The organism is Blautia wexlerae DSM 19850 (assembly GCF_025148125.1).
Lineage (GTDB): Bacteria > Bacillota > Clostridia > Lachnospirales > Lachnospiraceae > Blautia_A > Blautia_A wexlerae.
The window spans coordinates 3,791,305-3,848,529 of the sequence record NZ_CP102267.1 but is presented as its reverse complement, the minus strand read 5'-3'; the positions used below and the strand labels follow the sequence as shown (position 1 = coordinate 3,848,529).

Genomic DNA, 57,225 nt, shown 5'->3' with positions numbered 1-57,225 from the left:
ACGTGATGAAAAAAGAAAAGAGAATAAAGATAATTTAGATGTTTGGATAAAAAAAGATAAAAATAATACCAATTCCGATTAACCTTACTTTTTTTTAGAAAAGATGGAAAAAGAAAGAATAATATCGTTATTCAAAAATCAGGGATTTCATGTTTTAATAAGTGCATAGCAGAACAATCGATTGGAAAGCAGATCAGAAATACAGAGATATAAGAGAGAAGATGAGAAGGAGGAACTATATAATGAAGAAAAGAGCATTAGCTGTTATGCTGGCAGGGGTTATGGTTTTAGGCGCACAGACAGGTGTGTGGGCTGCATCCGATACTTCAGATCAAAAAGAAGGAGAACTGACACTTTTGATGACAAATAGTTGGATTGATGAGTCAGGAGCGAGCAGTGAAGAATTTTTAAAAGTAATTAAACAATATGAAGAAGAGAATCCGGGAGTTAAGATTACCTTACAGGGTGCTTCTCAGCAGGATATTAAAGAATCTTTCCAGACTGCTGCTCTGGCAGGCGGAGGTGCAGATATTGTAGTGATGGATAATTCGGGACATGCCATTGACCTTGCTGCTATGGGGCTCCTGTATCCATTAGAAGAACTTACTACAGATGAAGAACTTACTGCACAGTATCAGGAAGGACCTCTTAATTCCGGCAAATTCGAAGGCAAATATTATTCAGTACCATGGTATATGGACTGTACAGGCCTTTATTATAATACAGAACGCTTGGATGAGCTGGGAATTGATGTTCCTACAACATGGGAAGAACTTTCGGATGCAGTAGATAAAGCGAAAGAGGCAGGATACGGTGGAATTATTACTTATCAGAGTGCGTATGCGTTCTATTCATTCTTCTATCAGAATGAGTGTCCGGTAATCGATACAAGCGGAGATGTTCCGAAAGTAGTGATTGACAATGAGGAGGGAAAAGAAGCATGGAATTATATCTGTGATTTGATCTCTAAAGGTGGTCTGGTAGAGTCTTTTAAAGAAGCAACCACATGGGACAAAGTATATGAAAGCTTTGCAAATGGAGAAGCAACTTTCCTGCTGGGTGGAGACTGGTGTTCTACTGGAGTGGAAAATATTAATCCGGATATGGATTATGGTATTGCCCCGATGGTGAAAGGGAAAACAGAAGCAACTATACTGGGAGGTTGGACTTGGAATATTAATGTAAATTGCAAAAATCCAGAACTTGCCTATGATCTGATTCAGTATCTGAACTCAGAAAAAGGAGATTCTATTATGAGTGTAGAGGGAAAAGCATCTGCACGCAAGGACTATGATTATGCTAAAGCGCTGGAAGGAAAGGATAAGTTGAAAGTCTTTGCAGAAGAACTTTCATATACAAAGGCAAGACCTGCTGTTATCAATGAAAAATCCATCGATGAACTGATTACTAATGCCATTCTGGAAGTAGACTACGGACAGTCCTCAGCTGAAGATGCGCTGACATCTCTTGCACAGAAGCTTAATGAAAATATTGCATCTAACTATCAGTAAAAATTTCTGGGAAACAAACATGAAATAATAACAGAGGCGCTGGCGTGAAATGGCGGCAGCGCTTCTTCGTTGAGAAGGGAGGAAGATTATGTCCAAAATATGTAGAAAAGAAGGCCTGGAACTGAAAAAAAATCTTCCAGGATATCTTCTGATGGCACCAGCAGTGATTGCGGTACTGGCACTTTCTGTGTATCCTCTTTTCAGAGGTATTTATCTGAGTTTCTTAAATTATAACCTTGTACGCCCAAACGATCCCACGTTTAATACCTTTGCAGGACTGCAGAATTATATTGATATTTTCAAAGATAAAGTGTTCCTACAGTCTATTGGAAATACAGTAAAGTGGACAGTGGTGAATCTTGTGGTACAGCTTGTGGCAGCCATGCTTCTTGCACTTGCACTGAACCAGAAACTGAAAGGAAGATCTGTATACAGAACCCTGATTCTGGTTCCATGGGCAGTTCCCCATGCCATAGCAGCTATGACCTTTACTTTTTTATACAATGCAAATGTAGGTATCATTAATATTCTGGCAGTGAAACTGGGAATGATTACAGAATCTGTATCCTGGCTTGGAAATGTGGGATCAGCGTTCTGGTGTGTAATCTTGACGGCAATCTGGAAGGGAATTCCATTTCAGATGATCTTTATTCTGGCTGCACTGCAGGGAATTTCCGGGGATGTGTATGAGAGTGCAGAAATAGATGGTGCCAGTCGCTGGCAGTGTTTCTGGAGGATCACACTTCCGATTATCAAAGAACCTTTGGCTATTTCCACAATCCTGAACCTGATCGGTATTGTGTCCTGTTTTAACACTATCTGGCTGATGACCAAAGGTGGACCGTTGTACAGCACAGAGATTGTTTATACATATGCATACAGAAGAGCATTTATTGATCATAATTTCGGAACTGCAGCAGCTGCATCCGTGGTATTGTTTGTATTCATGGCTGTTTTTTCCGGAGTTTATTTGAAGATGGTAAGTGAGAAAGAATAGGGAGGAGGAAACTATATGCATGCAAAACAACGAAATGAAGCCATACGGCATGTGGTAGCATATGTATTTACAATAGCTATGGTTTTTCTTGCAGTGACCCCGTTTATCTATGTGGTACTGACTGCCCTGAAAACAAAGGAACAGATCTATGATCCATCGCAGATCATACCGACACATATCACATTTGACAATTTCAGACAGGTGCTGTTTCAGTCGAATTTCGTAAGATATTTTATGAATAGTATTTTTATTACACTGGTCACAACATTGATTTGTATGATATTATCAGTAATGGCAGCATATGGACTTACCAGATATAGAATCGTAGGTGCCGGGAAAATCAAGATGGCGGTTCTTATGACAAGAATGTTTCCGGGAATCCTGTTGTGTATTCCTTACTATATTATTATGAAACAGTTGAATCTGATTGACAGTTATATAGGACTGATTCTGATGTACTGCTCTTTTACCCTGCCTTTTGCCATATGGAATACCTGTGCATTTTTTATTTCCATCCCATGGGAGTTGGAGGAAGCTGCCAGGATTGATGGCTGCAGCAGGTTGAAATCTTTCTTCCATGTGATCATTCATGTGGCTAAGCCGGGATTTTTTGTTACAGCCTTGTTCTGTTTTATGACATCCTGGGATGAATATATGTATGCTTCTATTTTTATTAATACAACTTCAAAGAAAACCATTCAGGTTGGTATGCAGGACTTTGTAGGACAGTATTCTGTAGATTGGGGACTGCTGATGTCAGCGGTGGTGATCAGTCTGATACCAATTCTGATTTTCTTTGCATTGGTGCAGAAGAATCTGGTACAGGGACTTTCGGCCGGTGCAGTGAAAGGATAAATACAGGTCAGATGTAGAAAGAGGAAATTTGCGTATGAGTTTCAAACGTAAAAATCCGGGTAACCAGAGCATAAGAAGGCAGCTCACATTTTATATGGGACTTTTTGTGGTGCTGCCGTTGTGCCTGGCTTTGATGCTTCTGAATTTCTATCTTCAGAAAGTTACCACGGAAAATAAGATTAACAATGAGACAGATTTGCTATCCCAGATCAGGGATAACACAGATCAGATGGTTGAAGTGACCAATTATGCTACAAGCATGTTGATGACAAATAAAAATACACTGAAAAATCTGCGAATTTTAGAGCAAGACGGGGATTCCTACGAGATCTATCAGGCGAAAAGAGAACTTTCTAATGATATTTCGGATGTAGAGAGCTCCGTCTTAAATGCCGTTGGCGGAAAAGTAGTTATACTTACGAAAAAAGGATATATGATCGGTTCTTATACATTAAGTAAGACAGAAACAAATTATGAGAAGGAACAGTGGTATCAGGAGATTTTGGAGAATGGAAGAAAGATAACTTACAGTACAGGCATAGAAACCATGTTCCAGGAAATGACAATACATGACAATATACAGAAATATTTTTATATGGGACGGGAAATTCTAGATTATTCCGGCAAAAATCTGGGAGTCATGCTGATTCGGCTTTCTGAGAAAAAAATCTGGGGAAAACTGGCAGCAAGTATGGTGACAGAGGAAGGCGGTGCCCTTTATATCCTGGACAGAAACAATGATATACTGATGGAGTATAATGAGAAATATCAGAAACAGCTGAAAGAACTGAGAGAACAGGAAACTGTAAAGGAGATTTCTGAGAATGAAATTACGACAGGTAATTTGAAAGATGATTTTTATTATATGGAAGGCGAACTGGAGAATGATTCCAATAAACTGGTCTACCTTGTTCCCCAGGAAATTTTCCTAAAAGAAAACAGAAAGATTCTCCAGAGAATTCTGGAAATGTTACTTTTGGTGATTGGATTCACCGTTTGTACCATGTTATATTTTTCCAGAAGAATCGCCAGACCTTTGGTCGAAGTGGCACAAACTCTGGAAAAAGCTCCCAATGGAATGGCAGTTTTGGAAGAACCTCAAGGCTCTTTTCAGGAGATGAGTAAATTTGTATCCAGCTATAATCAGGCTGGGAAAAAGATAGAAGAGCTTCTGGGTAATGTGGAAAGAGAGAGCAGATTAAAAGAAAAAGCTCATTATGAAATGCTTATGTCGCAGATTTCCCCTCATTTTATCTTTAATACGGTTAATTCCATAAGAATTATGGCTATAAAAGAAGGACAAAATCGGGAAGGCGGAAATGAAAACACAGAGAAAGCACTGGAGGCATTGGGAGATATCCTACATGCAGTTTACAGTAATAAAAATGGTATGACTACTGTGGGGCAGGAGACAGCACTTCTGAAGTCATATGTAGATATCATGCAGATGCGGTTTGGAAGTTCGTTTCAATATTATAATGTAATTCCAACGGAACTGTTCTATCATGAAATCCCTGCATTTACCATGCAGCCGATTGTAGAAAATGCGATTTTGCACGGAGTAAAAGGTGTGACAGCAGGGCAAATCATAGTCTCTGCAATAGAGTATGAGAATGATTTTGTCATATCTGTATTTAATAATGGAAATTCTGCGGATAAAAAGAAGATTGAAGATCTTCTGAAGGGAGAGAAGAACCAGAGAGCTGTAACGGGAATTGGACTTTATAATGTGAATTCCAGATTGAAGCTCTTGTATGGGGAATCCTATGGACTGATTTATAATGAAAAGGTCAGAAATGGTTTTGAAATATGGGTACGTCTTCCAAAAAAAATTACAGAATCAGAAGAAAGGTGATAAAATAGGATAAAAAGACAGTAATTATTATCTGGATGAAGGGAAGAACATTCTATGAAAAAAGTACTGATCGTAGAGGATGAAATTTTGGCGAGGCTTGGACTACGTCAGCTTGTAGACTGGAAAAAACTGGAACTGGAGCTGTTGCCGGATGCAACAGATGGAGAAGAGGCACTGGAAATGATCCGGAACAGTTGTCCGGATATCATTCTTCTCGATCTGAACATACCAAAAGTTAGCGGGCTTGAAATTCTGGAATTTCTGAAAAAAGAAGAAATGCCAACCAAAGTAATCGTAGTAAGCTGCCAGGAAGAATTCGATGTTGTAAAAAAGGCAATGAAACTTGGTGCGTATGATTATCTGCGAAAACTAAATCTGAGTTCCGATGAACTGGAAAATATTCTGGAAAAGTGTCTGGTAGAAACAGAAGAAAGAATTACGGTTCATATGCAGGGAATACGTGAGATCCGTTATGAAGAGATTGTGAGAGACAGCAGAGATATTTTGGCAGGTGCCTGTAATTATCAGACATTAATCTGTATACTGGCGAAAGATATAGAGGAGTTGTCCAGGGTTACGGAAATAATCCATAAATGGGCTGAAACCGAACTCAGGGAAGGTCTGCAGATCCAGAAGGGAAATCAGTATGGATATTTTCTATTGGAAGAAAAACCAGAAAAATCTGTTTATATGGAATTGAAGAAAAGGGCAGAGCGGAAAACAGACAGAGAACTGTACATGGGAATCTTTGAAGGTTGTATGGAAAAAACTGCGGATATTGTTCGGGCTGCTGCGATGGCTGAACAGATACAACTTTTCAGTTATTATGATAAAGAAGAGAAGCTGGTGTTTTTTCAAAAGAAGATTGAAACAGAAGGTCATAGTCCACGAGGAATGCATGGATATCTGGATTCCCTAAAAGAGAAAATCAGAAGTTTTGACAGAGAAAAAACTGAACAGGAGTTGCATGGAATTTTCGGACTGATCCGACAGGAGTCTTATATCAGTATCAATGTGCTGAGAAGAAATTTTATGGATATTCTGGGGATTTATTCTATGGTTGCACAGTCACTGAATGGTGCGTTGGAAGAAATAGAATTGGACGGAGATAATTGTCATTATCAGAAAATCATGATGATGGAAAGTCTTAGGGAAATAGAGAAATGGTTCCTGAAATTTAATGATATTTTTATGGAAAAATTCTGGATTGCCTACAAATGCAGCAGGTCAGAAATTCTGCAGAAAGTAGTAAAATATATAGAAGTGCATATCATGGAACCAATCCATCTGTCAGATGCAGCTGCTGAAACAGGAGTTTCTTCAGCCTATCTTAGCACCATGTTTAAAAAAGAAATGGGTTATAATTTTATAGAATATGTAAATCTCCGAAAAATAGAACTGGCCAGACAAATGCTTCAGGATGGAAAAATGGTCTATGAAGTCTCAGAACTTCTTGGATTCGAAAACAGCACTTATTTCTCCAGAGTGTTTAAACGCTATACAGACGTGTCACCCGATACTTATCGGAAACAAATGTAAACCAAACACAAGAAAATGAGTTGACAATCCTCCCCGCTTATGATATAAAAAGAAGGTCAAAATCAATCATCAACAGGGAAAGAGGAGAGTCTTATTATGAGTCAGTCATATGCAAAAAGCCCTGCTGCAGAGAGAAAATTTACAACCAGAGAAATGGTACTGGTTGGTATGTTTGCAGCAGTTCTTGCAGTAATATCACAGATTTCACTGCCAATGCCTACCGGTGTACCGATCACCATTCAGGTATTTGGTGTAGCACTTGTAGGCGCAGTACTTGGTTCCAGGCTTGGAACTACAGCAACACTGGTTTACGTTCTGTTAGGAGCCATCGGTCTTCCGATCTTTGCTAACTTCTCAGGCGGAATCAGCAGCATCGTAGGAGTTACAGGAGGATACATCTGGGCATGGCCGATTATGACCTGGCTCTGCGGAATCCGTCCGAAAACAGAGAACAAGACAAAGAACCTTGCAATCTCAATCGGATTTGCACTGATCGGACTTCTGATCGTTGAGACAATCGGTGGTCTGCAGTGGCACTTTGTGGGAGGCTCCATGAGCATCCCGGCAATCGCAGTATACTCCTTAACAGCATTTATTCCAAAGGATATTGTGATCACAGTTCTTGCAGTACTGATCGCAATTCCCATCAGAAAAGGAATCAACAATGCAGGAAACCACTGATAAAAGTAACAGGTTAAAGAATAGCCTGCCGGAAGACAATCTGGTAAAGCAGGAAAACATAAAGATTCACGGAATCGGACTTGATAAAGCAGGACGGTGTACACACTATCACACACAGCTTGATATAGCTGCATTGCTCTGCGCGAAGTGCAGGAAATATTACGCATGTTATTCCTGCCACGATGAACTGGAAGATCATTCATTTGTGGCAACAACACCGGAAGAAGCTTATCCTGTTTTATGCGGAAACTGCGGCAGGAAACTTACACTTCAGGAATACAAAAAAGGCAGTTGCCCTTACTGCCACGCAGGATTTAATCCAAAATGCAGTTTACATGAGAATATTTATTTCTGTTGCACTATGTAACGTGTTTTGAAAAACATTTCCGCAATCTGCACGCCCCACTTTGCAGTATATTTTGCAGAAAGCTTTTTCAAACACACTCTAATGTAGAGAATACAAAATAACAAAAAATTTTGTATTCTCTTTTTATTTGTCAAAAAATCTGATATACTGAATAGAGTTAGAGTAGACTAACCAAATCAAACAAATAACAAGAACCTATTTCTTTTATTTGCATACAAATAAAAACAGGAGGAATAAATTGATGGATATAAATGTATTTTATGGAATTTTGATTCCTTTTCTTGGAACTTCTGCAGGAGCCGCCTGCGTATTTTTCATGAAGAAGAATCTGAATGAACAGATTCAAAGGGCACTTACCGGCTTTGCAGCAGGAGTTATGGTTGCAGCTTCCATATGGAGTCTGCTGATCCCGGCAATTGAACAGTCTTCCGGACTGGGGAAGCTTTCATTTGTACCGGCAGCAGTGGGATTTTGGATAGGGGTGCTTTTTTTGCTCTTGCTGGATCACATGATCCCGCATCTTCACCAGAACAGTAACAAGGCAGAAGGTCCGAAGAGCAAACTTCAGAGAACTACCATGCTGGTTCTTGCAGTAACTCTGCATAATATTCCGGAGGGAATGGCAGTAGGAGTCGTATACGCAGGCTATTTAACAGGTCACGCCCAGATCACTATAATGGGAGCCATGGCTCTTTCTATCGGGATTGCCATTCAAAACTTTCCCGAGGGAGCCATTATTTCTATGCCCCTGCGTTCTGAGGGAATGGGAAAAACCAAAGCCTTTGCAGGTGGAGTCCTGTCCGGGATTGTAGAACCTGTCGGTGCAGTCCTTACGATTCTTGCCGCCGGCCTCATTGTCCCGGCACTTCCATATCTTTTAAGTTTCGCTGCCGGAGCTATGCTCTATGTAGTAGTGGAAGAACTCATCCCCGAAATGTCTGCCGGAGAACATTCCAACATAGGAACCCTTTTCTTTGCCATAGGATTCTCTCTGATGATGATACTAGATGTAGCACTTGGATAAACAGATAATAATGCACTATGGACAGAATATGTAGAGAGTACTATAGTAAGCTGTATAGGATTATAGTGATCATCAAAATAATGCTTTATTTCTGAGAATCGCTATAGACAGAAATTAGAGGTGGCAGATTAATGAAAACAGCAGAAACTCCTGCAGGGATATTTACGATCAACAAAGTGAAAATTCCCTCAGCATACACATGTGCAGCAGAACAAAAAATAGAATATATCAGCGAAAATCATATGCAGATCATTACTATGGATCAGGCAGTATCATTTGGAGATCAGATATTGTCCCCCAGAATCTGTCAAAGCTGTATGAATCCTGAAAAAATTACAATCTATCCACTGGAAATAGAATACTTTGGGGAAAAAGTGTTTTTTATGGATCACTATAGTGTAAAAGAATGGAAAAAAGGCGATCCATTACCGGAAATCCATGAATGGTATCCGCATATAAAAAAAGCCAAATGCAATCCATGCAGAAACTGTGGAAGATGTTAAAATTGCACATATGTGCATTGAATGAAAATATGTTGAAAACCAGAATCTGAAATGCTATCATGCAATCGAAATCACAAGTAAATGAGTGTTAGAGTGTGTTTGAAAAATCATTCTCACAATCTGCACGCCCCACTTTGCGGTATATTTTGCCCGAATTCGGTTGCCGTAGCCCGCTACGACGCCCTCATCCGGACAAAATCTCCCACAAATTGTGACGCACATCTTGCGAAAAGCATTTTTCAAACGCGCTCTAGAGTAATACAAGGGAGATTGCATGATGAAAAAGTATGAGATTGGATTATATGAGAAAGCCATGAGAAATACATTATCATGGAGTGAAAAATTAAAATGTGCCAAAGAATGTGGATATGATTACATGGAAATGTGCATAGATGCCACAGATGAAAAAATCAATCGTATCTTCATGAATACAGCAGAAAAAAAAGAAATTATGGAAGCTGTATTTCAGGCGGGACTTCCGATTGGTTCCATGAGTGTAAGTGCTCTGACAAAATATGCGCTGGGCGATCCGGACGAAGAAATCCGAAAGAAAGCAATGCAGATTGCAGAGAAATCCATAGAGCTTGCTGTTGATCTGGGCGTGCGTACAGTTATGATTCCGGGATATGATATCTACTTTGGAGAATCCACAATAGAAACAAAGAAATACTTTCTGGAAAATGTAAAAAAGATTGCAGAAATCGCAGAACGCGAGGGAATTCTGGTAGGATTTGAAACCATGGAGAATAACTTCATGAACACTACCGGAAAAGCAGTCCAGTATGTAAACATGGTAGATTCCGCATATCTGAAAATCTACCCGGATGCAGGAAATATCACAAACGCAGCAGTAGAGAATCAACACGATGTATGCGAAGATCTCTCCTTGGGTAAGGGAAAACTGATCGCGCTCCATCTGAAAGAAACAAAACCGGGAATCTTCCGCGAAGTTCCTTTTCTCACAGGCCATGTACAGTTTGAAAAAATCATTAACACAGCATGGAGCCTGGGTGTCCGCCGCTACGTAACTGAATTATGGGACGTAGGAAAAGAGAACTGGAAAGAAGATATCTGTTTTGCAAATCAGAGTATGCGTACACTTCTGGACAGAGAAGCATAAATTAAGCAGTTGGAAACATAAACAAATAATAAAAGAGAAAGCGAAGAATGATAGATGTTCTTTTCTTTCTCTTTTTTGTTCACTGTAAATTACAAATGTTCAAACACTGAAAAAATGTAAATTGCACATTTGTGCAGATGGTGAAAATATGTTGAAATATAAAAATGCAGGTGATAATATACTCTCAACAAGAGAAAAACGTTATAATCAAAAGGAGAGAGATTCATGAGTAAGATTAGTGAAATGACAAGACAGAGCTGGATTGAAAGCACTTTCCCGGAATGGGGTACGTGGTTAGTAGAAGATATTGAGAACGAAGTAGTAGCGCCGGGAAATGTAGCAATGTGGTGGTTAGGATGTACAGGTGTATGGTTCAAGACACCGGCAGACACAAACATCACTATTGACCTCTGGTGCGGAAACGGAAAACGTACACACGGTGATGGAAAAATGAAAGTCGGACATCAGATGGCAAACATGTGTGGAGGAAGAGCCATGCAGCCAAACCTGAGAAACGTTCCATTTGTAATTGATCCATTTGCATTTAAGAAAGTAGATGCAGTTCTTGCCACACATTATCATCAGGATCATATGTCACCGGAGTGGGCGGCACATGTGATCAACAGTGGAATGACAACTACAGATGAAAACGGAAAAGAAATCCCGGTGCCATTTATCGGACCAAAGAAATCTGTAGAACTCTGGCAGAAATGGGGTGTTCCGGCAGACCGCTGCATCACAGTAAAACCTGGTGACGCCATTAAGATCAAAGACATCGAGATCGTGGCTCTGGATTCCTTTGACAGAACCTGTATCGTAACAACAGATTCCACAGGTCCGGACAGAGAAGAACTTACAGGTGTGTGCCCGACAGACATGGACGACAAAGCAGTCAACTATCTGGTAAAGACACCAGGCGGAAATATTTATCATTCCGGAGATTCACACTTCTCCATCTACTTTGCAAAACATGGAAAAGACTATGATATCGATGTAGCATTCGGTTCATTTGGAGAAAATCCCATCGGTATGCAGGATAAAATGACATCTATCGATATCCTTCGTATGGCAGAAAATCTGAAATGTAAAGTAGTAGTTCCAATCCACTGGGATGTATGGACAAACTTCCAGGCAGATTGCGATGAGATAAAGGTTCTGTATGATTTCAAGAAAGACAGAAATGAATATAAATTCCATCCATTCTTCTGGCAGGTAGGCGGCAAATACACATACCCGGCAGACAAGGACAAGATTTACTATCACCACAGAAGAGGATTTGAAGACTGCTTCGAAGCACCACAGAATATTCCGTTCCGTTCTTGCTTATAAAAACAGAATTGTCTGAAAACGGTCAACGAAGGGTTTATTATGTGGAGAAAAAGTATATAAGGAGAAATTTGGGATGAATGTACTGGTTATTGATGTAGGAACATCAAGTATGCGAGGAATACTTTTTGAACATCAGGGAAAATGTCTGACAGAGAAGCAGGAATTCTATCAGGCCACCTATCTGGAAAACAGCTGGGTAGAACAGAATCCTGCAGACTGGGAAAATGCATTGTACAGCATTTTGAAACAGTCCGTAGCAGAAGCTGAGAATATGGGAGAGAAGATTGATGCAATTTCCATTACTTCACAGCGTTCTTCTGTAATTCCGGTAGATGAGAATATCCGTCCGCTGAGTAATGCGATCATGTGGCAGGATAAAAGAACAAATTATATCTGCGAATCTATGGAAAACCTGAATGACAAGGTATTTTCTCTATGCGGTTCCAGAGTCAATCCGGTGTTTTCCGGCTCCAAGATGATGTGGATTCGTGAAGAACGTCCGGAAATCTATGCAAAAACATATAAATTCATGGTCATCCCGGATTATCTCATTTATCTGATGACCGGACGTATCTGCACAGATTATACATATGGAAGTCGTTCACTTCTGATGAACATCCGTACTCATGAATGGGATGATGAACTTCTGGAAATTTTTCATGTAGAAAAAGAAAAATTGTGCGAACTGGTAGAGCCGGGAAGTGTCTGCGGACATATTACAAAAGCCTTTGCAGAGATCACGGGATGTCAGGAAGGAATTCCTGTGATCACAGCTGGAGGTGACCAGCAGTGTGGAGCCATCGGACAGGGAGTAGTCAAAAAAGGTGTCATGTCTGTAACAACCGGAACAGGTGGCTATCTTATCACAGCAACAGATCAGGTGCCGGAAAATCTGGAACAGGATGCAATCTGCAACTTCTCATCTGTAAAAGGCCAGTATATTCTGGAATCCAGTGTATTAACCTGCTGTTCTGCATTTGACTGGTTCAGAAGACAGTTTTATCCGGACAGTTCTTTTGATGAGATTAACCGTGAAGTAGAACAGACACCGATCGGTTCACACGGATGTCTCTGTGTTCCATACTTTATGGGAAGATCCACACCGGACTGGAACAATATGGCAAAAGCAGAGTTTGCAAATGTAACTCTCGGAACAACAAAGCAGGATATGCTGAGAAGCCTTCTGGAGGGAATCTGCTATGAAATCCGCAATGGAATCGATATTATGAACAAATATGTAAAAGTTTCTGACATCTACATCAATGGAGGTCTTTCCAACAGCGTTCCATTCAATGACATACAGACCAATGTCTATGGTATGAAGATCATCCGCAGAGGAAAAGCAGATGCCACAGCCAGAGGGGCACTTATGATCGCAGTCACAGCAATGGGAATTTTTGAGAATGTAGAAAAAGCATTTGAGTGTATCAGCCGTCAGGATGAAGTGAAAATTTATCTTCCTGATGATAAAAAGATTCTGGAATACGAAAGATACAGAGCACAGATGAACCGTATTTATAAGAGAGTGTGGGGGGAGAAGCAAAAAGATGGCAGGTTTGAATTCCATATTTAATTTTTTAACAAGCAATATCCTGACAAGAGCAGAGCTTTTTGTAGGTCTGATCATCTTGCTTGGATATATTCTTCAGCGAAAAAAATGGTACGAATGTGTAGGCGGATTTTTCAAGGGTGTGATCGGATACCTGATCCTGATGGCAGGTGCAAATGGACTGATCACCACATTCCGTCCGATCCTTGTTGGATTAAATGAAAGATTTCAGTTAAATGCAGTTGTAATTGATCCGTATTTTGGACTGAATGCTGCAAATGAAGCATTAGAGAGTATCGGCTGCTCTGCTGCATGGGCAATGACATCACTTCTTATTGCATTTATCTGGAACATTATTTTACTGATTTTCAAAAAGTGGACGAAGCTGAGAACACTTCTTCTCACCGGACATATTATGGTGCAGCAGGCTACTACAGTTACCTGGATCGTATTTCTGTTTATTCCATATTTGAGAAATATTACAGGTGCGATCCTGGTAGGAATGCTGGTAGGTACTTATCAGGCAGTCAGCTCCAATCTTACAGTAGATGCCTGTCTCAACCTTACAGACGGAAAAGACAGATTTGCAATTGGGCATCAGCAGATGGTTGCAGTATGGATCACGGATAAAGTAGCACACATATTCGGAAAAAAAGAAAACTCCATTGAAAACCTTAAATTTCCGGGATTCCTCAAGATGTTTGAGGACAACATTACTGCAACATCTACTTTAATGCTTGTGTTTTTCGGAACCATCATGGCAATCCTCGGTGAAGATTTCATGCGCCAGATTGACAGCGGATTTGCAGAAACAACGGCTTTTCCGGTATATATTCTGATTCAGTCATTATATTTTACCGTATATCTTCAGATTTTAAATATGGGTGTGAAGCTCTTTGTAGGTGAACTGACAGCGTCATTCAAGGGAATTTCAGATAAACTTCTCCCGGGTGCAGTTCCAGCAGTAGACTGCGCAGTTGCATTCAACTATGCACCGGGAAATGCAGTAACCATCGGATTCCTCTGTGGAATGGTAGGACAGGTGATTGCAATTCTGGGACTCATCGTGTTCCATTCCCCGGTTATCATTATCATGGGATTTACTACAGTATTCTTTGACAACGCTATTATCGCTATTTTTGCAAACAAACGGGGCGGTGTAAAAGCAGCCATGATCATCCCGTTTATCTGTGGCCTGATCCAGGTACTGCTGGGCGCAGTTACTGTATGGCTTGTAGAACTGGTGCCGTACGGCGGATGGCATGGAACAACTGACTTCTCGACTGTATGGCTTGGAATTTCTGCACTGTTGAAATGGCTTGGACTTCCAGGTGCGATCATCGCTATCATACTGATGCTTCTGGTTCCGCAGATCCAGTATGCAAAATCGGATAAAGAAAATTATTTTTAGATGAATCAGGCAAGAGTATCTGATTCAGAAAGGAAGTAATCACAATGAATAAAAAAGTACTGGCAAATCTGGAAAAATGTTATTCCATAGCTCCATTACATTATAAAAATACAGACCACATTCTGGTAGCAGCAGAAAAAACTGACAGATGTATTCTGTTTGATATCAATGGAAAGGAAGAAGAAACCGTGTGGGAAGGCCCTGGCGGAGTTATGACAATGGTACAGGTCCCGGGAACAGACGGACAGTTTCTGGCAACCCATAAATTCTATTCTCCTAATGATTCCAAAGAAGCAAAGATCATCATCGCTACACCAAAGGACGGAGAATGGGAGATACGCACTCTGACAGATCTGCCGTTTGTACACAGATTTGACATCATTGAAAGCGAGGGAAAACATTATCTGATCGCATGCTGCCTCAAATCCGGACACGAATACAAGGATGACTGGTCAAGCCCTGGAAAAGTATATGCAGCACTTCTTCCGGATGATCTCAGCGGCTTTGATGATAAACATCAGCTGAAGCTGGAAGTAATTAAAGATAATATGCTGAAAAACCACGGATACTACAGAGTAGTAAGAGATGGAAAAATGTCATCCATCGTCTGCTGTGATGGTGGAGTCTTCCGTTTCTATCCGCCCACATCTGCAAACCCGGAATGGACAATAGAAACCCTGTTGGAAACTCCTGCAAGCGATGCCACTCTCATCGACTTTGACGGAGATGGAAAAGATGAATTGCTGGTATTATCTCCATTCCACGGTGACACTGTTCTGATTTACAGAGAAAAAGATGGTAAATATGAGCTTGACTATGAATATCCGGAGAAAATCGAATTTCTTCATGCAATCTGGAGTGGGGAAATCCAGGGAAAACCGGTAGTCATGATCGGTCACAGAAAAGGAAACAGAGATCTTCTGAAATTCTGCTGGGAAAACGGACAGTATCACGCAGAACTGATAGACCACGACTGCGGTCCGGCAAATGCTTATGGATTCCATAAGGATGGGAAAGACTATGTGATTTCTACAAACCGTGAAATTAATGAGATTACTATGTATGAATTTGGCTATAGCAATCCTTTAAAATAATGCATCTTAATCCAGCCCATCATAGCGTGAAGTCCTGCGTCAGATATCTTTGCCGTGTGTCAGCACGCCTGCAGGTATCTTCCTTGTCTTTCGCACTCTGCTGAACTGTCTTGATTGCATTATTTTATGGAATTAGCTATAGTTGATTATGGAAAGGAAAACAGATAATGTTAGAAGAACTGAAACAACGGGTATATGAAGCGAATATGCAGCTCCCTGTACATGGTCTGGTTACATTTACCTGGGGAAATGTCAGCGAAATTGACAGAGAAACAGGCTATTTCGCCATTAAACCAAGTGGTGTACCATATGAAAAATTAAAACCGGAAGACATGGTTATCATGGATCTGAACGGAAATAAAATTGAGGGCAAATATAATCCATCCTCCGATACTCCGACTCATATTGAACTTTACAAAGCATTTCCGGAAATCGGCGGTATTGTGCATACTCACTCGTCCTATGCAACAAGCTGGGCACAGGCAGGAAGAGACATCCCATGCTACGGTACCACTCATGCAGACTATATTTATGGAGAAGTCCCATGTCTCAGATGTCTTACAAAAGAAGAAATTGACCAGGCATATGAGCAAAATACAGGTATTCTGATTGTCAATGAATTCAGGAAAATGAAAAAAGATATTCTTGCAGTTCCGGCAGTCTTATGCAAAAATCATGGTCCATTCACCTGGGGGAAAGACGGTATGGAAGCAGTTCACAATGCAGTAGTCCTTGAAGAATGCGCCAAAATGGCAATGCGTGCCGAACTTATCAATTCACAGGTAAAACCTGCACCGCAGGAATTACAGGATAAACATTATTATAGAAAACACGGTGCAAATGCATACTACGGACAGAACGTGTGAAATGTAATATAGTACGTGTGATCAGAAAAGCCAGACCATAAAAATGTAAATGGCAGAAACAGAGGATAGTTTGTGAAAGTCTGCAGAGACTTTACAAATTATCCTTTTTTCGAATATAATGAGGTCAGAGTTAAAACATCTTTTGATACTGATATAATGGAAAGGGATATGGAACAGCAATGGAAGACATAAAAAAATATGAAAATATGACCGTTCAGGAGAAATGGAGCATTCTGGCCATGGTAGCGAATTTATATTACAATTCAGAAATGACACAAAATGAAATTGCAGACAGGATGTATACATCCAGATCCAAAATTTCCAGAATGCTGAAAGAAGCAAGAGAACTCGGTATTGTAGAAATTTCCATTAAAGAACCCTGGGAACGTGACTTGAATCTGGAAAAAGAAATCCAACAGACTTACGGTGTCAAAACAGTAAGAGTTGTTTCCTCAAGAGATACCGGCAAGGAACAGATTACCAGCCGTCTGTCAGAAGTTTCCGCATATTATCTGGATTCTGTTGTTAAAGAAAAGATGGTAGTAGGAATCTCATGGGGAAATACCCTTTATCATATAGTGAAATATATTGATGCAAATAATAAGAAAAATATTCCTATTACAGTGGTTCCGATTATGGGTGCCTCAAATGTGAAACGTCCGGAACGGGATGCCATGGATCTGGCAAAAGACCTGGCGTCTGCATACGGTGGAACATATCAGTATATTTATGCCCCTCTTTTTGTGAAAAATAGAGAATTAAAAGAAATTCTTATTCAGGATGATACTATTAAAACAGCTCTGCAGCTTGCACAGAATGCAGATGTAATTCTGACAAGTGTCGGTTCTGTGGAATATAAAACCTGGGAGAATTACCTTGGGGAAAGCACTTTTCATCTTCTGGGAAATAAAGGAGCGGTTGGACATATTGGCGGTCATTTCTATGATATCAATGGGAAAGAAATCAACACTTCTTTAAATGACAGAATGATAGGAATTGGGTATGATGATTTGAAGAGGTGTAAAAATGTAGTCTGTGTTGCTTATGGAGAAGCAAAAGCAGCAGCTGTTGCAGGTGCTTTGCGAGGTGGTTTTATTAATACGCTGATCATTGATTCTGCCTGTGGCGAGAAATTGCTGTAACAGAATGGAGGTAAAAAATGGACTACAGAAAATTCGGTGAATGCTATTACATAAGAATGGATCGTGATGACGAAATTATCAGTACAATCCTCGAAATATGTAAAAAAGAAAATATCAGATCAGCCACTTTTTCCGGAATCGGAGGATGCAAGGATGCAGAAATCCAGACCTTTATCCCAGAGACAGGCAGCTTCGAAGAACAGCGCATTTCTGGAATGCTTGAGTTGGTATCTTTAAATGGAAACGTGGTCACAGGTGAAAATAATACCTGTTACCATCATACCCATGCAGTATTTTCTTATAAAGATGGTGAACGACATTGCATGGCAGCAGGTCATATGAAATCAATTACTGTACTGTATACTGCAGAAATCGAACTTCATCCGGTAACAGGCGGAACTATCCGCCGCAAATATGATCCTGAAACAGGGACTGGATTCTGGGATTTTAACTAGACTTTAGAAAACGATTTGTTTTGATTGAGCAAGGAATTCTTGTGCAAACCTTCAAACTGATGTAAGATAAGATTACTCAGTTTGGAGGTTATTAGCAGTTAAATATAAATTATAAAATTATATAAGCACATGTTGAGTTTTATAAGACGTTAGAATAGAATATCATTGAAATGAGTTGATACTTTGAGTAAATATTATTCTATACATGAATTTTCAAAAATTATAGGCGTATCTGCCCAGACATTACGAAATTGGGATGCCAATGGAAAACTTCATCCGCATCATACTACAGTAAGTGGCTATAGATATTATTCTGATGAGCAACTCAACCAGGTAATAAATGTAAAGCCTAAAAACCGCATTACAATTGGATATTGTCGCGTTTCCAGCCATAAACAGAAAGATGATCTGGAACGACAGATTGATAGTGTTAAGACATATCTTCTGGAAAAAGGACAGCCATTTGAGATAATAAGTGATATCGGTTTCGGGATTAATTATAAGAAAAAAGGACTTCAGGAATTGATCAGGCGAATATCTCAAAATCAGGTTGAAAAGGTTGTTGTTTTATATAAAGACCGGCTATTACGATTTGGTTTTGAGCTGATAGAATATATCGCTTCACTTTATAATTGTGAGATTGAGATTATTGATAATACTGAAAAATCCGAACAGCAGGAACTTATTGAAGATCTGGTTCAGATAATCACAGTATTCAGTTGTAAATTACAAGGAAAACGAGCGAATAAAGCTAAGAAACTTATCCGTGAACTGATACAGGAGGAAACAGATGGTAAAAGCCATAAAAGTAATGCTGATACCAAACAATGTACAGAAAACTAAGATGTTTCAGTACGCAGGTGCTTCAAGATTTGCTTATAACTGGGCTTTGGCCAGGGAAATAGAGAACTATGAAAAAGGCGGCGGATTCATTTCAGATGCAGGACTCAGAAAAGAATTTACGAAGCTTAGACATTCTGATGAATATGCATGGTTACTGAATATCTCAAATAATGTAACCAAACAGGCAATCAAAGATGCCTGTACTGCTTATAAGAACTTTTTTAGGGGTTTGCAGAAATTCCCAAGATTCAAGTCAAAAAAGAGATCAATGCCGAAGTTCTATCAGGACAACGTTAAGATACGCTTCAGCAATACACACGTTAAATTTGAAGGCTTTTCTTCCAGCAGGAAAGCAAATAAACAAAAAATGAATTGGGTAAGACTTGCAGAACATGGACGTATTCCGACAAATGCTAAATATATGAACCCGAGAATATCCTTTGACGGATTGAACTGGTGGATCAGCGTATGTGTAGAATTTCCTGACTGCAGGGAAACACTTAATGATGACGGAGTCGGCATAGACCTGGGGATCAAAGATCTGGCTGTCTGCTCTGATGGGGCTAAGTATAAGAACATCAATAAGAGTCAGAAAGTAAAGAAATCAGAAAAACAGAAACGCAGGTTACAGCGTAGTATCTCTCGTTCTTACGAGAAAAATAAGAAAGGGGAAAGTTACTGTAAAACAAATAATGTAATCAAAAAGGAAAAACTTTTATTAAAACGAAATCACAGATTAACAAACATCCGTAAAAATTATTTAAATCAGACCATATCGGAGATCGTAGATCGAAAACCAAGATTTATATGTATTGAAGATCTGAATGTCAGCGGAATGATGAAAAACAGACATTTATCCAAAGCAGTTCAGGCACAGGGATTTTTTGGGTTTAGAAAACAGCTTGAATATAAGTGCAGCGATAAAGGGATCCAGCTTATTGTGGCTGATCGGTTTTATCCATCATCAAAGCTTTGCAGCTGTTGTGGAAACATCAAAAAAGATCTGAAGTTATCTGACAGAGTTTATAGATGTGCGTGTGGGAATATGATTGACAGAGATTTCCAGGCATCTATAAATCTCAAGACTTATGGAGAAAAATTTGCAAGCTGACACTGAAACGTTAATGCAAATATGTACGGATACGTTAGTCCGGAATTTACGCCTATGGAGAGTACAGGAACTTGTGAGTAGATTGATATTTATATCATCAAAAGCATACTCGTTGAAGTAGGAATGGAACATAGAAGTTTATAACTTTTTATAAGTTTTCAGTAACGGTTTTATTTTTATCAGGTATCAGAGGTAAATGGATGGGTAGAAGATAAAATGCAAAAGGAACAGTTCATTGAGAGTGTACAGAATTTAACACAAGTTCTGTATACTTTTTTTTATAAGAAATGAAACTTTTTGTTCCCTGGCAGGATATATAAGAATGTAAAGGTTAAAAGCTTTTAATTTTTGAAAGTATTAAAAAGAAAGTTGGGTTGATATGACAGATGAAGCAGAGCTTTTGCAGCGTCTCAGGAACAGAGAAAAAAATTCAATAGATGAAGCAATCCAAATTTATACACCGTATTTGAGCACTGTTTTGTATCATATGGCCGGCAATTCACTGCCGAAAGAGGATATTGAACTGTCAGATGGCAAAAATTTCATTGAAGAGAATTTTCACAACAATTATGTATGGGAAACAGTTATGAGCCTTGGCGAACCTGACAGCGAGATTTTTGTAAGACGGTATAAATTTGATGAAAAAATCAAGGACATTTCAAAAGCAATGGGACTTAATATTTCTACAGTTAAGACCAGACTTTCAAGAGGAAAAAGAAAACTCAGAAAAATGTTATCGAATGCGGAGGAAAGATTATGAGAAGAAAAAATTTGCTTAAAGAATTGGGAATACAAAAACAGGCAGATACTTCCTGCAATGCTCTTGATATTGATACAGAGAATATCAGACAGAGAGTTTATGCAAAACTTGACTTCGCAGATACAGAAAGGAAGCAAACGACTATGAGATCAAAAAAGAAAATATTACCTTTGTTGATAGCTGCAACACTTACAATTGGAGCTACTGCTGTGGCGGCAACAGGAAAGATTTCAATGTGGACAGGTTCATCTGCATCACGTGCTGATTATACATCTCTTCCAACGGCAGAACAGGTTACAAAGGATATTGGGTATAGACCGGTATTGATTGATACCTTTGAGAACGGGTACTGCTTCAAGGATGGCAATATTGTAAAAAACAGTTTTAAGGACGACAATGCAAATGTAATTGAGAAGTTTAAATCTGTGTCCTTTGATTATCAGAAGAATGGAGATGTTGTATCGTTTGAACAGCAGAAGTTCAATTCAAAGCTTACACCGGCAGGTGATATTATTGCCACTATAAATGGAACAAATCTGTATTATGTACATTATATAAATAAAGTAGTATCGGATGATTACGAATTGACAGAACAGGATAAAAAAGACCAGGCCAGTGGAAAAGTTGTATTCAGTTACGATGACAGCGCTTCTCAGATTGAAGTCAGTCAGGTTCAAAGCGTTAACTGGAATAAAGATGGCATCCAGTATGATTTGCTGCAAATAGATGGACAATTATCTGCCGGTGAACTTGCAGATATGGCGAGAGAGGTTATTAATAACAGAAGATAAAGAAAAAAGATGGTGAATTCAGTCCGGTTCACCATCTTTTTGTAACTGTTGTGGAAATACCTGTGAAGGGGTGGCAGCAGCCAAATGGCGGGGTTCTGATCTGTACAGATATAAAATACCGCCAAAGAAACCAAGAATCAGTCCTGTATATCCGCCACTGCAAAGGACAACGGTTATCTTTATAACGAAGGACATATCGCCGATCATGCAGATCAAAAATCCTGCCAGAAGACCGATCGTTGTCCAGCCCATAAGTGAAACAGCCAGAAAAGCTGCGGAAGCATGTGAGTTTTTTACCTGTTTATTAATAGAATTCCATAATGTCTGATACATAATGATTCCTCTTTTCTCTTTCAATTCTTTGATTACTATTATAGAAACAGTTTGTAAAATACACATGCTCGCTAATGAAAAATCTCTGTAAAATTTTCTTTCTCTGTTATATGCAGAGGACGGAGAAAGTACAAGACAGAAAAACAATTACGTATATTATACAAATGAATGCATTTGAAAATGGTTTTATAGCAATCCTCTAAAATAATGCATCTTAACCCAGCCCATCAGAGTGTGAAATCCTGCGTCGGATATCTTTGCCGTGCGTCAGCACGCCTGCAGATATCTTCTTTGTCTTTCGCACTCTGCTGAACTGTCTTAAATGCATTATTTACGAGGATTGCTATAGGTAACAGATAACGATATAAAATGACCGTATGCGTGCGAAGCGGATTGCGAATATCTGCTTGATAATCATACATATTGCATAAAAACACCTATCTATAATTGTAAAATATATATAAATTATCTCTTGATATTTTATAAAAAGAAGAGTAAAACTTTAGATAAATAAAAAAGAGAAATGCATAGAACAGGACAGGTCACAGAAGGAACCGGATTACAGAGAGTTGCAGACAGGTGAGATGCGGCAGATGGTATTTTGTGATATCACCCGGGAGCATTCCGCTGAAATCTATAGTAAGCCGGGACGTGGTCTTCACGTTACAGGAGAAGCTGTTTGGTTTAGACAGTGTTAAGAGATTGTATCTGGTGACAGGTATAATAATACAAAGTGGTACCACGGAATATTCCGCCTTTGCTATTCAATTGGAAATTGGATAGCAGGGGCGTTTTTTATATATAAATATAAAAGAAAGAAGAGGGAAGACATTATGAGTGGAATAGTAATGATGATAATAGCCATTGTAGTGCTGGGTGGAGCATATCTTCTGTATGGCCGTTATCTTCAGAACAAATGGGGCATTGACCCAAAAGCAAAAACACCGGCATATGAGATGGAGGATGGAGTGGATTATGTACCGGCTGATACCAATGTGGTATTTGGGCATCAGTTTGCATCCATAGCAGGCGCAGGTCCTATTAACGGACCGATCCAGGCAGCAATTTTCGGCTGGCTTCCGGTTATGCTCTGGATCCTGATCGGCGGTGTATTTTTCGGAGCAGTTCAGGATTTTGCATCTATGTATGCCTCTGTAAAGAACAAAGGCCGTACAATCGGATATATCATTGAAGCCTATATCGGAAAACTGGGAAAGAAATTATTTCTTTTATTCTGCTGGCTGTTCTGTATTCTGGTTGTTGCAGCATTTGCAGATGTTGTGGCAGGAACTTTTAACGGATTTGTGACAGATAATGCAGGAACCGTTACCAGGGTAGCAGCAAACGGAGCAGTTGCAACAACTTCCATGTTATTTATCATCGAGGCAGTGGGACTGGGATTTTTCCTTAAATATTCCAAGTTTAATAAATGGATCAATACTGCAGTGGCTATTTTATTATTAGTGCTCGCAATTGCGCTGGGACTTAAATTCCCGGTATATGTAAGTCTTGGAACCTGGCATATTATTATCTTTGCATATATTCTGGTAGCCAGTGTTGCCCCTGTATGGGCATTGCTCCAGCCACGTGATTATCTGAACAGTTATCTGCTGATCTTTATGATCGTTGGCGCGGTTATCGGTGTATTTGCAGCCAACCCATCCTGTAATCTTAAGGCATTTACAAGCTTTAATGTGGACGGACAGTATATGTTCCCTATTCTTTTCGTGACAATTGCCTGCGGTGCAGTTTCAGGCTTTCATTCACTGGTATCCTCCGGCACTGCGTCAAAACAGATCAAAAATGAAAAGAACATGCTTCCGGTTTCCTTTGGTGCAATGCTTATGGAAAGTATGCTGGCAATTATTGCACTGATCGCTGTTGCATCCTTTGCAGATGGTGAGGCAGCAGCACAGGGACTTACCACTCAGCCGCAGATATTTGCAGGTGCTATTGCAAACTTCCTTTCTGTAATCGGTTTGCCACATTCACTTGTATTTACACTGATCAATCTGGCTGTATCAGCCTTTGCGCTGACTTCTCTTGACTCAGTAGCCAGAGTAGGACGTCTGTCATTCCAGGAATTTTTCCTTGATTCTGATACAGACGAGGAAAATATGAGCCCGTTCTTAAAAGTAGTAACCAATAAATATTTTGCGACGATCATTACACTGGTACTTGCCTATCTGCTTACAAAGGTAGGATATGCAGAAATCTGGCCGCTGTTTGGTTCTGCCAATCAGCTGTTATCTGTACTTGCCCTTGTAGCCTGCGCAGTATTTCTTAAGAAAACAAAACGCCAGGGCTGCATGCTCTGGATTCCTATGGTATTTATGATGGCAGTTACCTTTACTGCACTGGGTATGACCATCAGCAAGCTTACAAAAGCATTATTTACCACAGGCTTGGACCTTGGAAATACCTTACAGCTTATCTTCGCAGTGTTACTGCTGATCCTTGGTGTGCTGGTAGCAATCCAGGGAGTGAAGAAGCTTTTTGAAAAAAATGATGAAAAACAGACTGCATAATTTATGAAATAAAACTGTTGATATTTTTACATCAAAATAAAAACCTGAAAAAAGACACTTTGGGAAAGTTTTCCGAAGTGTCTTTTTTAATACTCAGCCAATCAATTTCTCATTCACATACTCAAATCCGAGACGTTTCACAGTATCTGCAAATCGTTCTCCTGCGATTCCTTCATTTTTGAAGAGAAGGATTGCTTTTTCTATGACTGCCATTACTTCTTCTTCCTCTGTGAAAATCCTGGTAAGAGCCTGACCGTGTGAGATTCGCTTACCCCAGCGGCCTCCGATATAGATTTTATAACCATTCTGATATTCCGGTACTGCGCCGAAAGGACATTTTCCCTTGCAGCGTCCGCAATGGATACATTCTTCAGGATCAATGTAAAGTTTACCGTCAACTAATTTCGGAACGTGTACAGGACAGCTTTTTTCAATCTGACATTTCTTACATCCCCGGCATTTCTCAACATCCGGTTTGGGGATTCTCTGGCCGATAATTCCCATATCATTCAGATTAGGCTTTACACAGTTATTTGGACATCCGCCAACTGCAATCTTGAATTTGTGCGGGAGTACCACATCGTGATAGCCTACATAAAAACGCTCATGGATCTTCTTGCTGAGTGCAAAGGTATCAATCAGACCATACTGGCAGGTTGTTCCCTTGCATGAGACAACAGGACGCACTTTAGCTCCGGTTCCGCCTGTCATCAGGCCATGCTCTCCAAGGAAGGCGATTGTTTTCTCAATATTATCATAAGGAACTCCCTGGATTTCCATACTCAGGCGGGTTGTCATAGTGATCTGACCATTTCCGAACTTGTCTGCTGCATCTGCAATGGCACGGTGTTCATCTGTGGTAATATGTCCATTTCCTGTGATGACCCGAATATTAAAGATGTCATCATATCGTTTGTCCTGAAGACATCCAAGACCTTTTACCCGTTTGATTTCCTCGGGACTCAGTTTTTTGCTGGCGGATGTTGTTATTTTTTCCTCATTCATGTTTAAGTATCTCCTTTATGTAGCTGTTGCTTTTCTCTGATATATACGGCGTTTCTTTTGTTGATTATAGGCTTCATGAATGATAAAATCAATTTATGAGTTTTTATTATACGATAAGTAACATTTATGGAATAATGCAACTGTGAAACTGAAAAACAGAAACCTTTATAAAAAAGCCTTCAGGGCAGAATTTTTTCTTATTGCACAGAAAAAACTATCTGATATCAATAGAGTGGAAGAGTTCAAGGAGAATATTATGTTAGATCACAGAACAGAAACCTTTATGGCTGTATGCAGTGTTATGAATTACAGGGAGGCGGCAGAGCTGTTACATATTACCCAGCCGGCAGTCACCCAGCATATCCAGTTTCTGGAGAAAGAATACGGCTGCCGCCTTTTTCTTTATGAAAACAGAAAACTGATCAAGACCCCTGCAGCACAGATGCTGGAGGATTACTTGCGTTCCGTTCAGCAGCGTGAAAATTTTCTCAGGGAAAAGATAAAAAACAATGGTCTCCGGGAACTGCGCATCGGTGCAACCAAGACCATTGGTGACTATGTGATCACAGACAGGATTCACGATTTCTTAAATCAGCCGGATACAGCACTGACTCTGATCGTGGATAACACAAAGCATCTTTTGCATTTATTGGAACAGAATACTCTGGACTATGCCATCATAGAAGGATTCTTTGACAAAAACAGATTTGGAAGCCAGTTATATCGCCGGGAACCTTTTGTGGGAATCTGTCCGAAGGATCATCCCTTTGCAGGCCGTGAAGTATCTGTAGAGGAGATTCTGAAAGAAACTCTGATCCATCGCGAAAACGGCTCTGGAACTCTGGCTATCCTGGAGGAAAAGCTTCTGGAGCATAATGAATCTTTGGAGCGTTTTCACCGGCATATATGTATTTCCAGCTTTAAGATGATCATCGACCTGATCAAGTCCGGGTATGGAATTTCATTTGTATATGAAGTACTTGCCAAAAGTGACCCGGAGCTTGGGATTTTTACATTAAAGGGTGAGCCCATAGTCAGAGAATTTAATGTTATTTATCTGAAGCATGCGGATGTGCGGGAGAAGATGGAATGGTTTTTATGACCGCTTGCGTCTGTACTCGTTGGGAGTCATTCAAAATTGTTTCTTAAAAGCAGTTTGAAGATTAGAATACTGCCGATGAAATGATTTTCTATCTAAATTAATCGAAATTATCATCCACAAAAGTATATTGATTTCATTTTCTGCATATGCTATAATTGCCATAGGCAAAATGATAAAATTAAATTCATTGGTAACACAGCAAAAAGCCTCGGAGGTCGCATCTCCGAGGCTTTTTTATTCCGTTTTGGCAAGGGTGGCTTATTCCCCAGGCTGGCTACCAGCTACTATTTTCTATCCAGCCATTTGCAAATGTAATAGGTGATTACACCTGCCAGAATAGAAAGCATAAATGATAAAATTGTATCCATTGATAGCACCCCCCCTTCCTGTACCTGTTTAGGGGTGGTAGCTTGGATATTATATCATAAATTTTTATAATATAATATATTTTTTATTATACAACTGCGCCGAAGTAATTTTCGGATTATCCAGCACTAATATTGAACTTTTTCAGAAATTTTCATTCTCAATATACAAAAGATCTCACATTCGATTATTTAAAAACAATTTCTTCAGTAATCCTTCCATGTGTCTTTGTATTCATGAACTCAATAGATAATTTGTAATTTCCCTTTCCACCAGTTGGTTTAATACTATTCTTATCAAATATACTTTTATAGGGAGAAATTGAATGAAAACCGTTTTGTTATTTTTATTTATTATGAGTGTAGATATGCACAGTTTGCGCTTTCATCTACTACAATATATTTATGGTTAATATCCCTTACAGCCAGTAAGGAATTATCCATCTTGTTGCTTAAGCTGTTAAAATGTATGGAGCAATCGGTATATCGTCTTATTCATCTTGGACTTCGCGTCCGTTGCCGAGACTGATAACCTTGACTCCTCATTTGCAGCGTTCGTTTTATGCAGGTTGAACTGCCTTCGGTACGTTCGTGTCACACCACAGTAGATGGAATAGGCAATGAGTAAAACTGGTCTTTATCCATTGCATAATCTGATTTTAAGGAGTGACAAATTTATGAATATGAATGCAGTAGGTATTGATGTTTCCAAAGGAAAAAGCATGGTTGCTATCCTTCGTTCTTATGGTGAGATCATTTCAAAACCATTTGAAGTCAAACACACAGTCAGTGGGATTCGCTCTCTCATTGAGCAGATCCAATCCATTGATGGCGAATCTCGTATTGTCATGGAACACACCGGTCGTTATTACGAACCTCTTGTCCGTGAACTTTCGAAAGCTGACCTTTTTGTATCTGCCATAAATCCCAAACTCATCAAAGATTTTGGAGACAACTCTCTCCGCAAAGTAAAGTCCGATAAAGCGGATGCAGTAAAAATTGCACGCTATACTCTTGACAGTTGGACGGAACTCAGACAGTATAGTCTCATGGATGAAATTCGTAATCAACTGAAAACCATGAACCGCCAGTTTGATTTTTACATGAAACACAAAACCGCTATGAAAAATAATCTAATCAGCATCCTTGACCAAACTTATCCGGGAGCTAACACTTATTTTGACAGCCCTGCCCGTGAGGATGGAAGTCAAAAATGGGTTGACTTTTCAGCCACCTACTGGCATGTGGATTGTGTTCGTAAACTCTCTCTAAACGCCTTTATCGACCACTATCAAAAGTGGTGTAAACGCAGGAAGTACAACTTCAGCCGTTCAAAAGCTGTTGAAATCTATGAAGCATCTAAGGAGCTTGTTTCTATACTTCCAAAAGACGATCTGACAAAGTTAATCATCAAACAGGCTGTAGAACAATTAAATACGGCTTCACAGACTGTGGAACAGCTTCGTACCATGATGAATGAGGCTGCTTCTAAACTGCCGGAATACCCTGTTGTCATGGCTATGAAAGGTGTAGGTAAATCGCTTGGTCCACAGCTTATGGCAGAGATTGGTGATGTCTCCCGATTTACCCACAAAGGAGCCATTACAGCCTTTGCAGGCGTTGATCCCGGTGTAAATGAATCCGGTTCATATGAGCAGAAAAGCGTTCCTGCTTCCAAGCGCGGTTCCAGTACTCTTCGTAAGACTCTGTTTCAAGTCATGGATGTTCTCATCAAAACAAAGCCACAGGATGATCCTGTCTACTTGTTTATGGATAAGAAACGAGCACAAGGAAAGCCTTATTACGTCTACATGACAGCCGGTGCGAATAAGTTTCTTCGCATCTACTATGGTCGAGTGAAAGAATATCTGTCTTCACTCCCAGAATAAATATCTCGTCAATACCTTTATTTTAGACCAGCGAATATCGGTGGTCTTATTTTAATGTTCAAAATCTTGCAAAAATTTTTGCCTGAAATCATCAATTTGCTATTGACTTTTTATTTGCAGGCTCGGTAATTGAATTGCCGAGGATTCCCGCGTATTATCCTAAAATTGTTATAATAAGAGTCCGTATGCAGAACTTTTGTATATAATAGACTAAGTGAATATCTGGAAATGAGATTAAAATGCCAGACCAGAAAATAGATAACCTTTTAAATCTTGCAATGGATGCAACCTCACAGGAGCGTAGAAAGTCAGGAAATCTTAACATAGGATATGATCCTGCAACCAGGCTATGGGATGTGATCATAAAGTACAGCGGACCGGAAAGTGGTCTGGCTGGAAATGGAATTCAGGTAGTGCCACTGTTAGGGGGCTATGCAGTGGTAACTTTGCCGGAAAGTGAGATTGATGCGTATTCCCACAGAGCGCAGGTGGAATTTATGGAGAAACCCAAACGCTTGTATTTTGAATTGTTTCAGGCGAAGGGAGCGAGCTGCATCCGCACAGTGCAGACCGGCAGGAATGGACTGACGGGAAAAGGAATCCTGACAGGAGTTGTAGATTCAGGAGTGGATTATTTTCACCCTGATTTCCGAAATGCAGACGGAAGCAGCAGAATTTTACGTTTATGGGATCAGAGCATACAGGGAAATCCACCTCAGGGATATGTGACAGGAACTGAATATACGAAAGAGCAGATCGATGAGGCGCTTGCACTTGGAGAAAACCAGGGCAGGCGTCTTGTTCCATCTTCAGATTACAGTGGACATGGAACTTCCGTGCTGGGAATTGCAGCAGGAAATGGGAGGGCATCAGATGGAGTGAATCAGGGAGTTGCCTGTGAAAGTGATCTGTTGGTTGTGAAAATGGGAATTCCCAGAGAGAACTCCTTTCCCAGAACTACGGAACTGATACAGGGGATTGATTATCTGGTGAGGCAGGCGCTGGCTATGGGAAGACCAATGGTGATCAATCTCAGTTTTGGAAATAATTATGGCTCACACAAGGGAGATTCCCTTCTTGAAACATATATAGATATGGTTTCTTCCACAGGACGTCTGGCTATCTGTACAGGTACAGGGAACAACGGCAATCAGCCTCTGCATGAGGGAGGAACCCTGAAACAGGGACAGACCAGACAGATAGAATTATCTGTGAGCAGCAGGGAACCAACATTAAATGTGCAGTTATGGAAATCTTATGAGGATGAAATGAGTATTTATATTGAAAATCCATCCGGAAACCGGATCGGCCCCTTAGACGAAAAGCTTGGTCCTCAGAGGTACAGACTGGGAAATACAGATCTTTTAATCTATTATGGCAAACCTGGACCCTATCATCTGACACAGGAAATCTACATAGATTTCCTTCCTGGGAAAACTTATGTGGACAGTGGAGACTGGAAAATCATCCTAAGTGGAAAAAAGGTCAGAGGAGGGGAATATTACCTGTGGCTGCCAGGTGGAAATACCCTGAACAGAGGAACTGGGTTTTATGAACCAAGGGCATATGGGACTTTGACCATACCTGCCACAGCCCGGCGGGTTATTGCAGTTGGAGCATATGATTCGCTGGTTGACTCCTATGCGGATTTTTCCGGAAGGGGCAGCAGAATGCTGCCATATCTGAAACCTGATCTGGTGGCACCGGGAGTAAACATAGTTGCTCCCGTACCCGGTGGTGGTTACAGAACAGTAACAGGGACTTCCTTTGCAACACCCTTTGTCAGCGGATCCGCTGCATTGCTGATGCAATGGGGGATTGTGAATGGAAACGATCCCTACCTCTATGGGGAAAAAGTAAAAGCCTGTCTCCGAAAAGGCGCCAGACCATTGCCGGGGTTCGAGGAGTATCCTAATGAAGAGGTGGGGTGGGGGGAGGACGTTATAATAAGGTTACATTGAAGAAAGTCAGTAAAATCAAGTGTTTCCGTTCATTTTCCAAACACAGAAACGAAGCACTTCCACCATGATTTTGAAGAAAATCTGCCCGGGTTGGATTCAAAATGATATGGAAAGAAAGACTTGCAGCAATGACGTAACATGAACAGCCGATTCTGTTACAGACAACATATTAAAACGAAAGAGAGGTCACAGGAATATAAAACTGACTTATACAAATAATTATCAGTTATCAAGGCCATAAGGCCAAATTATACCATGGGTCAGTTTTAAGCATTAAATCTGGATCAGTTTTAAGTGTAAATCAATAGCTGATAATCACTATGATTGGGAAAATACAAAAACCGATAACTACAGTTCAAAGAACTGTGTATTATCGGTTCTGCGTCTGGCGCTTTAATAACAGTTATATGGAATTGTTCAATGTTGATTAGACATTCTCTTTTGCACTTCGAACAAAAGAGTGGAAAATTTTTTAGTACAGTATCTTCTCGGATTTTGTCACGTGTTTTATTTCCGCAGACAGGGCAACGTACTCGCTCGACACTTACTTTTATTTGCACTTCTACTTTTTATTTTTTTCTTGAGTATCCTATAACACTAACAAAATACGATGCGACTACTATACCCAAAGCAAAAATAGTAATCAACATAGGATTTTTAACCAAATTTTGAGTAACGTATTTCATATCTTTTGATATTTTACTTACGAAAAAGATAACGAGAAGCGTGCAAATCATTCTCACATACTGAACACTCATATAGCCAAACCACTGTGCTATTGCTAAACATATAGAACACCATAAAACAGGTAATGCTATTGCAATGGTGATAGAAAAACCAAACTGGCTAAGTGTAAAATTATGATAAACCACATAACGAATGATATAAATGATAACTGTACCCATTATACTAATCGGAACAAGAAGCAAGCTAGTCAAATACTTACTGAAAATGATTTGGTACTTACTCAGCGGCAAGGTTAATTCATATTGTTTCCATGAAGTCAATCCATCATAGGTCATGGTCATCATTAAGTGCATACCGATAAAAAGTGAAAAAAAAGCCGATGACATAATTGAGTAAACTTCATTCTCTCCGAAGAATGAAATTGCTATTACAAAAAAATACATTACAAAAATGACTTTTTTATTCATTTTCTTCATAAGCAATAAATCCTTAAAAACCAATCCTTTCATTTGACACCTCCTTTGATATAGAACAGCATAATGTCCTCAATAGAAGCATTATCAATAATTAGATTTTGGTATCTTTTTTTTGCAGCTACTTTGTCATGTATTAAGCATTCCACGCTAAGATTTGTTTCTCGACAACATACATAGTCATCTGGTGAAACAGTATTAAATTCTGATTTTTTACAGCGTATAATTCCATAATTATAAATGAGGTCATCTTTCTTTTCCTCAAAAATAATTTTTCCATTATGAATCAGAATTACATAGTCAGCAACCTTTTGTATGTCAGAGGTTATATGTGTAGAGAACAAAATAGAGTGTTCTTCATCTTGAATAAATTCTAAAAAAATGTCCAAAATTTCATCTCGTACAACAGGATCTAACCCTGTTGTTGCTTCGTCTAAAATCAGAATCTGGGGTCTATGCGATAGTGCACAAATAATTGACAATTTCATCTTCATACCTTTTGAAAGTTGCCCTATTGATTTATTTAATGGAACATCAAGGCGTTTCATATATTCTTCAAACAAATTCATATCCCATGTTTTATAAGATCCCGAAAGGATTTGGGCAATATCTTTTGCATTTAAGACGGAATGGAATTTACATTCGTCAAAAACAACACCAATGTTTTCTTTATGCAAATAAGAATGATTTTGTTTACCCAATATTCTTATTTCACCCGCATCCAACTTCAACTGGTCTAAAATTAAATTGATAGTTGTACTTTTTCCAGCACCATTTTCTCCTATGAAACCCACAATACGTCCTGTAGGAACTGTAAATGAAATATGATCTAACATAAAATCATCAAATTTTTTAGTCACATTTTTTACAACAATACTGTTCTGTTCCATAATTTCACCTCTCATTCTTCAAAAAATAGTTTTAGAATATTAGCCATTTGCTCATAGCTGATACCATGAGTACGACCGATTATAGCAACTTTTTCTAAAAGTTCTTCTGCTATTCGTAGTTGTTCTTCTTGAATAAATTCTTTATTTGGTGATGCAACAAAACTACCTTTTCCCGATACGGTTTCGATAAACCCATCTCGAGTTAAATCTTCGTAAGCTCGTTGAACAGTAATAACACTTATATGCAGGTCTTTTGCCAGTGCACGCATGGAAGGCAGGGCTTCTCCGGCAGATAGGGTACCATTCATGATTAAACTCTTGATCTGCATAGCAATTTGTTCATAAATAGGCTTATCACTACTATTACTTATGATAATTTCCATTCTAACTTCCTCTCACCACCTTCTGATATATGCGTACTTATACGATATGTACAGTGTATATGATAGTGTCAGAAATGTCAATAAAGTAATCCTACAATTCATTAAAATATACCATATAAAGTTTTCAAAAAATCAGCGTAATCCAACCTGTCAACCGGCATAATAAGGTTATTTCTTTGTGCAAATCAGCACGATAATGATAGGATGAGCGATGATGAATTAGAACTTCTGGCTCCATGGAACGAAATTGTCAAAGCTGAAATTGAACGTCGTGCAAACGAATCAAATCAATCATATGTGAATTGTCAACGAATCATGAAAGCTTATCTCAGCCTATAATGAAAATAGGATACTGACTCCACTACTTTTTTCACTTCTCTTTTTGCCTTACAATAGTCTTAGGCAGGATTAAGTTTGATTGCACCTTGGAGGATTTGCACCCCGTTTGTCAACGTAAATGATTTGCCCTTGAGCACAGCATATTGTCGCACCTTTTATGAATAGCACGAGTAGCAAAGTCCGTATTATCTCGGGCAAATCTCCTGCCAATTCTATAGTAAAGGAGTTGTTCTGTATGAAAGACCTTCTGGAAATTTCCTGTGGACTGGATGTCCACAAAGAAAAAATTGTTGCATGTATCCTGACTGGTCCTCTGGGCAAGCCAACCCGTTCTGAAATCCGTGAGTTTTCTACATTGATTCCGGATATGATAGCATTACGGAATTGGATCGTTTCTAAAAACTGCCATCATGTAGCTATGGAAAGCACCGGTATCTATTGGATGCCGATTTATGAAATACTGGAGGATGCTTTCTCTGGTGACATTACCCTGCTTGTTGTAAATGCACGCCATATGAAAAATGTTCCTGGCAAAAAGACCGATATGCGGGATTCCGAATGGATTTCCACCTTGCTTCGCGCCGGACTTTTGAACGGAAGTTTTATTCCCGAAAAAAGGATTCGGGAATTCCGCGATCTAAATCGTTACCGTAAGAGTGTCATCCGCGATATTACGTCACAGAAGAACAGGATTGAGAAATTTTTACAAAGTTCCGGCTTCCGTCTATCATCCTTTATTTCTGATATTTTTGGCGCTTCGGGTAGAAACATCATTCTGCATTTAGTTGAACATGGGCAGATTGATAAAACTGCTTTAGATTCTTGTCTCAAAACCAAGACCAGAAACCGTATTGATGAAATTCTCATGTCCGTGAACGGAACACTGTCAGAACACCAAAAGGCATTTTTAAGGATTCTCATGACTCATTATGATTCTTTAAAGAAACATCTTGCTGAAATTGAAACGAGTCTCGAGGAAGATATGGCTCCATTTGCCCTGCAGGTTGAGCAGTTGAATAGCATCTATGGAATAAGCACAACTGCTTCCTGTGCAATTATTGCTGAAATCGGTATTGATATGAAGCCGTTTAAAACTGCGGAACACATCTGCTCATGGGCCGGTTTGTGCCCAGGTAATAACGAAAGTGCTGGAAAACGAAAAAGCACCTCTGTCACAAAAGGCAATCCTTACATAAAAAGTATGCTCTGCGAAATTGCCTGGGTGATTGCAGGGAAACGCAACACTTATCTTTCGGCATGGTACTGGAGAATCAAACAGAAAAAAGGAGCCAAAAAAGCGATTGTCGCACTTGCCCGAAAACTTCTTGTCATCATCTACACAATGTTAAAACAAGGAACTCTATTTGACGAATCCTGTTTTGAAACAAGACGTAAGCACTGTGAACAAAAACAGCTTTCTCGTTATATACGGGAATTGGAAAAACATGGTTATCATGTGGAAGCTCAAAGCTAGCCTTTCTTAAATACGATCAATCTCTCACTACAGGCAGCCAATACTGTGACTGCTTTATAGTGATGCTTTCATAATTGTTGAAAACATTTGTTGTCAAGGTTCAGTTTTTGGCTACGAGTTTTATTTTCGTAGCAAGGTGCTCTGGCTACTGAAAAGTAGTCGGGGATTTTTTCTATCATAACTAAAAATTAAGCGCTTATCATATATTCAGATTGGCAGTGAAGTAGTTGCTAAAGAATATCCAAATAGACGGGAATATGCTGTTTGTGAAGAGGTGCTTAATGATTGTCTGAAAGAAAAATACATATAGTAGAAGAGCATTAGATTAAAAAGAGAATAGCTCTCCATTATTGGAATATTTTCCAGTTTTGGAGAGCATTGTATTTGCTATATTCGCCATTTTTTCTTAGGTTCATATTTCCCACACCCATCACAGGTCTGTGGCCAGTTGATTTTCCATTCAAAATATTCATCTCTGGTAATTTCACCAAAGTTCAGTTCTTCTTTTCTGAGAACCCATTCTTTCATAAAATCATTCAGAACCCCATAATTAAACCACATACCGACAGGCGGATGAGCAGGCCAGTGATCAGAATCATGGTAACGGACAGCGGTATCCTCGCTGGAATTGCATTTTTCATCTGGATAGGTTTCTAACTGAAAGAGATTGATCGCAGCCGGGTTAAATTCATCAATCCAGAACAGGATTTCCATAAGTTCAGAAGCATCCATAATAGTAGGTTCATGCAGTGCCAGTGGATTTACGTCTAGAATCTTAGCCATTTCAGTTACCAGATCTTTACGGGGAACCCTGTAATTCGTTTCGTATTGGGCAAGGCGGTTTGCACCTTTATCGCCCCAGCCGAGGGCAGCTCCAAGTTCTGCCTGCGTCATATTCCGGAATGTCCGGATTTTTTTTATTTTATCACCGATTGTCATATCAGATTTCCAACTTTCTTTTTGATAAATCCATTTTACTACCAAAAACAAGGAATGTAAACAGAAAGATTCGCATTGAAGCGAATAAAATACTTGACATTCGCATGAAAGCGAATTAAAATGACAGTGCAATAAAGATTCGCATGAAAGCGAATGTACAGATGCGGATAAATACTTTTTGCAAATTATTGCAAAATGAGGTTGGTAAAATCCTTCTGTCAGGCTTTATTAGTGAGAGGATTTTTTGAAGAGAACAACATTTTGGTGTTTCCAGGCTGTAATAAGTGAAAGGGCATTCAAAAAAATCTCTTTTGTACCTTGAAAACTGCATGAGCTGTATAATCTGATTCCACAGATGCCATAACCCTGTAAATGATTTTACAGGCGAGCGTCGAAGATACTCCGGAAACGGCTGGTAAGTTTGCGAAGAAGCTACCAGCATTCAGAAATACTTTGATAGAGGTCAGATGTAACGCTGACAACAGATTATACGAATGGAAGCCAATACGCTGAACAGAATACAAAATGCTATAGATATCTGGATAACTGGAGAAAAGAGGAAGAAAGATAAGGTGATGTGGTTGAGAAAATTGTAGGTATAGGACGACTTATACAAAGAATATGTTGGAAAAGAGGTGAGCATCATGGTGAATCAGTCAGTAATAGATTCCAGTGTTGATCTGGAGCAGTTAAAGGACATTGAAGATTTAATTCCTGATATGGATAAAGCTATTTCTGAGAAAGTGGAAACTTTTCTGGATAAATCTGGCGATCAACCGTATGCTCACATGAATGAAGGGTATGTGGTGGTCGTGGAAATGACCGGAGAAATAGATACCACAGATGCCATTAGTGATTATCTTAGAAAAAGAACGGAGTTGATGTATTAGATGCAAGTCTTGAAAAAATATCTTGCGAAGCTACAGATGTTATGTTAATGTGAGGTCAGGGAAAATGAACGTGATACATGGTTTCTGACTTCAAATTCAATGGAATAAGTAAGTTGGGAGCGATGTAAAATGGAACAGATGCAAATGAATATGCCAGATATATACGATGCTGCATTGTATCTTCGATTATCGAAAGACGATATGGAAGAGGGCAGTGCGAAGTCAGAGAGCAATAGCATTGTAAATCAGAGAGAGTTACTTCGGAGCTTTGTAAAAAGCCAGCCGGATATTCAGATCTTTGATATATATGTGGATGATGGATACTCAGGAGGAAATTTTGACCGACCTGAGTTTAAACGAATGACAACTGACATAGAAGCTGGAAAAGTAAATTGTGTGATTGTAAAAGACTTATCCAGATTCGGAAGAGAATATATAGAAGCCGGGCGATGGATCGAAAAGACCTACCCGGCTTTAAATGTGCGTTTTATTTCAGTTACAGACCAGTTTGATAGCAAAACAGCAGACTTTTCAGAGAAGTCATTTGTAGTTCCAATCAAAAATTTTGTAAATGAAAGTTATTGCCGGGACATTTCCGGTAAAGTGCGAAGCCATCAGAAAATCAAACGTGAGAAAGGTGAATTTATTGGAGCATTTGCACCGTATGGTTACTGCAAAGATCCGGAGAATAAGAATTGTCTGGTGATAGATTCTTATGCAGCGGATATTGTAAGAAAAATATTTTCATGGAAAATTGATGGATTCAGTCTTGGAGCAATCGCAGAAAAACTGAATGTACGTTATGTGCAGTCGCCAAAAGAATATAAAAAGGCAAATGGCGAGAATTATAATTCTGGATTTCACAGCTCAGACACACCGAAATGGTCGGCAGTGCAGATTAAAAGGATTCTAACCAACGAGGTTTACATTGGAAACATGGTACAGGGCAAGCAGGAACGAATCAGCTATAAAGTAAAGCAACGCCTGGATAAGCCAGAATCAGAGTGGGTGAAAGTAGAAAATACGCATCCGGCAATCATCAGGCAGAGTGATTTTGACGTGGTGCAGAAGTTACTCCAATATGATGGCAGAGCATCGAAAACATTAGACAGTGCAAACTTTTTTTCGGGATTTGTGTTTTGTGGAGATTGCAAGACCCCGATGATACGCAGGGTAAATCAGTATAAGGGGAAGAAAAAAGCTTTTTATATCTGCCAGACAAAGAATAAAGGTGGAGATTGTACCAGACACAGTATTCCAGAAGAGGTGCTGAAAAGGATTGTATTGAAAGAGATTCAGGCATATACAGCACTTTTTATAGACTATCAGATGATTATGGAAGAACTTTGTGAGATGCAAGTCAGTTACGATCAGGTAATCGGTTATGATACACAGATTAGTAAGTTGCAGGAAGAATATAACCGTTATTACAGTCTGAAAGCATCTTTGGGTGATGACTTGAAAGAGGGACTGATCAGCAAAGCGGAGTTCGATGATTTTCGGGAAAGTTATGGAAGAAAATGTGAAGAACTGGAGCAGATGATTGAGAATCAGAAAAAGCTGGTAAAGCAAATGTTTGAGGGTGGAGTGTCTGCAACTGTTCAGTTGGAGGACTGGAAGAAATCACTGGAAATCAAAGAACTGGATCGCACATTGCTGGCACTGACCGTAGATAAAATCTATATTTATGAAAACAAGCAAATTAAAATTCACATCCGCTATCAGGATATGATTGAGAAGATGAAAGTCATAAGACGGTTTTATGCGGAACACAGGACAGAGTGCAGGAAAGAGGTGGGATAAATGGCAAGAACAGCAAAAAGATATAAGAAAAACACAGAGAAGAAGATTTCTGGTATTCCGGTATGTATGGCTGCAATTTATGCCAGATTATCCGTAGATAATGATGAAAAAAAGTCAGAATCTATTGAAACACAGGTTACGCTGATAAAAGAATTCATTCAGAAGCACAATGAAAATCCGGACAAAGAGTATGAGATTGCTGTATATGATATTTATTCTGATTTGGGAAAAACCGGAACAAATTTTGTTGAGGTAAGATAACGATACCTTTTTTGCAGAGGGTGTTATCTTACCTCTTTTTGATGTATGTTAGATAGCATAACTCTTTACGTCGGCTCCTATCTGTCTGAAATAGGAGATACTTTCGGTAGGCTTGTCGCCTGTATCAACTCTGCCGACAAAGCTATAAAAGATTTCGATTTTGCGGGTGTTCGTTTCCTTATCCAGTTCGTGGATAAGAATACGGTCAATAAATTCATGGACGTTTTCGTAGGTCAGTTCGGTAATGGCAGTGTACTTGCGTACCAGTGCGACAAACCTTTTCACGTCCGCGCTGCGCTCGGTGGCGTTGTCGATTTCCTGTGACAGCTCTGCAATCCTCCGGGTCAGCGTCTTTTTTTCTTCGTCGTAGCCGGAAGTCAGAAAAGCAAATTGTTCATCTGAAAGTTTCCCTAAAGCGTTGTCCTCGTAGAGCTTGCGGAATAAGATATTCAGCTCGCTAACCCGGCTCTGCGCCTTATCAAGCTCTTTCCGTTGCTGTGTCAGCGTCTTTTGTACTGCCTTTGCGCTGCACTCGTTGGCGGTCTGAATAAATTCCTGTTCATGCTCTTTCACATAAGACGTTACGCGCTGCAAGTCTGCAAGGACAAGTTCTTTTAATACGCTTTTGCGGATATAATGCGTAGTGCAGAGCATATCATTTCTTGCCCGGTTGCGGTAGTTGCCGCAAGTGTAGGCGTGCTTTCGCTCAAGCGTCCCGGCTCCGCGTACCGCATACATTTTGTAGCCGCAGTCCCCGCAAAAGAGCAGCCCGGAAAACAGGTCAATTTCATCAACCTTTGTCGGGCGGTGCCGGGTGGCAATCCGCTTCTGTGCAAGTTCAAAGGTTTCTTCATCAATCAAAGGCTCGTGAGTGTTGGGGAAGAAATACCGTTTTTCCTCCGGGTTCTTTTTCGTCTTTTTCGACTTATAAGATACCTTGTAGGTTTTCCCGGTTATGGTATGCCCTAAATACTCTTTCCTTGTCAGAATGTCGTACAGCGTCTTGTCCGGCCAGTTGTACCATGCGTTGAGCTGTGGGCGGGGGTGGCGTTTGCTCCCTGTCCTGCGGTAGCGCAGTTCCCCGACGGTCAATATCTCATTGTCCCGCAGCCAGTTCTGGATTTCACACATACGGTCGCCCCGTACATACATTGCAAAAATCTGTTTTACAACGTGCGCCGTTTCCGGGTCGGGTATCAGATGATTGCGGTTATCCGGGTCGATAAGGTAGCCGTAAGGGGCTTCGCCGTTGACGCGCTCGCCTTTCTGCGCCTTTGCCTGTTTGACTGCCCGGATTTTCTTTGAAGTGTCGCGGGCGTAAAACTCGTTGAACCAGTTCCGCAGAGGGGTAAACTCGTTATCTTCCCTTGCGGTGTCTACACCGTCGTTAATGGCAATGTAGCGCACTTCATATTCGGGAAAGACAATCTCTATCAGCTCCCCGGTTTTCAGATAATTACGTCCCAGACGGGAAAGGTCTTTTGTTATGACGGTCGCTACGTTCCCGGCTTCAACCTCATGCAGCATGGCTTGAAGCCCCTCACGCTCAAAGCTCACGCCGGAAAATCCGTCGTCTACGAAAAAGCGCGTGTTGAAAAAGTGGTGTTCGTCAGCGTACTTCTGTAAAATCAGCTTTTGGTTCTGTATGCTCTCGCTTTCCCCGGCTTGCATATCTTCCTGGCTCAATCTGCAATATAAAGCGGTAATCTTGTCTGTCTGTAACATTTTGTCCTCCTTTCCGACGACAGACAAGCATGGTATTTGTACTGTTTATATTATACCACATACCGCTGCCTGTGTCATGTATAAAATGTGAAGAAACGCCCTATTTCCGGGCGTTTGCGGGGTTCAGCTCCATGTCTTTGCGTATGAGCTTCTTTATCTTTTTATCCAGTGTGTCCGTCGCGTGTTCACTTGCGGACGAACATACAAGGTAAGTAACTTTCCCTATTTTATGCTCCGTTGTGGTAACGGGCGTTTGGTTTTGCGTCAAAGAAAATCCCCCTTTCTTTCGCAAATATAATACAGTCTATGAATAGCAGCAAGTCCACTATTCAATAAAACAAAGGCTTTAATCGGACGGTTATTAGCATAACCTCATGGGAATTTCACCCCGGCATGGTTCTCATGCCGCCCTACCCATTGCCTGCGACGCTCTTAACGCTCGGACTGTGGCTGTAAGGAAGTATCATTGTATATTCTGCGCTGTCGTCGCCCGCAAGCCGCTACACTTGCTTTCCGGCGCGGTGTTGGTCGCTCGGCTGTCCGGGCGGGGTAATCCCTCCCGGATAGCGTCATGGCGCACCCGCTGTATGGCTCGGCGCAAAAGGAACATATCCGATTTGCCCTATGCTGCGCCGCCGTTATCTTGCGCCGCTTTCTTTTTCAAGGTTCAAAATGGCTGTGCTGCCCGCGTCAGCAGCGGAACGGAAAAGGGGGTGAGAATGAAAGCGTCCCGCCGCTGCGGTTTATTCCTCTGTCCTAAAGGTGAGGACAGCCATCATCAGTTTTGCTTGCAGCCGTTCCCGAATGTCGTGGTCTACGCCGAAATAGACGTTCCCGCGCTCGTCGTACAGCTTCCGCATGGAGAGGCGGGCTATGTAGCCGCTGAAATGCTGCAAGACAATCTTCATAGCGTCCGGGTCGCCCTTTGTCGCTGCCACAATGACAGGATAGGGAACAAGGGCATTTTCCGGGTAGCCGGGTTCGTTACCATTCGTCCCATTCATCAGCATTTTCCTCCAGATATTTTCTTAGCAGCTCAAAAGAGCTTGTCCGCCTGTACTGTATCGTGCTTCTCGACGTATTGAACAGCTCCGCAATCTCGGTATCGTTCATTCCCTCGAAGTAATACAGCAATATGGCTTTGCGCTTTTCTTCCGGCAAAGTACGGATTGCTTCAAGAAGCAGCTTTGGCGTGATTTTCTTCCCGGCTTTCTCAAAGACGGTTTCGGCGGCTTCACGTTTGAAATATTCATCAAACGTATGAAGCTGCCGCGCTTCGTCTAAGGTCATGTCGGAAAAGGTCACTTCCTTTGCCTTGTGTCTGCGAAGTTCTCTATGGGTGTCGCAAGCTTCATTGTGCAATACCGTATTACAAAACTTCTGAAAAGCACACTGTTTGTAAAACTCCCTGCTATTAGGTTCCACATTCTCACCTCCTTTCTCGTTGGAAAGTTGGTGGTGCTTCCCCCCTTTTCGCGGGGCAATACGGCGTTTTTCAAAAACGCCGAAGATTTTTTGAAATTTCTTCAAAAATTTTTTGAACGTACAAAATGCGCCCGTCCGAAAAGCCCGGACGGGCGCATAGGCATTGTAAGCAGTATCCAGATGATTAGACAGTTCATATATATAAGCGTAGTTTCCCCCGGTGGTGGGCGGGCTTTTTTTGATAAGTCAATAACTGTCGGATTTTGTCGATATGCTTTTTGCTTCATGGCGGCTACCTCCTTTAGCCGCCGATTTCAACAGTGATACCGCGTCATTTCATTAGAAGATAAAAAGAAACGGCGGCTTTGATTTTTCAAAGCTGCTGCGGAAATCAAAGAACGACAAGCAACAGTTCTGATTTTGCTCCAATATGGTTATTAGGGGCACAAATTAAAATCAAAAAAGAGCCGATAACAGCAGTATTTCAAACTGCATATTATCGGCTCTGCGTCTGTGCGTCTGGCTCTTTTAATTAAATTATTTCTGTTGTTTTTTGGCTTTATTATATGTATTAGCTAACTGTCCACAAGCTGCTTTAATCTCTCTACCATGAGAAACTCTCATGGTAACTTCAAGTCCTGTTTGCTCTAATTGATGTTTGAACGCAACCATTTCTTGTTTTTGTGGTGCTCTAATTTTTGAATTACTCGTCGGGTTGTATTGCAGCACGTTAATCATAACATTTTTGCCCTTAAACCATTTTGCAAGTTGCCTTATATCTGAGGAACGGTCATTTATACCTGGTAAAAGCAAATACGCAAATACCACTTTTCGATTATGCCTTTGAGAATAGGACAATGCTTGCTTAACAACATCTTCAATAGCGTACATGTGCATATGAGGAATGATACAGTTTCTCGCAGCCTGTGTTGCTGCATGTAAAGATATTGTCAACTGAATTTTTAGATGTTCTTCGCGCAATTTTTTTAATTGATTAACTGGACCAACTGTTGATACGGTAATGCCGTCGGTTGGAAAGTTAAGTCCATTTCTATCTCGAAGAATATGGATTGCTGCAATCAAGTTGTCGTAATTGAATAAAGGTTCTCCCATTCCCATAAAAACGATACGATTTACTTTTTGACGTATCAATACAACCTGCTGCACAATTTCAGACGGTGTTAGATTACGAACAAAACCATTGCGTCCGGACTCACAAAAAATACAGCCAACAGAACAACCAACTTGCGTACTTACGCAAACAGTCCCACCATCTCGCCGTTTAATAAAAACCGTTTCAATATACCTGTTATCTTTCAATTCATAAACATACTTTTCAGTATCGCTACTTTTATAGACTTTTTTTGTTGATATTGATAGATTTTCTTTGTGAAATGGCTGTTTATACAATTCCGTATATAAGGCTCTTGCTTTATCCTCTCCAATTACTTCCGACATTTCTTTGTAAGTAAATCCGTATGGGTCATTCAATATTTCCGTAGGTGTACTTTTAGGTAAGTGTTTCATTTAAATATCCTTCCTTTTCAAAATTAAAAAGTTTGTTTTTCAGAGTTTTTGATTATGATTTCTAGTTTTTCAACATCAACGATATGCGTTAATTTACATTTAGGGCAGAAAAGAGGAAAATTTCTTAATACCGTATTATAAAATACTTGAACCCTCGTCTTTCCGTTACAAATTGGACATTTTATCCAATATTTTTCAAGCATAATATTTCTCCTTTTGCGCAAAAAAATGCAGGTCAATTCTCAACATGAGCATTGACCTGCATTTATACATATAATACTACAACAAAATTAAGGCATAGTTTTTATACTATGTCTATACGTCGTTAGTTTTGTTGTATAGCATACGCAAAATAAGCATGACAAAAAAGCCCATATTGAAAATGGGAAAAATCTTTTTTGATTTCAATGCTTATCGAATACGCATGCTATGTAACATAAACATTCCCCCCCTTTTATATAATATTATATACAAAAGCAGCTTGTTGTCAACATATATATATATGAATTATTTTGGCTAACTGATAGAACTACGTAGACATATCCAAGAAGAAAGGGGAACAGTAAAATGTAATAGGGTGAATAACTATGGCAAAAAGACCAGTACCACGATACGACTTTAAGGCTTTTGGGGCAGCGATAAAGGCAGCGCGTGAGGGATGCAAGGAGAGCCGCAAGAAAGTAGGCGACGAAATGTTTATCTCGCCGCGCTACCTTGCGAACATTGAGAACAAGGGGCAGCACCCAAGTTTACAGATATTCTTTGAGCTGATACAGCGTTACCATATATCCGTAGACCAATTCCTTTTAGAAACGCCGCCGGAGAAGAACACGCAGCGGCGGCAGCTTGACGCGCTTCTTGACGGTATGAGCGATACAGGCATACGGATTGTAACCGCAACGGCAAAGGAGATTTCCGAAGTCGAAAAAGAGGGCGAATAGGAATGTCCGACTTAAAACTGAACAGGATTTAGAAAGCGTTGTAATCTTTTTTGAGGTTGCAGCGTTTTTCTTTTGCGTAAGTTTGGCAAAATCGCTTTTTCTCCGTAGTAGGTGATAAGAGCCTAAAGGATAAAAACATTCGTAGCAAGCATAGGAAGCGGGTACCACTTCCGTATTTTCGCCCTCCCGCGCTGCGGCGCGTCGGTTGAAAATTGCTTGTTGGGAAGTGTCCCAAACCCTCGGAACGGAAAGGAAAGGAGCGAACACATGGACGGACGCAAAAGGACAGTGCAAATCAAATTCAGAGTGACGGAAGCGGAACGGGATTTAATACTGGAAAAAATGAAGCTCGTACCCACCCGGAACATGGCGGCGTATCTGCGGAAGATTGCCATTGACGGGTATATCATTCAGATAGACCACGCCGATATAAAGGCTATGACCGCAGAGATACAGAAAATCGGTGTCAACGTCAACCAGATAGCACGCCGCGTAAACGCGACGGGGAACGCATACCAAGAGGACATAGAGGAAATAAAGGGGGTGCTTGCGGAGATATGGCGGTTACAAAGATTAAGCCTATTAAAAGCACTCTAAGCAAAGCCCTTGACTATATCGAAAACCCGGACAAGACGGACGGGAAAATGCTTGTGTCCTCTTTCGGTTGCTCCTATGAAACGGCAGATATTGAGTTTGAATATACCCTGTCGCAAGCACTCCAAAAGGGGAACAATTTAGCCTTTCATCTGATACAGTCCTTTGAGCCGGGGGAAGTCGATTATCAGAAAGCCCATGAAATCGGAAAGCAGCTTGCCGACGCGGTAACAAAGGGGCAGCATGAGTATGTACTCACGACGCACATTGACAAAGGACACGTCCATAACCATATCATTTTTTGCGCGGTGAACTTTGTAGACCACCATAAATACAATTCCAACAAAAGGAGCTATTACGGCATACGGAACATGAGCGACAAGCTGTGCCGGGAAAATGGCTTGTCCGTTGTCGTCCCCGGCAAGGGCAGCAAGGGAAAGAGCTATGCGGAGTACCAGGCAGAAAAGACGGGTACAAGTTGGAAAGGCAAGCTGAAAACCACTGTTGACGCGCTTATCCCCCAAGTTTCCAGTTTTGAGGAATTGCTAACGCGGTTACAGGCGGCGGGCTATGAGATAAAGCCGGGGAAATATGTATCATGCCGCGCCCCCGGACAGGAACGCTTCACCCGCCTTAAAACCCTCGGCGCAGACTATACAGAGGAAGCCGTAAGGGAACGGATAGCGGGCAGACGGACAAAGGTGGCGAAAGCTCCCAGAGAGCAGCGCGGCGTGTCGCTGCTTATCGACATTGAGAACAGTATCAAGGCAGCGCAGAGTAAGGGCTATGAACAGTGGGCGAAAATCCACAATCTGAAACAGGCAGCTAAAACAATGAATTTCTTGACGGAACATAAGATTGAGCAGTACGCGGATTTAGTCAGCCGGATTGAGGAAATGGCAGCGGAAAGCGGACAGGCGGCAGACGCATTGAAGAACGCCGAAAAGCGGCTTGCGGAAATGGCGGTGCTTATCAAGAATGTTTCCACCTATCAAAAGACAAAGCCTGTCTATGACGCATACCGCAAGGCAAGGAACAGGGAGAAGTACCGCGCCGGACAGGAACAGGCAATTATCCTCCATGAAGCCGCCGTAAGGTCACTGAAAGCGGCGGGCATTGCGAAGCTCCCGAACCTCGCCGCGCTGCAATCGGAGTATGAAGCCCTCCAAGCGCAGAAAGAAGCCCTTTACGCCGACTATGGAAAATTGAAAAAGAAAGTCCGGGAATATGATATTATCAAGCAGAACATTGACAGCATTTTACAGGCAGACAGACAGCCGGAACGGGAAAAGGAAACAGAACGCGGATAAGGATAGCAAAATCCCCGCCGCTGTGCTATGATAGGGCTATCAAAAAGCAGAGGAGCGTTGAGCATGGAAAACCAGAAAATGCCGGAATATGAAACCATACGCGCCGCCGTTGCCGGGGAGAAATGGGCGGTGGAGAAAGTCGTGGATTGCTACAAGGACGAAATCGACAGGCTATCGACGGTAGCGGTCAGACAGCCAGACGGAAGCACGAAACAGGAAATCAACGAAGATATGCGCCAGTCTATCACAAAGAAGCTGATAGAAGCCCTCCCGCAGTTCCCGCTTGAAGAAATGGAAAAGGGAAATGTCAGATAGGCAAAAAAAGAACAGGGCGCGGAAGCCAGTATATGACTTCCGCGCCCTGTCTTTTTATGGGTGCTGTTTTCGTGAATGTTACGCAGTAGAACGCCATTTTCGGGGGTAAAGGTATAAAGTATCGCCTATCCGATTTTCACGCCCGGAAAGCCCTGTAAATCAAGGGATTTTCCGCACCTACTGCGTAACAGGGGTGCGTCTTTTCCTCATGCGCTCGGCAGCTTGTCTGCGGGTGATACGCTTCCGGCAGACGGGGCAGTATTTGACACTGTTAGAGGTTGACGCAAAGAACGCGCCGCACTCGGTACACTTCTTCTTGTCCCCTGTCTGGTAAAGCTCCGCATAGAGTAGCCTGTCGGCGGGAAGCACCGCAGCCCGGAACCACTTGCAGAGAAGCGAATAGGAAATGAGCTGCGGACAAACGCACTCGTCCCCGTCGTCCAGTAAGATACAGTTCCCGTTATCATAATTGCAGCACGTCCGGCGCACAAGGGCGTTGACTTTCCGGCTCTGGGGCGGCGTCAGCCGCTTAACCCCGTTCATACTTCATCAGCGGCGTAAATGGGAAGCTCTGCAAATTCCGCTTCGGTCAAAGCGTCCACTTTGGAAAGGGTGCGCTTTGCAAGCTCCCGCATATCCGCGTCCATGTAGGGCAGCGCGGCGTTGACATTCTCAATCAAAGCCCGCTTGCCGCCCTCGTTGTAAATGCTCAAAAGGTTTGTTTCTTCAACAGTCAGTCTAATCATGCTCATACCTCCATATCGTGATTTTTTGTTTTTGCCGCCGCCTTTTTCGGGGCGGTCTTTGCCTTGTCTGCTTTAAGCTGCGCCCGGATAGAGGGGCGGGGCTTCCTTATCTTCCTGTCCCGGTTCTCCCCCTTGTCAATCAGCGCATACGTCCCATGTCTGCCCTCGATTTTGGAAAAGGCAAGGGTCTTGTAGGGCAGCATGGAGAAAAGGCGGTCAGTGTCCTTTGTGGCTGCAAGCTGCATGAACGCCGGGGAAAGCTCTACCATGAAATGGGTCTTGTTGGGGCTGTTCGGCGTGTCGTGCCGCTTCATTTCCCGTACAATGCGCCGCGCTTCCGTTTCAATCAGCCCGTCCCGCAATGCGGCGATATGCGCCTTGAAATCCCCCGGCGGAAGCTGCTCCCGGCTGCGCCGTTCTTCCTGTAAGAGCGATTGCAGCGCGTCCGGGTCGTTGGGTACGGCTTCAAAGCGTTCAAACTTTCCAAGCTCATAATCGGGATTGCCGTTGAAAAACTGTCCGGCGGGTATCTCCCGTTCCCCATGCTCATAAATCAGCTTCACCGTATCGGCGGGCAGCTCCTTTTCCTTGACGCGCTCATAATGTTTAGCGTAGTCCAGTTCGTACAGATTGCCCTTGATTTTCCCGCGCTCCGTCCCCGTTAGCTCGATTGCATAGGCAAGGACGCGGTCGCTCGTCTGCTCCATGTAGAAACGCCATGTGTTGTGGGGCGCGGTGTCTTTGAGGAAAACGTCGCGCTCCCGGAAGCAATGCGTCCCGGACGGGCGGCAGAACCACAAAAGGGTCTTGTCCTCCTTGCGGGGGCTTGCCGCCGCCTTTGCGATAATCTCCTTGTCAATCTCCAAGTCGCTCTGGTAAAAGCCTGTGTTCTGCTTCATAACCGCATTGAGGGAAGCGAACAAATCCACGTTCTCAAATTTACTCTGTTTCGGCATGGGTCAGCTCCTTTCCAAATCCTGTAATTTCTGCTTTGCGTTTTTCTTCTGCGCCTTTTCCTTGTCAGCCCTAAGCTGCGCCCGGATAGAGGGCTTCTTTTCCGGCTTCGCTTCCTTGCCGCGCTCTTTGTCGGCTTTGACCGCGTTAGCCAGGTCAACAAGGGAAATTGTTTCTCCCGCCTTAACCTTTGCTTCCAGTTCGTCAACGGTAGGGGTGTTGTTGATGATACCGTCAAAGTTGTTGTCGTTCTGCTCTACGGTGTCCTCGATATGCTTCAAGGGGTTTGCCTTTTCCGGCTGCTCTGCGGCAACAGCAAACGCCCGCGTCCCGTTCCCCATAATCAGATACTTTCCGTCGTCCGACTGGTGGTGAAAGCCATATCCGGCGGCTTCTATCTGCTCCCGGCTCATGGCGGTCACATGGAAAGTCCCCCTCGGTGTCTGGATTGTTTCGCCCGTTGTCAGCTCGTCCGGGGTAAGCTGCTTCTGCTCCTGTAAAAACTCCGGCACTTGCCGGAAGCCTACGCTGTCAACGTAATGCGCGGTGTCCTGTCCGTTCTGATGAAGCACTACCACGTCCGAAACGGAAAGGCTGTGTCCCTTAAAATCTTTTGGGTGGTCGATATTGAAGCGGGTATAAATATCTTCAAGGGAAGTTTCCGGCGCAAGGGGCGCGGAATAGACAAGCTCATAGTTCGCTTTATCAACCACATTTCCCGCCGCCTGCAGGCGGTCGTAAGGCTCAAAGCGGAAGTCCCTTGTTTCGTCCCCGCCCTTTATCTGGTAAATGGAAAAGGTGTCCTTGTCCTGTCCGGTGGTCTGCGCCGTTTCCTGTGCCTTTGCGTAAAGCTGCTTTACGTCGCCCTCGGTCAGCTCGCCGCTTTTGAGCTGCCCCATAAGCTCGCGGCATTTCTCCGGCGTTCCCGTATAAAGCACGTCGCCCATTTTCGCCCGCCCGTTCTCCTGTGTCACATAGGCTTGCAAGAGGTGGCTGTTTTCCCGGCTGTCGCTGTAAGGGTTCCGGCGCACTCTGTAAATCGTTTCCGGGGTAAAGGCTTCTTTCGGGGCTGCTTCCGGCTTTTCTTTCCCGGCTGTATCTGCTTTTTTCGGGGCTTCCGGCTGTGGCGCGGCTTCTTGTCCCTCTCTGGTGGGCTGCTCCTGTCCGGCGGTCTGCTCCTTGTCCTGTGCCTTTTGCAGCTCCGCAAAATTCGCGTCTATGGAATTGATAATCTCGGCGGCTGCGCTGCGTATCGTTTCAAGGGAGCTTTTCAGCTCGGACAGCTCCCGCCCGCTGCTCCACCCGGCGACATAGCCGAAAGAATAGTCCGACGTGTCAAGCCCGTAATGTTGGCAGACGGTATAGGCGACGCTTTCCGCTTCGACTTCGCGGGTGCGGCGGTCAACGCGGGGTTGCTCGTCCTTTGGCGCGTTGAGGTCAATGTCGTGCAGCTTCGCATGGGCGATTTCGTGAATGGCGGTCTTTAAGGTCTGTAATTCGCTCATGCCCTCGTTGATAGCAATGCGCTTGTCCTCCAAGTGGTAGTAGCCATGAGAGCCGCCCTCGATATTCTCAAAGGCGATAGGAACGGGGGAAGTCTTTTCAAGGGCTGCGAAAAAGTCCTTATAGCGGTCAACGTCGCCTGTCAGTTCGTCAACGGCAATGTCCGGCAGTTCCTTTCCCTCGGTCTGGGAAACGTCAAAGACGGATACCACCTTGTAGGCGGGTATGGTGATTTCCTTTTCCTCGGTGACGGGCTTTCCGTCCTTGCCGATTATGGGCTTCTGCGTGTGCGGGTCGATTTTCTGCATTTCCTGTTTGATTTTATAGGGCGACGGGGCAATGATTTTAATTCCCTTTTGCCCTCTCATCACATTTCGCTCAAAGTTGTTCTTCCAAGCGGAAAAGCCCGCCAAAAGGGAAGCGTCCGGCTTCTGCATGGCGATAAGGACGGTGTTTCGGAAGCTGTAATTATGGAATTTTGACATGACTTTCAGATATTCCTTGTAACGCTCGCTGTCAAAGAGTTCCGTAATGCCCTGTTCCAGACGGTCGGTAATCTCTTTTAATTTCTCGGCGGGCTTCCCGGCTGTCAGCACGATAGGGATAACCGGGTGCGGCTCCTGTGGCTGCTCTGCGGCGGTTCGGGCGGTCTGCTCTGTGGCGGCTGCGTCCATAAAGGTCTTGTCCTGTCCGCCGCGTTCCGGCTGTGGGAAGCTCATAACGCGGTATTCTTTGGGTATCTCGTTTTCCGTTCCCCGATACCATTCGGTAAAGGTGTTCTGATTGTTATAGATATAGCCCTGTTCGGTAAACTGCCCCTTATCCTTGCTAACTGCGTCCCGCCCGTATTCTTCATACTTGAAATATTTCTTTGCTTCTTCGGGAAGCTCCAGCTCGTCCAGTTCGTCGATAAGATAATAACCGTAATCTTCTTCGCTGCGGACAGTGGGATAGAGCCAGTAACAGTCAAGGTTTTGTGCAAGGTTGATAAGGTCTTTCATGCTTCCGGCATACTCGCCATGTGTAACCGCCGCCGCAAATTTATCCTTGTCCCCGTCACTCTGCATTTCCAGAAGTTTTCCAAAATAATTCAGCTCGTCCATGCTTGCGCTTTGGATAACGGAAAGCGGCAAGTCAAAGGGGCAGTCCTCCGTAGAAGAATACCCGTTGATGAAAAAATCCTGCGGATTGTCTGCGGTAATGCCGACGCTTTCCATAGCCGCATGAAGCTGCTCTGTTGTGGTCGGCATGGGAAGCCACACGCCGCCCGGTTTGCCTGTTTCAAAGCGGCTGCGGCTGTCGATAAGAATTGAAAACTGCTCGTTTATGGTTTCACGCTCCTTTCTCTGTTCGGTGTCCTGTGGCGGCTCTGCTGTGGTGGGGGCTGCTTTTTCAGCGGTAGGCTGCGCCCGTTCCTCGCCCTCGATAGCATAGCCCGGTAAAAGCTGCCCGTTTACTTTGAAATGCTCTGCATACTCTGGCGGGATAGGCGGCGATACCTCGGTGAATAAATGCTGATAGGCTTTGATACGCCCATTCAGATATTTTTCCATAGCTGCCTTGTCTGCAAAGACTTTCCTTTCCTGTCCGGCGATTTTTGCCTGTCCGTAATTGTGGGGGCTGTTGGTGTAAATACTCCATGAAAGCGTCCACGAATAGGGAATGGATTTCTCTTTTTCCCTGTCATACCGGGTATTCTCGGATATGTGGTAGCGCATTTGGTAGACGCGGTTGCTGATGTGCTTCCCGTAGTCCGTAGCTTCCCACTGGTTCGCGGTATGCGTAGCTTCGGGTGTCCTCACATACTCAATGGCTTTGTCAATGGCAAGGGTCTTTCCCGCCTGTTCGTCCCATGCCGCCGCCTGTTCTTGCAAGGCTTCAAAAGCTGCCTGTTCAGCCGCCGCGTATTCTTCCCGCAATGCCTGTAACTGTTCTAAGGGCAGGGCGGTAAGCCCGGAAAGGTCAGCGGTCTGTTCCTCAAAATAAATATTTCGCTCTATCCGCATACTGTCAGCCGGGTCTAACTTGTCACGCTCAAACATGGAGTAACCTTTTTTCTTTTCCATTCATTCGCTCCTTTCTGAAATGGCGGCGCACCGCCGCGCTTTTGGGGTTCGCCCCGTACTACGGTGGGCTGTGCGTTATGCCAACAATTTTTTCATTTTTTTAGAGGGTTTGGGAAACTTCCCAACAAGCAAAATCCCCGTCCGGCGCGTCAGCGGCAGGACAGGGATTTACGGAAGTGGGTACCCGCTTCCTATGCTTGCTATTCAAGTTTTTAGTTCTTCTGTACTTCGATACGGTAGTTGACGTATTTCCCGCCAGTGTCAGCCAGAACGATAGTTCCGTCATAGGTCTTGCCTGTTTTCGGGGAATAGAGCTTCTTCACATTCACTTTGCCGGATTTAAGGAGCGCGGCGGCAATCTTCGCGGAAAAAGCGGTCTTGCGTTCCTCGAAAAAGCGGTCATTCTTCCACATGACAAAGGCACATTCTTTGTTGCTGCAATAATAGTTTTTCTTCCCCTCATGGACGGGGGAACCGCAACGGGGGCATTTGCCGACAGAGGGCTTTTCCTCCCGGAACAAATCCTTTTTCCCGTCCAGTGCTGCGGCGTGTGTCTGCACAAGCTCCCGCGCCATAGCTTCAATGCCGGACAGAAATTCGCCGGGGTCTGCGGCTCCCTTTGCTATCTGCGTCAGATTGTTTTCCCATTCTGCGGTAAGCTGCGGGGAAGTGAGCATATCCGGCAAGACTGATATAAGGGCGGCTCCGTTCTGCGTGGGGATAAGCTGCTTCCCCTTGCGCTCTGCAAAGCCGCCCTTTACCAGTTTTTCAATGACGGCGGCGCGGGTGGCGGGAGTGCCAAGCCCCCGGCGTTCCGCGTCCGGGTCGGTGTCCCCGTTCCCGGCTCGCTCCATAGCAGAGAGAAGCGACGCTTCGCTGTGGGGCTTCGGCGGCGTTGTGGTATGCTCCGTTACTTTTGCGGCGGGGTTAGGAAAGTTCTGTCCCTCGGAAAGCTCCGGCAGCGTCACGCCCTCATTTTCCCCGTCCTCTGCTTCGGGCTTATCTTTCAGCGTCGCCCGGTATCTGCGTTCAAGCTCTTTCCAACCCTCCGCAAGTACGGTCTTTCCCCTTGCGGTGAAGTCTGTCCCGGCGCATGAGAAAACCGCCGTAACCGCTTCATAAATATGCGGCTCGGCGGTGGCAAAAAGCAGACGCGCCCCCGCAAGGGTAAGGATATTCTTCTCGCTTTCCGGCAGCGCGTCCGGGTCAGCCTTTGCAAGCTCCATAGTGGGAATGATTGCGTGGTGGTCTGATACTTTTTTACTGTCTAATACCTTTACAACCTCCGGCGTGAAGTCCGCGCCCGCCATAAAGGGGAGTTTTTCGCAAAGCAGCGCGATAATGCCCGCTGCGGTGCCGCCCATGTCGTCAGTAAGAAAGCTGCTGTCCGTCCTCGGATAAGTAAGGAGCCGCTTTTCATAAAGGGATTGTGCAAGGTCAAGGGTCTGCTTCGCGGTGTAGCCGAAAATGCGGTTCGCTTCCCGCTGCAAAGAGGTAAGGTCAAAGAGCTTCGGCGGGGCTGCGGTTTTCTTCTCTCTGGTGAGGGAAACGCATACCGCCGTTTCCGCTTCGCAAGCCCCTTTCAGCGCGTCGGCTTCTGCCTTGTCGGAAATCCTCCCGCTTGCCGCTTCCGCGCCGGATAAATCAAGGCGCACATGATAATATTTTTCTTTCTGGAAATGGGAGATAGCCGCGTCCCGGTCGGTGAGCATTTTTAAGGTCGGGGTCTGGACGCGCCCCACGTTCAAGGTCTTTCCATACAGGCAGGAGAAAAGCCGGGTGGCGTTAATGCCGATAAGCCAGTCAGCCTTTGCGCGGCAGAGGGCGGACGCAAAGAGCGCGCCATAGTCCCGCCCGTCTTTGAGGGAAGCAAAGCCCGCCTTAATCGCCCCGTCCTCCATTGAAGAAATCCACAAGCGGCGCATGGGCTTCTTGCAGCCCGCCACTTCGTAGACAAAGCGGAAAATCAATTCACCCTCGCGCCCCGCGTCACACGCATTTACCACTTCGGAAACGTCGGCGCGGTGCATAAGCTCTTTAATGGTTTTGAATTGCTTCCCCTTGTCCGGGTCAACGGCGTACTGCCATTCCTCCGGCAGAATGGGTAAGCTGTCAAAACTCCATTTTTTATATTGCTCCCCGTAGGCGGCAGCTTCCGCAAGCTGTACCAAATGCCCGACGCACCATGAAATGAGGTAGCCGCCGCCCTCGATATACCCGTCCTGTTTCCCCTTAATGCCAAGCGCGGCGGCGATAGTCTGCGCCACGCTCGGCTTTTCTGCAATCACAAGTCTAAATGCCATGAAAAAATCCTCCTTTCAGCGTTCCGGCGCGGTGTGCTTCTTCTCCTGTGCCTGTTTCAGACAATAGCCGATACAGGGGGATTGCGCCTTATAAGGGCAACGCATACACGCCGGGGATTTTGGAACGGGCGGCGCACTGTCACGCCGCCCGGTGGGTCTTTGTACCATCATTTTTTCTAAAGGGTTTTCGGTAAAAAGCGTCATGCTTCCTCGTCCTCCTGTTCTTCATCAGAAAGCCCGTCCCCCTCGTCCTCGTCGTAATCGTCAAAATCGAAATCTTCAAGGTCGGTGTCGCCCTTGACGTTCTGCTTTGGCTTCATAAACTTAAAATAATAGAACGCGCCCCCGCCGCCAAGAAGTGCCACGACAAGGAAAAGCACAAGCCCGCCTGTATTGCCTTTCTCTTTGGGCTGCTCTGTTGGTTTCTCGGTTTCCGGCTCCGCTTCCTTGCCGCTGCAAGCGGTCATGTTGTCCTTGCAGACAGGGCAGCTCACATTTACCTTTCCGGCTTCGCATTTATCGGTGCAACTGCAAACGGCGGGCGGGGCTGCTTCGGTGCTTCCGTCCTCCATGAGTGCCATAAGGTCGGCTTCGTCCACTTGATTAAGGAAATGTACGGTGTCCTCGCCCTCGTCGTCCCGGTCGATAAGGATATAAAAGTAATTGCCGTTTTTGGTCGTCACTGTGATAAGCTGCTTGTTGCCGCCGAAATCGTCTACAAGGGTCGCGTTCCCGTCCGGGGTAAGGGGTTCTTCCTTTTCGGGTTCCTCATAGACAACGCCGCTGTCGTCGGTCGCGTCCTGTCCCTCCGGGGTCTGTGCAAAGGCGGTGACGGAAAAGCCGCCCGTCAGCATGAGGGCGGCGCAGAGTGCGGTCAAGGTTCTAAGGATTTTCTTATTCATTCTCGGTGTCCTCCATTTCTTCGGTGTCGTGGTCTGCGGGTTCTGCGGGGTAGCCCGGCGCGGCTTCCATGCCCGGAATACCGCCGCCGGAAAGCATAGCGGAAAGCTCATGCGGGGAAAGGCGCATGGAGCGCACAAGCTGTACGATTTGCAGGTTTTCCGCTTCGGTTTTCTGCGCTTCAAGCCCCCTTAATCTGTTCTGGTACTCGGTGATTTTCTCGCGGGTCTTTGCAATCTCTTTGTCGATACGTTCAATTTTGTTCATAGCCATCAATAAATTTCTCCTTTCTTTGCTCAAAAATATGTTAATTCCAGTTCATCAGCCCATAGCCTTTGATACAGGAGTAATTGACGGGGTAGCTCTTTATCTTGCAGGCGTCGCCGGAATTGCCCTCGACGGTATAGACGCGCTCCCCGTCCGTTCCGATAACAAGCCCCACATGGTCTGCGCTCCCGTCCCCGTCCCAGTCGAAAAAGATAGCGTCGCCGGGGGCGATATTCTCATAGCCCCTCGCGCCCCATTGCCCGCGTGACTGGAACCAGGGTACGCCCTGTGACTGGCACCCGGCAAAGCGCGGCTCGCTTTTCCCGGCTTGATTGTAGCACCATGAAACAAAACAGGCGCACCATTCCACGCGGCTGTTAAATCCGTACCAGCTCCAAAAGGGTCGCCCGCCTACGTTGCCGACTTGCCGCTTCGCAAGGTCTACAACGGCGGTGTTGCCGGGGCGTGTGCCGTTTACAAGCTGTACGCCGCTTAAATCCTCGGACGCGCCCATATCGGGGGAGCCGCCGCCGAAAATCAGCGGCTTGTTTCCGCTTGTTTCCAGATAGACGCGGTACATTTCAAGCTGCTGTGGCGTTAGAAGTTCCTCCGCAATCTCGGAAATGGGCTTGTTCGTCAGCTTCACGTTGAGGATATGGTACTCGTAGGGTACTTCCTCGCTGGTCGTTTCCCCTGTTTCCGGGTCTGTGCTTGTTTCTGTGCGGTAGCGGATTTCCGTTTCTTCCGTCAGCGTCAAAGTGTACTGCATGGCAAAGACGCGGTTTAGTTCTGCCTGTGCGCTCTGCGGGGTGTAGGTCTGTAAAAGGGCGGTGAGGTAGGACGCTAACTCATGGGGGTTATGCCCGATACTGTCAAGGTCATAGCGGTATTCGTCATAGCCGGGGTGGGTGCTTTCGATATTGTCAATCTGCTGCTGAAGCTCGTTTTCCTTTGCGGCGTAATTATTTTCCGTCGCCACAAGGTCGCTGTCCTCCGACGTGTAGGAAGTCCCAAGTATGCCGTTCATCAAGCCGGAGAACATGGAGCCGCAAGAGGAAAGCCCCGCCGATACCATGATGAATAAGAGCAGCGCGGCAACGGCGATACATACGCCCGCCGGGTGCCGCCCTACAAAAGCGATTGCCTTTTTTGTTTCCTCGGCGGTCTTTTTTGCCGCCTTGCGGGTGTTCTCTGCGGCTTTCTGCGCCGTTTTTGCGCCGCCTTTCCTTGCCGACTTTGCATACTGCCGCTTGATTTGCTGCTTCTGCATGAAGCGGGAAAGGGGATTGCCCGCAATCTGCGGATTGTCATGTAGGGATTTATGGTACTGGAAATCCACATTCGCCTTGAACGCCGCTTTCTCTGCCTTTGCCGCCGCCCGGTAGGGTTTGAGCTTGTGGCTGCGGTAGCCCTCCTTGACTTTCCGCGTCCCGTACTTTGCGCCGCGCTCTGCCAGTTCTTCGGATTTGTGCGCCCCCTCAACGCCGGAATTGTCCTTTTCAACGGAATGTATCTTGTTGTGGA

The 57,225-nt window shown here is 43.0% G+C and carries 60 protein-coding genes and 1 other annotated feature (1 of these 61 only partly in view); of the genes, 34 read left to right on the top strand and 26 right to left on the bottom strand.

What is annotated here, in order from left to right:
• The first annotated feature begins 242 nt into the window (after window positions 1-242).
• From NQ550_RS17855 to NQ550_RS17825, 7 genes are all read left to right on the top strand, one after another.
• The gene (locus NQ550_RS17855) at window positions 243-1,511 is read left to right on the top strand and encodes an ABC transporter substrate-binding protein (protein WP_025579315.1); all 1,269 of its coding nucleotides are present in this window, start codon (window positions 243-245) and stop codon (window positions 1,509-1,511) included.
• An 88-nt stretch (window positions 1,512-1,599) separates the two neighbouring features.
• Window positions 1,600-2,508 carry a carbohydrate ABC transporter permease gene (locus NQ550_RS17850; RefSeq protein ID WP_025579317.1) on the top strand — a complete coding sequence of 303 codons (909 nt, stop codon included), beginning with the start codon at window positions 1,600-1,602 and terminating at the stop codon, window positions 2,506-2,508.
• 15 nt (window positions 2,509-2,523) lie between these two features.
• Window positions 2,524-3,363: a carbohydrate ABC transporter permease gene (locus NQ550_RS17845; protein ID WP_025579320.1), complete on the top strand. Its 840-nt coding sequence runs from the start codon at window positions 2,524-2,526 to the stop codon at window positions 3,361-3,363.
• Between the two features lie 34 nt (window positions 3,364-3,397).
• On the top strand, window positions 3,398-5,218 hold the full coding sequence (locus NQ550_RS17840) for a sensor histidine kinase (RefSeq protein ID WP_025579321.1): 1,821 nt from the start codon (window positions 3,398-3,400) through the stop codon (window positions 5,216-5,218).
• Window positions 5,219-5,272: 54 nt separating this feature from the next.
• Window positions 5,273-6,757 carry a response regulator transcription factor gene (locus NQ550_RS17835; RefSeq protein WP_025579323.1) on the top strand — a complete coding sequence of 495 codons (1,485 nt, stop codon included), beginning with the start codon at window positions 5,273-5,275 and terminating at the stop codon, window positions 6,755-6,757.
• Between the two features lie 96 nt (window positions 6,758-6,853).
• Window positions 6,854-7,438, top strand: a complete 585-nt coding sequence (locus NQ550_RS17830) for a biotin transporter BioY (RefSeq protein WP_025579325.1) — start codon at window positions 6,854-6,856, stop codon at window positions 7,436-7,438.
• Window positions 7,422-7,805 (top strand): CHY zinc finger protein, encoded by a 384-nt coding sequence (locus NQ550_RS17825; RefSeq protein WP_081016960.1) that lies wholly within the window; start codon window positions 7,422-7,424, stop codon window positions 7,803-7,805. The genes NQ550_RS17830 and NQ550_RS17825 overlap by 17 nt, the downstream gene beginning before the upstream one ends.
• Here the strand turns inward: NQ550_RS17825 and NQ550_RS22970 are convergent.
• Window positions 7,784-7,882 (bottom strand): DUF6783 domain-containing protein, encoded by a 99-nt coding sequence (locus NQ550_RS22970; protein WP_368208493.1) that lies wholly within the window; start codon window positions 7,880-7,882, stop codon window positions 7,784-7,786. The genes NQ550_RS17825 and NQ550_RS22970 overlap by 22 nt on opposite strands.
• A 164-nt stretch (window positions 7,883-8,046) precedes the next feature.
• Here NQ550_RS22970 and NQ550_RS17820 point away from each other — a divergent pair, with 164 nt between their 5' ends.
• Together NQ550_RS17820 and NQ550_RS17815 are read left to right on the top strand one after the other, a co-directional pair.
• Window positions 8,047-8,829: a ZIP family metal transporter gene (locus NQ550_RS17820; RefSeq protein WP_025579329.1), complete on the top strand. Its 783-nt coding sequence runs from the start codon at window positions 8,047-8,049 to the stop codon at window positions 8,827-8,829.
• A gap of 131 nt (window positions 8,830-8,960) precedes the next feature.
• Window positions 8,961-9,332, top strand: coding sequence for a hypothetical protein (locus NQ550_RS17815; RefSeq protein ID WP_025579331.1), 372 nt, complete (start codon window positions 8,961-8,963; stop codon window positions 9,330-9,332).
• Between the two features lie 57 nt (window positions 9,333-9,389).
• Here the strand turns inward: NQ550_RS17815 and NQ550_RS22660 are convergent, their stop codons facing one another.
• On the bottom strand, window positions 9,390-9,542 hold the full coding sequence (locus tag NQ550_RS22660; RefSeq protein WP_319017568.1) for a DUF6783 domain-containing protein: 153 nt from the start codon (window positions 9,540-9,542) through the stop codon (window positions 9,390-9,392).
• On the opposite strand from NQ550_RS22660, the gene NQ550_RS22655 reads away from it, so the two are divergent.
• The 13 genes from NQ550_RS22655 (at window position 9,474) to NQ550_RS17755 (ending at window position 21,803) form a co-directional block, all read left to right on the top strand.
• On the top strand, window positions 9,474-9,623 hold the full coding sequence (locus tag NQ550_RS22655; protein WP_319017567.1) for a DUF6783 domain-containing protein: 150 nt from the start codon (window positions 9,474-9,476) through the stop codon (window positions 9,621-9,623). The genes NQ550_RS22660 and NQ550_RS22655 overlap by 69 nt on opposite strands.
• Entirely contained in the window at window positions 9,607-10,452 is an 846-nt protein-coding gene (locus NQ550_RS17810; RefSeq protein ID WP_044996529.1) for an L-ribulose-5-phosphate 3-epimerase, read from the top strand. The genes NQ550_RS22655 and NQ550_RS17810 overlap by 17 nt, the downstream gene beginning before the upstream one ends.
• 225 nt (window positions 10,453-10,677) lie before the next feature.
• Window positions 10,678-11,781: an L-ascorbate 6-phosphate lactonase gene (gene ulaG / locus NQ550_RS17805; RefSeq protein ID WP_025579333.1), complete on the top strand. Its 1,104-nt coding sequence runs from the start codon at window positions 10,678-10,680 to the stop codon at window positions 11,779-11,781.
• A 73-nt stretch (window positions 11,782-11,854) separates the two neighbouring features.
• Window positions 11,855-13,354 carry an FGGY-family carbohydrate kinase gene (locus tag NQ550_RS17800; RefSeq protein WP_025579335.1) on the top strand — a complete coding sequence of 500 codons (1,500 nt, stop codon included), beginning with the start codon at window positions 11,855-11,857 and terminating at the stop codon, window positions 13,352-13,354.
• The gene (locus NQ550_RS17795; RefSeq protein ID WP_029677039.1) at window positions 13,329-14,741 is read left to right on the top strand and encodes a PTS ascorbate transporter subunit IIC; all 1,413 of its coding nucleotides are present in this window, start codon (window positions 13,329-13,331) and stop codon (window positions 14,739-14,741) included. Before NQ550_RS17800 ends, NQ550_RS17795 begins: the two co-directional genes overlap by 26 nt.
• 38 nt (window positions 14,742-14,779) lie before the next feature.
• Window positions 14,780-15,835 (top strand): hypothetical protein, encoded by a 1,056-nt coding sequence (locus NQ550_RS17790; protein WP_025579337.1) that lies wholly within the window; start codon window positions 14,780-14,782, stop codon window positions 15,833-15,835.
• A gap of 167 nt (window positions 15,836-16,002) precedes the next feature.
• Window positions 16,003-16,701, top strand: coding sequence for an L-ribulose-5-phosphate 4-epimerase (locus NQ550_RS17785; RefSeq protein WP_025579339.1), 699 nt, complete (start codon window positions 16,003-16,005; stop codon window positions 16,699-16,701).
• Between the two features lie 179 nt (window positions 16,702-16,880).
• The gene (locus tag NQ550_RS17780) at window positions 16,881-17,843 is read left to right on the top strand and encodes a sugar-binding transcriptional regulator (RefSeq protein ID WP_025579340.1); all 963 of its coding nucleotides are present in this window, start codon (window positions 16,881-16,883) and stop codon (window positions 17,841-17,843) included.
• A 17-nt stretch (window positions 17,844-17,860) separates the two neighbouring features.
• On the top strand, window positions 17,861-18,298 hold the full coding sequence (locus NQ550_RS17775) for a PPC domain-containing DNA-binding protein (protein ID WP_025579341.1): 438 nt from the start codon (window positions 17,861-17,863) through the stop codon (window positions 18,296-18,298).
• A 183-nt stretch (window positions 18,299-18,481) separates the two neighbouring features.
• Entirely contained in the window at window positions 18,482-19,141 is a 660-nt protein-coding gene (locus NQ550_RS17770; RefSeq protein ID WP_256280693.1) for an IS607 family transposase, read from the top strand.
• On the top strand, window positions 19,089-20,252 hold the full coding sequence (locus tag NQ550_RS17765; RefSeq protein WP_259838305.1) for an RNA-guided endonuclease InsQ/TnpB family protein: 1,164 nt from the start codon (window positions 19,089-19,091) through the stop codon (window positions 20,250-20,252). Before NQ550_RS17770 ends, NQ550_RS17765 begins: the two co-directional genes overlap by 53 nt.
• 379 nt (window positions 20,253-20,631) lie before the next feature.
• Window positions 20,632-21,012 carry an RNA polymerase sigma factor gene (locus NQ550_RS17760; RefSeq protein WP_025581087.1) on the top strand — a complete coding sequence of 127 codons (381 nt, stop codon included), beginning with the start codon at window positions 20,632-20,634 and terminating at the stop codon, window positions 21,010-21,012.
• Window positions 21,009-21,803, top strand: coding sequence for a hypothetical protein (locus NQ550_RS17755; RefSeq protein WP_025581086.1), 795 nt, complete (start codon window positions 21,009-21,011; stop codon window positions 21,801-21,803). The genes NQ550_RS17760 and NQ550_RS17755 overlap by 4 nt, the downstream gene beginning before the upstream one ends.
• A gap of 18 nt (window positions 21,804-21,821) precedes the next feature.
• Here the strand turns inward: NQ550_RS17755 and NQ550_RS17750 are convergent, their stop codons facing one another.
• Window positions 21,822-22,136, bottom strand: coding sequence for a hypothetical protein (locus tag NQ550_RS17750; RefSeq protein WP_025581085.1), 315 nt, complete (start codon window positions 22,134-22,136; stop codon window positions 21,822-21,824).
• 519 nt (window positions 22,137-22,655) lie between these two features.
• Window positions 22,656-22,898: a binding site (T-box leader), on the top strand.
• Window positions 22,899-22,969: 71 nt separating this feature from the next.
• Between NQ550_RS17750 and NQ550_RS17745 the strand changes: the two genes are divergently transcribed.
• Window positions 22,970-24,664 carry a carbon starvation CstA family protein gene (locus tag NQ550_RS17745; RefSeq protein WP_025581084.1) on the top strand — a complete coding sequence of 565 codons (1,695 nt, stop codon included), beginning with the start codon at window positions 22,970-22,972 and terminating at the stop codon, window positions 24,662-24,664.
• A gap of 93 nt (window positions 24,665-24,757) precedes the next feature.
• Here NQ550_RS17745 and NQ550_RS17740 read toward each other — a convergent pair whose 3' ends face one another.
• Window positions 24,758-25,669: a 4Fe-4S dicluster domain-containing protein gene (locus NQ550_RS17740; RefSeq protein WP_025581083.1), complete on the bottom strand. Its 912-nt coding sequence runs from the start codon at window positions 25,667-25,669 to the stop codon at window positions 24,758-24,760.
• A 256-nt stretch (window positions 25,670-25,925) separates the two neighbouring features.
• Here NQ550_RS17740 and NQ550_RS17735 point away from each other — a divergent pair, with 256 nt between their 5' ends.
• From NQ550_RS17735 to NQ550_RS17725, 3 genes are all read left to right on the top strand, one after another.
• Complete coding sequence (locus NQ550_RS17735) at window positions 25,926-26,771, top strand: LysR family transcriptional regulator (protein WP_025581081.1); 846 nt, start codon at window positions 25,926-25,928, stop codon at window positions 26,769-26,771.
• 1,048 nt (window positions 26,772-27,819) lie between these two features.
• A complete protein-coding gene (locus NQ550_RS17730; RefSeq protein ID WP_172678354.1) occupies window positions 27,820-29,025 on the top strand; it encodes an IS110 family RNA-guided transposase in 1,206 nt (401 codons plus the stop codon).
• 239 nt (window positions 29,026-29,264) lie between these two features.
• On the top strand, window positions 29,265-30,986 hold the full coding sequence (locus tag NQ550_RS17725) for a S8 family peptidase (protein WP_025581254.1): 1,722 nt from the start codon (window positions 29,265-29,267) through the stop codon (window positions 30,984-30,986).
• A gap of 290 nt (window positions 30,987-31,276) precedes the next feature.
• Here NQ550_RS17725 and NQ550_RS17720 read toward each other — a convergent pair whose 3' ends face one another.
• Genes NQ550_RS17720 through NQ550_RS17705 form a run of 4 tightly spaced genes read right to left on the bottom strand, consistent with a single transcriptional unit; the run spans window position 31,277 to window position 33,419 of the window.
• Window positions 31,277-31,540: a cysteine-rich KTR domain-containing protein gene (locus tag NQ550_RS17720; protein WP_081703345.1), complete on the bottom strand. Its 264-nt coding sequence runs from the start codon at window positions 31,538-31,540 to the stop codon at window positions 31,277-31,279.
• Between the two features lie 15 nt (window positions 31,541-31,555).
• On the bottom strand, window positions 31,556-32,182 hold the full coding sequence (locus NQ550_RS17715) for an ABC-2 transporter permease (RefSeq protein WP_025581255.1): 627 nt from the start codon (window positions 32,180-32,182) through the stop codon (window positions 31,556-31,558).
• Complete coding sequence (locus NQ550_RS17710) at window positions 32,179-33,036, bottom strand: ABC transporter ATP-binding protein (protein WP_016286642.1); 858 nt, start codon at window positions 33,034-33,036, stop codon at window positions 32,179-32,181. The genes NQ550_RS17715 and NQ550_RS17710 overlap by 4 nt, the downstream gene beginning before the upstream one ends.
• An 11-nt stretch (window positions 33,037-33,047) precedes the next feature.
• On the bottom strand, window positions 33,048-33,419 hold the full coding sequence (locus NQ550_RS17705; protein ID WP_008706402.1) for a GntR family transcriptional regulator: 372 nt from the start codon (window positions 33,417-33,419) through the stop codon (window positions 33,048-33,050).
• 574 nt (window positions 33,420-33,993) lie between these two features.
• On the opposite strand from NQ550_RS17705, the gene NQ550_RS17700 reads away from it, so the two are divergent.
• The gene (locus tag NQ550_RS17700; RefSeq protein WP_114091361.1) at window positions 33,994-35,232 is read left to right on the top strand and encodes an IS110 family RNA-guided transposase; all 1,239 of its coding nucleotides are present in this window, start codon (window positions 33,994-33,996) and stop codon (window positions 35,230-35,232) included.
• Between the two features lie 387 nt (window positions 35,233-35,619).
• Here the strand turns inward: NQ550_RS17700 and NQ550_RS17695 are convergent, their stop codons facing one another.
• Window positions 35,620-36,171, bottom strand: coding sequence for a helix-turn-helix domain-containing protein (locus NQ550_RS17695; RefSeq protein ID WP_025577790.1), 552 nt, complete (start codon window positions 36,169-36,171; stop codon window positions 35,620-35,622).
• 644 nt (window positions 36,172-36,815) lie between these two features.
• Between NQ550_RS17695 and NQ550_RS17690 the strand changes: the two genes are divergently transcribed.
• From NQ550_RS17690 to NQ550_RS17680, 3 genes are all read left to right on the top strand, one after another.
• Window positions 36,816-37,061: a DUF6870 family protein gene (locus tag NQ550_RS17690; RefSeq protein WP_025577792.1), complete on the top strand. Its 246-nt coding sequence runs from the start codon at window positions 36,816-36,818 to the stop codon at window positions 37,059-37,061.
• A 129-nt stretch (window positions 37,062-37,190) separates the two neighbouring features.
• Complete coding sequence (locus NQ550_RS17685) at window positions 37,191-38,864, top strand: recombinase family protein (protein WP_008706405.1); 1,674 nt, start codon at window positions 37,191-37,193, stop codon at window positions 38,862-38,864.
• Entirely contained in the window at window positions 38,865-39,125 is a 261-nt protein-coding gene (locus tag NQ550_RS17680) for a recombinase family protein (RefSeq protein WP_025577795.1), read from the top strand. It abuts the gene before it with no gap.
• Between the two features lie 48 nt (window positions 39,126-39,173).
• On the opposite strand, the gene NQ550_RS17675 is transcribed toward NQ550_RS17680, so the two are convergent.
• The 8 genes from NQ550_RS17675 to NQ550_RS17640 form a co-directional block, all read right to left on the bottom strand.
• A complete protein-coding gene (locus tag NQ550_RS17675) occupies window positions 39,174-40,796 on the bottom strand; it encodes a recombinase family protein (RefSeq protein ID WP_259840294.1) in 1,623 nt (540 codons plus the stop codon).
• A complete protein-coding gene (locus tag NQ550_RS17670; protein WP_259840328.1) occupies window positions 40,735-40,911 on the bottom strand; it encodes a hypothetical protein in 177 nt (58 codons plus the stop codon). The genes NQ550_RS17675 and NQ550_RS17670 overlap by 62 nt, the downstream gene beginning before the upstream one ends.
• Before the next feature lie 39 nt (window positions 40,912-40,950).
• Window positions 40,951-41,118 (bottom strand): transposon-encoded TnpW family protein, encoded by a 168-nt coding sequence (locus tag NQ550_RS17665; protein WP_029676856.1) that lies wholly within the window; start codon window positions 41,116-41,118, stop codon window positions 40,951-40,953.
• A gap of 475 nt (window positions 41,119-41,593) precedes the next feature.
• A complete protein-coding gene (locus NQ550_RS17660; RefSeq protein WP_016289899.1) occupies window positions 41,594-41,854 on the bottom strand; it encodes a helix-turn-helix domain-containing protein in 261 nt (86 codons plus the stop codon).
• On the bottom strand, window positions 41,835-42,275 hold the full coding sequence (locus tag NQ550_RS17655; protein ID WP_025577802.1) for an RNA polymerase sigma factor: 441 nt from the start codon (window positions 42,273-42,275) through the stop codon (window positions 41,835-41,837). Before NQ550_RS17655 ends, NQ550_RS17660 begins: the two co-directional genes overlap by 20 nt.
• A 101-nt stretch (window positions 42,276-42,376) precedes the next feature.
• On the bottom strand, window positions 42,377-42,562 hold the full coding sequence (locus NQ550_RS17650; RefSeq protein ID WP_009243795.1) for a hypothetical protein: 186 nt from the start codon (window positions 42,560-42,562) through the stop codon (window positions 42,377-42,379).
• Window positions 42,563-42,812: 250 nt separating this feature from the next.
• A complete protein-coding gene (rlmN, locus tag NQ550_RS17645) occupies window positions 42,813-43,802 on the bottom strand; it encodes a 23S rRNA (adenine(2503)-C(2))-methyltransferase RlmN (RefSeq protein WP_002569187.1) in 990 nt (329 codons plus the stop codon).
• 23 nt (window positions 43,803-43,825) lie between these two features.
• Window positions 43,826-44,005, bottom strand: a complete 180-nt coding sequence (locus tag NQ550_RS17640; RefSeq protein WP_002588768.1) for a cysteine-rich KTR domain-containing protein — start codon at window positions 44,003-44,005, stop codon at window positions 43,826-43,828.
• A gap of 384 nt (window positions 44,006-44,389) precedes the next feature.
• On the opposite strand from NQ550_RS17640, the gene NQ550_RS17635 reads away from it, so the two are divergent.
• The 4 genes from NQ550_RS17635 to NQ550_RS17620 all read left to right on the top strand — a co-directional run bounded on the left by NQ550_RS17635 (window position 44,390) and on the right by NQ550_RS17620 (window position 46,962).
• The gene (locus NQ550_RS17635; RefSeq protein ID WP_002569186.1) at window positions 44,390-44,743 is read left to right on the top strand and encodes a helix-turn-helix transcriptional regulator; all 354 of its coding nucleotides are present in this window, start codon (window positions 44,390-44,392) and stop codon (window positions 44,741-44,743) included.
• A 267-nt stretch (window positions 44,744-45,010) separates the two neighbouring features.
• A complete protein-coding gene (locus NQ550_RS17630) occupies window positions 45,011-45,340 on the top strand; it encodes a plasmid mobilization protein (protein WP_002569185.1) in 330 nt (109 codons plus the stop codon).
• On the top strand, window positions 45,301-46,647 hold the full coding sequence (locus NQ550_RS17625; RefSeq protein WP_002569184.1) for a relaxase/mobilization nuclease domain-containing protein: 1,347 nt from the start codon (window positions 45,301-45,303) through the stop codon (window positions 46,645-46,647). The genes NQ550_RS17630 and NQ550_RS17625 overlap by 40 nt, the downstream gene beginning before the upstream one ends.
• A gap of 63 nt (window positions 46,648-46,710) precedes the next feature.
• Window positions 46,711-46,962 carry a helix-turn-helix domain-containing protein gene (locus NQ550_RS17620; RefSeq protein WP_002569183.1) on the top strand — a complete coding sequence of 84 codons (252 nt, stop codon included), beginning with the start codon at window positions 46,711-46,713 and terminating at the stop codon, window positions 46,960-46,962.
• Window positions 46,963-47,139: 177 nt separating this feature from the next.
• On the opposite strand, the gene NQ550_RS17615 is transcribed toward NQ550_RS17620, so the two are convergent.
• The 9 genes from NQ550_RS17615 to NQ550_RS17575 form a co-directional block, all read right to left on the bottom strand.
• Entirely contained in the window at window positions 47,140-47,505 is a 366-nt protein-coding gene (locus tag NQ550_RS17615; protein ID WP_002569182.1) for a cysteine-rich VLP domain-containing protein, read from the bottom strand.
• Window positions 47,502-47,714, bottom strand: a complete 213-nt coding sequence (locus NQ550_RS17610) for a transposon-transfer assisting family protein (RefSeq protein WP_004607965.1) — start codon at window positions 47,712-47,714, stop codon at window positions 47,502-47,504. The genes NQ550_RS17615 and NQ550_RS17610 overlap by 4 nt, the downstream gene beginning before the upstream one ends.
• Window positions 47,711-48,664 (bottom strand): hypothetical protein, encoded by a 954-nt coding sequence (locus NQ550_RS17605; RefSeq protein WP_002569180.1) that lies wholly within the window; start codon window positions 48,662-48,664, stop codon window positions 47,711-47,713. The genes NQ550_RS17610 and NQ550_RS17605 overlap by 4 nt, the downstream gene beginning before the upstream one ends.
• Window positions 48,665-48,667: 3 nt before the next feature.
• Window positions 48,668-52,231: a YodL domain-containing protein gene (locus tag NQ550_RS17600; RefSeq protein ID WP_002569179.1), complete on the bottom strand. Its 3,564-nt coding sequence runs from the start codon at window positions 52,229-52,231 to the stop codon at window positions 48,668-48,670.
• Between the two features lie 212 nt (window positions 52,232-52,443).
• Window positions 52,444-54,534, bottom strand: a complete 2,091-nt coding sequence (locus NQ550_RS17595; protein WP_025577806.1) for a DNA topoisomerase 3 — start codon at window positions 54,532-54,534, stop codon at window positions 52,444-52,446.
• Between the two features lie 15 nt (window positions 54,535-54,549).
• Window positions 54,550-54,738 carry a hypothetical protein gene (locus tag NQ550_RS17590; RefSeq protein WP_002569177.1) on the bottom strand — a complete coding sequence of 63 codons (189 nt, stop codon included), beginning with the start codon at window positions 54,736-54,738 and terminating at the stop codon, window positions 54,550-54,552.
• Window positions 54,735-55,436 (bottom strand): DUF4366 domain-containing protein, encoded by a 702-nt coding sequence (locus tag NQ550_RS17585; protein ID WP_002569176.1) that lies wholly within the window; start codon window positions 55,434-55,436, stop codon window positions 54,735-54,737. Before NQ550_RS17585 ends, NQ550_RS17590 begins: the two co-directional genes overlap by 4 nt.
• The gene (locus NQ550_RS17580) at window positions 55,429-55,707 is read right to left on the bottom strand and encodes a DUF4315 family protein (RefSeq protein WP_002569175.1); all 279 of its coding nucleotides are present in this window, start codon (window positions 55,705-55,707) and stop codon (window positions 55,429-55,431) included. The genes NQ550_RS17585 and NQ550_RS17580 overlap by 8 nt, the downstream gene beginning before the upstream one ends.
• Window positions 55,708-55,741: 34 nt before the next feature.
• On the bottom strand, window positions 55,742-57,225 hold the 3' portion of the coding sequence (locus NQ550_RS17575) for a C40 family peptidase (protein ID WP_007037045.1). Its footprint extends 586 nt past the window's final position; 1,484 of the gene's 2,070 nt are visible here — the last part of the coding sequence; the start codon falls outside the window, past its right edge; it ends in the stop codon at window positions 55,742-55,744.

Bases quoted from the DNA above. Each gene is read 5' to 3' on its own strand.
- NQ550_RS17725 (WP_025581254.1), top strand. From the start codon at position 29,265: ATGCCAGACCAGAAAATAGATAACCTTTTAAATCTTGCAATGGATGCA.
- NQ550_RS17730 (WP_172678354.1), top strand. From the start codon at position 27,820: ATGAATGCAGTAGGTATTGATGTTTCCAAAGGAAAAAGCATGGTTGCT.
- NQ550_RS17760 (WP_025581087.1), top strand. From the start codon at position 20,632: ATGACAGATGAAGCAGAGCTTTTGCAGCGTCTCAGGAACAGAGAAAAA.
- NQ550_RS17745 (WP_025581084.1), top strand. From the start codon at position 22,970: ATGAGTGGAATAGTAATGATGATAATAGCCATTGTAGTGCTGGGTGGA.
- NQ550_RS17795 (WP_029677039.1), top strand. From the start codon at position 13,329: ATGGCAGGTTTGAATTCCATATTTAATTTTTTAACAAGCAATATCCTG.
- NQ550_RS17780 (WP_025579340.1), top strand. From the start codon at position 16,881: ATGGAAGACATAAAAAAATATGAAAATATGACCGTTCAGGAGAAATGG.
- NQ550_RS17825 (WP_081016960.1), top strand. From the start codon at position 7,422: ATGCAGGAAACCACTGATAAAAGTAACAGGTTAAAGAATAGCCTGCCG.
- NQ550_RS17695 (WP_025577790.1), bottom strand. From the start codon at position 36,171: ATGACAATCGGTGATAAAATAAAAAAAATCCGGACATTCCGGAATATG.
- NQ550_RS17685 (WP_008706405.1), top strand. From the start codon at position 37,191: ATGGAACAGATGCAAATGAATATGCCAGATATATACGATGCTGCATTG.
- NQ550_RS17680 (WP_025577795.1), top strand. From the start codon at position 38,865: ATGGCAAGAACAGCAAAAAGATATAAGAAAAACACAGAGAAGAAGATT.
- NQ550_RS17615 (WP_002569182.1), bottom strand. From the start codon at position 47,505: ATGAACGGGGTTAAGCGGCTGACGCCGCCCCAGAGCCGGAAAGTCAAC.
- NQ550_RS17800 (WP_025579335.1), top strand. From the start codon at position 11,855: ATGAATGTACTGGTTATTGATGTAGGAACATCAAGTATGCGAGGAATA.
- NQ550_RS17765 (WP_259838305.1), top strand. From the start codon at position 19,089: ATGGTAAAAGCCATAAAAGTAATGCTGATACCAAACAATGTACAGAAA.
- NQ550_RS17595 (WP_025577806.1), bottom strand. From the start codon at position 54,534: ATGGCATTTAGACTTGTGATTGCAGAAAAGCCGAGCGTGGCGCAGACT.
- NQ550_RS17610 (WP_004607965.1), bottom strand. From the start codon at position 47,714: ATGAGCATGATTAGACTGACTGTTGAAGAAACAAACCTTTTGAGCATT.
- NQ550_RS17620 (WP_002569183.1), top strand. From the start codon at position 46,711: ATGGAAAACCAGAAAATGCCGGAATATGAAACCATACGCGCCGCCGTT.
- NQ550_RS17650 (WP_009243795.1), bottom strand. From the start codon at position 42,562: ATGAAGCAAAAAGCATATCGACAAAATCCGACAGTTATTGACTTATCA.
- NQ550_RS17605 (WP_002569180.1), bottom strand. From the start codon at position 48,664: ATGCCGAAACAGAGTAAATTTGAGAACGTGGATTTGTTCGCTTCCCTC.
- NQ550_RS17675 (WP_259840294.1), bottom strand. From the start codon at position 40,796: ATGCAAGCCGGGGAAAGCGAGAGCATACAGAACCAAAAGCTGATTTTA.
- NQ550_RS17585 (WP_002569176.1), bottom strand. From the start codon at position 55,436: ATGAATAAGAAAATCCTTAGAACCTTGACCGCACTCTGCGCCGCCCTC.
- NQ550_RS17840 (WP_025579321.1), top strand. From the start codon at position 3,398: ATGAGTTTCAAACGTAAAAATCCGGGTAACCAGAGCATAAGAAGGCAG.
- NQ550_RS17750 (WP_025581085.1), bottom strand. From the start codon at position 22,136: ATGTATCAGACATTATGGAATTCTATTAATAAACAGGTAAAAAACTCA.
- NQ550_RS17810 (WP_044996529.1), top strand. From the start codon at position 9,607: ATGATGAAAAAGTATGAGATTGGATTATATGAGAAAGCCATGAGAAAT.
- NQ550_RS17670 (WP_259840328.1), bottom strand. From the start codon at position 40,911: ATGTGGTATAATATAAACAGTACAAATACCATGCTTGTCTGTCGTCGG.
- NQ550_RS17640 (WP_002588768.1), bottom strand. From the start codon at position 44,005: ATGCTTGAAAAATATTGGATAAAATGTCCAATTTGTAACGGAAAGACG.
- NQ550_RS17635 (WP_002569186.1), top strand. From the start codon at position 44,390: ATGGCAAAAAGACCAGTACCACGATACGACTTTAAGGCTTTTGGGGCA.
- NQ550_RS17735 (WP_025581081.1), top strand. From the start codon at position 25,926: ATGTTAGATCACAGAACAGAAACCTTTATGGCTGTATGCAGTGTTATG.
- rlmN (WP_002569187.1), bottom strand. From the start codon at position 43,802: ATGAAACACTTACCTAAAAGTACACCTACGGAAATATTGAATGACCCA.
- NQ550_RS17855 (WP_025579315.1), top strand. From the start codon at position 243: ATGAAGAAAAGAGCATTAGCTGTTATGCTGGCAGGGGTTATGGTTTTA.
- NQ550_RS17755 (WP_025581086.1), top strand. From the start codon at position 21,009: ATGAGAAGAAAAAATTTGCTTAAAGAATTGGGAATACAAAAACAGGCA.
- NQ550_RS17600 (WP_002569179.1), bottom strand. From the start codon at position 52,231: ATGGAAAAGAAAAAAGGTTACTCCATGTTTGAGCGTGACAAGTTAGAC.
- NQ550_RS17690 (WP_025577792.1), top strand. From the start codon at position 36,816: ATGGTGAATCAGTCAGTAATAGATTCCAGTGTTGATCTGGAGCAGTTA.
- NQ550_RS17705 (WP_008706402.1), bottom strand. From the start codon at position 33,419: ATGGAAATTATCATAAGTAATAGTAGTGATAAGCCTATTTATGAACAA.
- NQ550_RS17590 (WP_002569177.1), bottom strand. From the start codon at position 54,738: ATGACGCTTTTTACCGAAAACCCTTTAGAAAAAATGATGGTACAAAGA.
- NQ550_RS17845 (WP_025579320.1), top strand. From the start codon at position 2,524: ATGCATGCAAAACAACGAAATGAAGCCATACGGCATGTGGTAGCATAT.
- NQ550_RS17710 (WP_016286642.1), bottom strand. From the start codon at position 33,036: ATGGAACAGAACAGTATTGTTGTAAAAAATGTGACTAAAAAATTTGAT.
- NQ550_RS17775 (WP_025579341.1), top strand. From the start codon at position 17,861: ATGGACTACAGAAAATTCGGTGAATGCTATTACATAAGAATGGATCGT.
- NQ550_RS17700 (WP_114091361.1), top strand. From the start codon at position 33,994: ATGAAAGACCTTCTGGAAATTTCCTGTGGACTGGATGTCCACAAAGAA.
- NQ550_RS17625 (WP_002569184.1), top strand. From the start codon at position 45,301: ATGGCGGTTACAAAGATTAAGCCTATTAAAAGCACTCTAAGCAAAGCC.
- NQ550_RS17815 (WP_025579331.1), top strand. From the start codon at position 8,961: ATGAAAACAGCAGAAACTCCTGCAGGGATATTTACGATCAACAAAGTG.
- NQ550_RS17740 (WP_025581083.1), bottom strand. From the start codon at position 25,669: ATGAATGAGGAAAAAATAACAACATCCGCCAGCAAAAAACTGAGTCCC.
- NQ550_RS17830 (WP_025579325.1), top strand. From the start codon at position 6,854: ATGAGTCAGTCATATGCAAAAAGCCCTGCTGCAGAGAGAAAATTTACA.
- NQ550_RS17835 (WP_025579323.1), top strand. From the start codon at position 5,273: ATGAAAAAAGTACTGATCGTAGAGGATGAAATTTTGGCGAGGCTTGGA.
- NQ550_RS17715 (WP_025581255.1), bottom strand. From the start codon at position 32,182: ATGAAAGGATTGGTTTTTAAGGATTTATTGCTTATGAAGAAAATGAAT.
- NQ550_RS17820 (WP_025579329.1), top strand. From the start codon at position 8,047: ATGGATATAAATGTATTTTATGGAATTTTGATTCCTTTTCTTGGAACT.
- NQ550_RS17580 (WP_002569175.1), bottom strand. From the start codon at position 55,707: ATGGCTATGAACAAAATTGAACGTATCGACAAAGAGATTGCAAAGACC.
- ulaG (WP_025579333.1), top strand. From the start codon at position 10,678: ATGAGTAAGATTAGTGAAATGACAAGACAGAGCTGGATTGAAAGCACT.
- NQ550_RS17785 (WP_025579339.1), top strand. From the start codon at position 16,003: ATGTTAGAAGAACTGAAACAACGGGTATATGAAGCGAATATGCAGCTC.
- NQ550_RS17660 (WP_016289899.1), bottom strand. From the start codon at position 41,854: ATGAATGGGACGAATGGTAACGAACCCGGCTACCCGGAAAATGCCCTT.
- NQ550_RS17630 (WP_002569185.1), top strand. From the start codon at position 45,011: ATGGACGGACGCAAAAGGACAGTGCAAATCAAATTCAGAGTGACGGAA.
- NQ550_RS17850 (WP_025579317.1), top strand. From the start codon at position 1,600: ATGTCCAAAATATGTAGAAAAGAAGGCCTGGAACTGAAAAAAAATCTT.